At 71.7% G+C, this 56,629-nt stretch carries 53 protein-coding genes (2 of these 53 only partly in view); 20 read left to right on the top strand and 33 right to left on the bottom strand.

Translation table 11 applies throughout. From position 1 onward, the window contains the following. The 3 genes from fomD to IE311_RS24940 form a co-directional block, all read left to right on the top strand. A protein-coding gene (gene fomD, locus IE311_RS24930) for a cytidylyl-2-hydroxypropylphosphonate hydrolase (protein ID WP_189834034.1) crosses the window boundary here: on the top strand, nt 1-54 show its end. Its footprint begins 612 nt before the window's first position; 54 of the gene's 666 nt are visible here — the last part of the coding sequence; the start codon falls outside the window, past its left edge; the stop codon is at nt 52-54. 311 nt (nt 55-365) lie between these two features. Then, on the top strand, nt 366-2,318 hold the full coding sequence (locus IE311_RS24935) for an ATP-binding SpoIIE family protein phosphatase (protein WP_189834035.1): 1,953 nt from the start codon (nt 366-368) through the stop codon (nt 2,316-2,318). A 117-nt stretch (nt 2,319-2,435) separates the two neighbouring features. Next, nucleotides 2,436-3,875 (top strand): catalase, encoded by a 1,440-nt coding sequence (locus IE311_RS24940; RefSeq protein ID WP_189834036.1) that lies wholly within the window; start codon nt 2,436-2,438, stop codon nt 3,873-3,875. A 69-nt stretch (nt 3,876-3,944) separates the two neighbouring features. On the opposite strand, the gene IE311_RS24945 is transcribed toward IE311_RS24940, so the two are convergent. Then, a complete protein-coding gene (locus IE311_RS24945; protein ID WP_189834037.1) occupies nt 3,945-6,155 on the bottom strand; it encodes a transglycosylase domain-containing protein in 2,211 nt (736 codons plus the stop codon). 293 nt (nt 6,156-6,448) lie between these two features. Between IE311_RS24945 and IE311_RS24950 the strand changes: the two genes are divergently transcribed. The 3 genes from IE311_RS24950 to IE311_RS24960 are packed head-to-tail and all read left to right on the top strand — an operon-like array spanning nt 6,449 to nt 10,022. Next, entirely contained in the window at nt 6,449-6,973 is a 525-nt protein-coding gene (locus tag IE311_RS24950) for a PadR family transcriptional regulator (protein WP_189834038.1), read from the top strand. Next, complete coding sequence (locus IE311_RS24955) at nt 6,970-7,653, top strand: ABC transporter ATP-binding protein (RefSeq protein ID WP_189834039.1); 684 nt, start codon at nt 6,970-6,972, stop codon at nt 7,651-7,653. Before IE311_RS24950 ends, IE311_RS24955 begins: the two co-directional genes overlap by 4 nt. Then, entirely contained in the window at nt 7,650-10,022 is a 2,373-nt protein-coding gene (locus tag IE311_RS24960) for an FtsX-like permease family protein (protein ID WP_189834040.1), read from the top strand. The genes IE311_RS24955 and IE311_RS24960 overlap by 4 nt, the downstream gene beginning before the upstream one ends. Before the next feature lie 87 nt (nt 10,023-10,109). Here the strand turns inward: IE311_RS24960 and IE311_RS24965 are convergent, their stop codons facing one another. Then, nucleotides 10,110-11,084 carry a LysR substrate-binding domain-containing protein gene (locus IE311_RS24965; RefSeq protein ID WP_189834041.1) on the bottom strand — a complete coding sequence of 325 codons (975 nt, stop codon included), beginning with the start codon at nt 11,082-11,084 and terminating at the stop codon, nt 10,110-10,112. Nucleotides 11,085-11,218: 134 nt separating this feature from the next. On the opposite strand from IE311_RS24965, the gene IE311_RS24970 reads away from it, so the two are divergent. Continuing rightward, on the top strand, nt 11,219-11,773 hold the full coding sequence (locus IE311_RS24970; protein ID WP_073909778.1) for a peroxiredoxin: 555 nt from the start codon (nt 11,219-11,221) through the stop codon (nt 11,771-11,773). Nucleotides 11,774-11,779: 6 nt separating this feature from the next. After that, nucleotides 11,780-12,319, top strand: a complete 540-nt coding sequence (locus tag IE311_RS24975) for an alkyl hydroperoxide reductase (protein WP_015035886.1) — start codon at nt 11,780-11,782, stop codon at nt 12,317-12,319. 66 nt (nt 12,320-12,385) lie between these two features. On the opposite strand, the gene IE311_RS24980 is transcribed toward IE311_RS24975, so the two are convergent. The 5 genes from IE311_RS24980 to IE311_RS25000 form a co-directional block, all read right to left on the bottom strand. Then, nucleotides 12,386-13,069, bottom strand: coding sequence for a hypothetical protein (locus IE311_RS24980; protein WP_189834042.1), 684 nt, complete (start codon nt 13,067-13,069; stop codon nt 12,386-12,388). Beyond that, entirely contained in the window at nt 13,066-14,511 is a 1,446-nt protein-coding gene (locus IE311_RS24985) for an AI-2E family transporter (RefSeq protein ID WP_189834043.1), read from the bottom strand. Before IE311_RS24985 ends, IE311_RS24980 begins: the two co-directional genes overlap by 4 nt. A 128-nt stretch (nt 14,512-14,639) precedes the next feature. After that, nucleotides 14,640-15,344 carry an aggregation-promoting factor C-terminal-like domain-containing protein gene (locus tag IE311_RS24990; protein ID WP_189834044.1) on the bottom strand — a complete coding sequence of 235 codons (705 nt, stop codon included), beginning with the start codon at nt 15,342-15,344 and terminating at the stop codon, nt 14,640-14,642. 376 nt (nt 15,345-15,720) lie between these two features. Beyond that, nucleotides 15,721-17,046 carry a PhoH family protein gene (locus IE311_RS24995; protein ID WP_189834045.1) on the bottom strand — a complete coding sequence of 442 codons (1,326 nt, stop codon included), beginning with the start codon at nt 17,044-17,046 and terminating at the stop codon, nt 15,721-15,723. 391 nt (nt 17,047-17,437) lie between these two features. Continuing rightward, the gene (locus IE311_RS25000) at nt 17,438-18,199 is read right to left on the bottom strand and encodes an isoprenyl transferase (protein WP_189834046.1); all 762 of its coding nucleotides are present in this window, start codon (nt 18,197-18,199) and stop codon (nt 17,438-17,440) included. Nucleotides 18,200-18,327: 128 nt separating this feature from the next. Between IE311_RS25000 and mgrA the strand changes: the two genes are divergently transcribed. Further along, entirely contained in the window at nt 18,328-19,365 is a 1,038-nt protein-coding gene (mgrA, locus tag IE311_RS25005; protein ID WP_189834047.1) for an L-glyceraldehyde 3-phosphate reductase, read from the top strand. Between the two features lie 365 nt (nt 19,366-19,730). Here the strand turns inward: mgrA and IE311_RS25010 are convergent, their stop codons facing one another. Then, entirely contained in the window at nt 19,731-20,468 is a 738-nt protein-coding gene (locus IE311_RS25010; RefSeq protein ID WP_189834048.1) for a prepilin peptidase, read from the bottom strand. 41 nt (nt 20,469-20,509) lie between these two features. Here IE311_RS25010 and IE311_RS25015 point away from each other — a divergent pair, with 41 nt between their 5' ends. Further along, nucleotides 20,510-20,920 carry a DUF192 domain-containing protein gene (locus tag IE311_RS25015; RefSeq protein ID WP_189834049.1) on the top strand — a complete coding sequence of 137 codons (411 nt, stop codon included), beginning with the start codon at nt 20,510-20,512 and terminating at the stop codon, nt 20,918-20,920. 21 nt (nt 20,921-20,941) lie between these two features. On the opposite strand, the gene IE311_RS25020 is transcribed toward IE311_RS25015, so the two are convergent. Next, nucleotides 20,942-22,186 (bottom strand): mannosyltransferase family protein, encoded by a 1,245-nt coding sequence (locus IE311_RS25020; protein ID WP_189834050.1) that lies wholly within the window; start codon nt 22,184-22,186, stop codon nt 20,942-20,944. A gap of 31 nt (nt 22,187-22,217) precedes the next feature. Then, nucleotides 22,218-22,601: a hypothetical protein gene (locus IE311_RS25025; protein ID WP_229902138.1), complete on the bottom strand. Its 384-nt coding sequence runs from the start codon at nt 22,599-22,601 to the stop codon at nt 22,218-22,220. Between the two features lie 122 nt (nt 22,602-22,723). On the opposite strand from IE311_RS25025, the gene IE311_RS25030 reads away from it, so the two are divergent. Further along, a complete protein-coding gene (locus IE311_RS25030; RefSeq protein ID WP_189834052.1) occupies nt 22,724-23,647 on the top strand; it encodes a hypothetical protein in 924 nt (307 codons plus the stop codon). Nucleotides 23,648-23,779: 132 nt separating this feature from the next. Next, a complete protein-coding gene (locus IE311_RS25035) occupies nt 23,780-24,325 on the top strand; it encodes a hypothetical protein (RefSeq protein WP_189834053.1) in 546 nt (181 codons plus the stop codon). Nucleotides 24,326-24,348: 23 nt separating this feature from the next. Here the strand turns inward: IE311_RS25035 and IE311_RS25040 are convergent, their stop codons facing one another. The 14 genes from IE311_RS25040 to IE311_RS25105 all read right to left on the bottom strand — a co-directional run bounded on the left by IE311_RS25040 (nt 24,349) and on the right by IE311_RS25105 (nt 35,674). After that, a complete protein-coding gene (locus IE311_RS25040) occupies nt 24,349-24,969 on the bottom strand; it encodes an OmpA family protein (protein ID WP_189834054.1) in 621 nt (206 codons plus the stop codon). A 9-nt stretch (nt 24,970-24,978) separates the two neighbouring features. Next, nucleotides 24,979-25,551 carry a hypothetical protein gene (locus IE311_RS25045; RefSeq protein ID WP_189834055.1) on the bottom strand — a complete coding sequence of 191 codons (573 nt, stop codon included), beginning with the start codon at nt 25,549-25,551 and terminating at the stop codon, nt 24,979-24,981. 14 nt (nt 25,552-25,565) lie between these two features. After that, nucleotides 25,566-26,243: a pilus assembly protein TadG-related protein gene (locus IE311_RS25050; RefSeq protein ID WP_189834056.1), complete on the bottom strand. Its 678-nt coding sequence runs from the start codon at nt 26,241-26,243 to the stop codon at nt 25,566-25,568. Then, nucleotides 26,243-26,440, bottom strand: a complete 198-nt coding sequence (locus IE311_RS25055) for a Flp family type IVb pilin (RefSeq protein ID WP_189834103.1) — start codon at nt 26,438-26,440, stop codon at nt 26,243-26,245. The genes IE311_RS25050 and IE311_RS25055 overlap by 1 nt, the downstream gene beginning before the upstream one ends. Before the next feature lie 108 nt (nt 26,441-26,548). Next, on the bottom strand, nt 26,549-27,283 hold the full coding sequence (locus tag IE311_RS25060) for a response regulator (protein WP_189834057.1): 735 nt from the start codon (nt 27,281-27,283) through the stop codon (nt 26,549-26,551). Further along, nucleotides 27,280-28,434 carry a sensor histidine kinase gene (locus tag IE311_RS25065; protein ID WP_189834104.1) on the bottom strand — a complete coding sequence of 385 codons (1,155 nt, stop codon included), beginning with the start codon at nt 28,432-28,434 and terminating at the stop codon, nt 27,280-27,282. The genes IE311_RS25060 and IE311_RS25065 overlap by 4 nt, the downstream gene beginning before the upstream one ends. A gap of 190 nt (nt 28,435-28,624) precedes the next feature. Further along, nucleotides 28,625-29,512, bottom strand: coding sequence for a DUF5936 domain-containing protein (locus IE311_RS25070; RefSeq protein WP_189834058.1), 888 nt, complete (start codon nt 29,510-29,512; stop codon nt 28,625-28,627). Nucleotides 29,513-29,528: 16 nt separating this feature from the next. Further along, nucleotides 29,529-30,473 carry a type II secretion system F family protein gene (locus IE311_RS25075; protein WP_229902139.1) on the bottom strand — a complete coding sequence of 315 codons (945 nt, stop codon included), beginning with the start codon at nt 30,471-30,473 and terminating at the stop codon, nt 29,529-29,531. Next, entirely contained in the window at nt 30,470-31,816 is a 1,347-nt protein-coding gene (locus IE311_RS25080) for a CpaF family protein (RefSeq protein ID WP_189834059.1), read from the bottom strand. The genes IE311_RS25075 and IE311_RS25080 overlap by 4 nt, the downstream gene beginning before the upstream one ends. After that, complete coding sequence (locus IE311_RS25085) at nt 31,813-32,193, bottom strand: TadE/TadG family type IV pilus assembly protein (RefSeq protein WP_189834060.1); 381 nt, start codon at nt 32,191-32,193, stop codon at nt 31,813-31,815. The genes IE311_RS25080 and IE311_RS25085 overlap by 4 nt, the downstream gene beginning before the upstream one ends. Beyond that, entirely contained in the window at nt 32,190-32,552 is a 363-nt protein-coding gene (locus IE311_RS25090) for a TadE/TadG family type IV pilus assembly protein (RefSeq protein ID WP_189834061.1), read from the bottom strand. Before IE311_RS25090 ends, IE311_RS25085 begins: the two co-directional genes overlap by 4 nt. A gap of 3 nt (nt 32,553-32,555) precedes the next feature. Continuing rightward, complete coding sequence (locus IE311_RS25095; RefSeq protein WP_189834062.1) at nt 32,556-33,821, bottom strand: AAA family ATPase; 1,266 nt, start codon at nt 33,819-33,821, stop codon at nt 32,556-32,558. A 7-nt stretch (nt 33,822-33,828) separates the two neighbouring features. Next, entirely contained in the window at nt 33,829-34,536 is a 708-nt protein-coding gene (cpaB, locus tag IE311_RS25100; RefSeq protein WP_189834063.1) for a Flp pilus assembly protein CpaB, read from the bottom strand. A gap of 106 nt (nt 34,537-34,642) precedes the next feature. Then, the gene (locus IE311_RS25105) at nt 34,643-35,674 is read right to left on the bottom strand and encodes a hypothetical protein (RefSeq protein WP_189834064.1); all 1,032 of its coding nucleotides are present in this window, start codon (nt 35,672-35,674) and stop codon (nt 34,643-34,645) included. A 388-nt stretch (nt 35,675-36,062) separates the two neighbouring features. Between IE311_RS25105 and IE311_RS25110 the strand changes: the two genes are divergently transcribed. Continuing rightward, nucleotides 36,063-37,784 carry a chitinase gene (locus IE311_RS25110; protein ID WP_189834065.1) on the top strand — a complete coding sequence of 574 codons (1,722 nt, stop codon included), beginning with the start codon at nt 36,063-36,065 and terminating at the stop codon, nt 37,782-37,784. A gap of 67 nt (nt 37,785-37,851) precedes the next feature. On the opposite strand, the gene IE311_RS25115 is transcribed toward IE311_RS25110, so the two are convergent. Next, nucleotides 37,852-39,360 carry a serine/threonine-protein kinase gene (locus IE311_RS25115; protein WP_268257205.1) on the bottom strand — a complete coding sequence of 503 codons (1,509 nt, stop codon included), beginning with the start codon at nt 39,358-39,360 and terminating at the stop codon, nt 37,852-37,854. Between the two features lie 124 nt (nt 39,361-39,484). On the opposite strand from IE311_RS25115, the gene IE311_RS25120 reads away from it, so the two are divergent. Further along, nucleotides 39,485-40,849, top strand: a complete 1,365-nt coding sequence (locus IE311_RS25120; protein ID WP_189834066.1) for a M14 family metallopeptidase — start codon at nt 39,485-39,487, stop codon at nt 40,847-40,849. 55 nt (nt 40,850-40,904) lie between these two features. Here IE311_RS25120 and IE311_RS25125 read toward each other — a convergent pair whose 3' ends face one another. From IE311_RS25125 to IE311_RS25140, 4 genes are all read right to left on the bottom strand, one after another. After that, nucleotides 40,905-42,356, bottom strand: coding sequence for a GntP family permease (locus IE311_RS25125; protein ID WP_189834067.1), 1,452 nt, complete (start codon nt 42,354-42,356; stop codon nt 40,905-40,907). A 402-nt stretch (nt 42,357-42,758) separates the two neighbouring features. Next, nucleotides 42,759-43,193, bottom strand: a complete 435-nt coding sequence (locus IE311_RS25130; protein ID WP_189834068.1) for a RidA family protein — start codon at nt 43,191-43,193, stop codon at nt 42,759-42,761. Next, nucleotides 43,190-43,951 (bottom strand): IclR family transcriptional regulator, encoded by a 762-nt coding sequence (locus tag IE311_RS25135; protein WP_189834069.1) that lies wholly within the window; start codon nt 43,949-43,951, stop codon nt 43,190-43,192. The genes IE311_RS25130 and IE311_RS25135 overlap by 4 nt, the downstream gene beginning before the upstream one ends. Further along, complete coding sequence (locus tag IE311_RS25140; protein WP_189834070.1) at nt 43,948-44,985, bottom strand: sugar kinase; 1,038 nt, start codon at nt 44,983-44,985, stop codon at nt 43,948-43,950. The genes IE311_RS25135 and IE311_RS25140 overlap by 4 nt, the downstream gene beginning before the upstream one ends. Before the next feature lie 124 nt (nt 44,986-45,109). Between IE311_RS25140 and IE311_RS25145 the strand changes: the two genes are divergently transcribed. Beyond that, nucleotides 45,110-46,378 carry an amino acid deaminase gene (locus IE311_RS25145; RefSeq protein ID WP_189834071.1) on the top strand — a complete coding sequence of 423 codons (1,269 nt, stop codon included), beginning with the start codon at nt 45,110-45,112 and terminating at the stop codon, nt 46,376-46,378. A gap of 46 nt (nt 46,379-46,424) precedes the next feature. After that, nucleotides 46,425-48,002, top strand: a complete 1,578-nt coding sequence (locus tag IE311_RS25150; protein ID WP_189834072.1) for an N-acyl-D-amino-acid deacylase family protein — start codon at nt 46,425-46,427, stop codon at nt 48,000-48,002. Here the strand turns inward: IE311_RS25150 and mptB are convergent. Next, on the bottom strand, nt 47,982-49,412 hold the full coding sequence (gene mptB / locus IE311_RS25155; RefSeq protein ID WP_189834073.1) for a polyprenol phosphomannose-dependent alpha 1,6 mannosyltransferase MptB: 1,431 nt from the start codon (nt 49,410-49,412) through the stop codon (nt 47,982-47,984). The two genes, IE311_RS25150 and mptB, sit on opposite strands and share 21 nt — an antisense overlap. Nucleotides 49,413-49,557: 145 nt before the next feature. On the opposite strand from mptB, the gene IE311_RS25160 reads away from it, so the two are divergent. Further along, on the top strand, nt 49,558-50,769 hold the full coding sequence (locus tag IE311_RS25160) for a pyridoxal phosphate-dependent aminotransferase (protein WP_189834074.1): 1,212 nt from the start codon (nt 49,558-49,560) through the stop codon (nt 50,767-50,769). Nucleotides 50,770-50,846: 77 nt separating this feature from the next. Beyond that, a complete protein-coding gene (locus tag IE311_RS25165) occupies nt 50,847-51,248 on the top strand; it encodes an SCO4983 family protein (RefSeq protein ID WP_189834075.1) in 402 nt (133 codons plus the stop codon). A 68-nt stretch (nt 51,249-51,316) separates the two neighbouring features. Here the strand turns inward: IE311_RS25165 and IE311_RS25170 are convergent, their stop codons facing one another. Further along, a complete protein-coding gene (locus IE311_RS25170; RefSeq protein ID WP_189834076.1) occupies nt 51,317-51,739 on the bottom strand; it encodes a hypothetical protein in 423 nt (140 codons plus the stop codon). Between the two features lie 84 nt (nt 51,740-51,823). Between IE311_RS25170 and IE311_RS25175 the strand changes: the two genes are divergently transcribed. Next, a complete protein-coding gene (locus IE311_RS25175) occupies nt 51,824-52,750 on the top strand; it encodes a poly-gamma-glutamate hydrolase family protein (RefSeq protein WP_189834077.1) in 927 nt (308 codons plus the stop codon). 172 nt (nt 52,751-52,922) lie between these two features. Here IE311_RS25175 and IE311_RS25180 read toward each other — a convergent pair whose 3' ends face one another. Beyond that, entirely contained in the window at nt 52,923-54,746 is a 1,824-nt protein-coding gene (locus IE311_RS25180) for a phosphoenolpyruvate carboxykinase (GTP) (protein ID WP_189834078.1), read from the bottom strand. A 196-nt stretch (nt 54,747-54,942) separates the two neighbouring features. On the opposite strand from IE311_RS25180, the gene trhA reads away from it, so the two are divergent. Then, complete coding sequence (gene trhA / locus IE311_RS25185) at nt 54,943-55,644, top strand: PAQR family membrane homeostasis protein TrhA (RefSeq protein ID WP_189834079.1); 702 nt, start codon at nt 54,943-54,945, stop codon at nt 55,642-55,644. A gap of 32 nt (nt 55,645-55,676) precedes the next feature. On the opposite strand, the gene IE311_RS25190 is transcribed toward trhA, so the two are convergent. Beyond that, nucleotides 55,677-56,629 carry the 3' portion of a glycoside hydrolase family 26 protein gene (locus IE311_RS25190; RefSeq protein ID WP_189834080.1) on the bottom strand. Its footprint extends 64 nt past the window's final position, so 953 of the gene's 1,017 nt are visible here — the last part of the coding sequence; its start codon lies beyond the right edge, outside the window; its stop codon occupies nt 55,677-55,679.

Genomic DNA, 56,629 nt, shown 5'->3' on the forward strand with positions numbered 1-56,629 from the left:
GTGCCGGAGCTGCCGGCCGACTGGGACCGCACTCCGGCGCACACGGCACCGTGAGACCCTTGATGCGCCCCCGGGGGGCAAACGTAGGATCGTCCTCCGCACGGCGGAGGCGGACCCGACGGCACGTCGGACCGACCGGACAGCACGTCAACGACCGAACGCAGCGCAGGACCTGACCAGAAGTCATCCACGAGGGGGAGAGCAGTGCCGGACGTCTGCCCGGGTGTTCCCACCCCCGCTGGTGCCGCAACCCGCAGAGCCTCCACATCCGCTGCACACAAGGGGTTTAGCCCCGCCGAAGGCGCGGCATCGGCGAGAAGAGCGAGTGCATCGCACCACCGGCCCGGACAGACGGAATCCCACGCGTGACGGAGCATCCCACCTCCCACGAAGGCCGGCAGCCCCTGGCTGCCCGGTCGCAGGAACGCGCGCGCCCTCGCCAGGAGGCGGCCGCCGGCCTGCCCTCCGACGTGCCCGGCACGGCGGGCGGACCGGCGGCCCCCGCGGCCCCCGGTGCGGACGCACCCCCGCTGCCGCCGCCCGCGTCCCCCGGCGGCCCCGGAGCCATGGCCGTGGCCGTGACCCCGCAGCATCCCGGCGGCAGCAGGAGCGGTGACCCCGTCGCGCGGCGCGAGGGCGAGCGGCTCCGGTTCGTCGGGGCGGCGACCCGGCGCATCGCGCGCGGCATCGACCTGGACGAGATCGTGCTGGGTCTGTGCCGGGCGACGGTGCCGACCTTCTCCGACGAGATCCTGGTCTACCTCCGTGACCCGCTGCCGGTGGGCGACGAGCGCCCGGTGGCGCCGTTCGTGCTGCGGCTGCGCCGTACGGACCGGCTCCGGTTAAGCGATCTGGAGGGCGAGGAGCTCGTCCTCGTACCCGATCCCGATCCGACCCCCGCGGCCGAACTCTGCGAGGTGCGGTCCGGCGGGGCGCTGGCCGAGGTGCTGCGCGGGGTGCGGCCGGTGTTCGGCGACTCCGCCGCCGCCAAGACGGCGCTGGCCGAGCTGCTCGGCCCGGAGCACCCGCTGCCCGGCGGGCTGCGCGCGGTCCTGGCGCCGCTGCGCGGCCGGCGCCGGGTGATCGGCGCCGCCGTGTTCCTGCGCCGCCCCGAGCGGGCAGGTTTCGAGCCGAACGACCTCCTGGTCGCGGCGCAGCTGGCCACGCACACCGCGCTCGGCATCGACAAGGCCGTCCTGTACGGCCGTGAGGCGTACATCGCGGACGAGCTCCAGCGGACGATGCTGCCGGACTCGCTGCCGCAGCCGACCGGCGTGAAGCTCGCCTCGCGCTATCTGCCGGCGGCCGAGACGGCCCGGGTGGGCGGCGACTGGTACGACGCGATCCCGCTGCCCGGCAGCCGGGTCGCCCTGGTCGTCGGCGACGTGATGGGTCACTCGATGACCTCGGCGGCGATCATGGGCCAGTTGCGCACCACCGCGCAGACCCTGGCCGGGCTTGACCTGCCGCCGCAGGAGGTCCTGCACCATCTGGACGAGCAGGCCCAGCGGCTCGGCGAGAACCGGATGGCGACCTGTATGTACGCGGTGTACGACCCGGTCTCGCACCGGATCACCGTGGCCAACGCGGGCCATCCGCCGCCGATACTGCTCCACCTGGGCGGCCGTGCCGAGGTGCTGCGGGTGCCGCCGGGCGCGCCCATCGGCGTGGGCGGCGTGGACTTCGAGGCGGTCGAGCTGGACGCCCCGGCCGGTGCCACCCTGCTGCTGTACACGGACGGTCTGGTCGAGTCCCGGCTGCGGGACGTGTGGACGGGCATCGAGCAGCTGCGGGAGCGCCTGGCGGCGACCGCGCAGCTGACCGGCCCGGACCACTCGCCGCCCCTGGAGGCGCTCTGCGACGACGTCCTGGACATGCTGGGGCCGGGTGACCGGGACGACGACATCGCGCTGCTCGCGGCCCGTTTCGACGGGATCGCGCCGAGCGACGTGGCGTACTGGTTCCTGGAACCGGAGGACGCGGCCCCGGGCCGCGCCCGGCGGCTCGCCCGGCGGGCGCTGGCCCGCTGGGACCTGGAGGAGCTGACGGACTCGGTCGAGCTGCTGATCAGCGAGGTCGTGACGAACGCCGTGCGGTACGCGGAGCGGCCGGTGACGCTGCGGCTGCTGCGGACGGACGTGCTGCGCTGCGAGGTCGGCGACGACTCCCCGCAGCTGCCCCGGCAGCGGCGGGCGCGGGACACCGACGAGGGCGGGCGCGGGCTCTTCCTGGTGAACCGGCTGGCGAGGCGCTGGGGTGCCACGCGTCTCTCGGGCGGCAAGGTGGTCTGGTTCGAGCTGGCCACCACCCGTAGCTGAGGGCCGCCGCCCCGCGGGCATCCGCGGGGCAGCGGTTGCCGACCTCCCGTCGGCGGAGTTGACTTCTGTGGTGGACGCGGCGATCTGACCAGTTCCCCCACCGACGGGAGGACGCTCGTGACCTACACGACGAACAACGCCGGGAACCCGGTCGAGAGCGACGAACACTCGCTCACGGTCGGGCCCGACGGCCCCATCCTGCTCCAGGACCACTATCTGATCGAGAAGATGGCCCAGTTCAACCGCGAACGGGTCCCCGAGCGTGTGGTGCACGCCAAGGGCTCCGGCGCGTACGGCTTCTTCGAAGTGACGAACGACGTCAGTCAGTTCACCCGGGCGGTGCTCTTCCAGCCGGGTGCGCGGACGGAGATGCTGGCCCGTTTCTCCACGGTGGCGGGCGAGCAGGGCTCTCCCGACACCTGGCGGGACCCACGCGGTTTCGCCCTGAAGTTCTACACCGACCAGGGCAATTACGATCTCGTCGGCAACAACACCCCGGTCTTCTTCGTCCGGGACACGATCAAGTTCCAGGACTTCATCCGCTCGCAGAAGCGCCATCCGGTGACCGGGCTGCGCGACCACGACATGCAGTGGGACTTCTGGACGCTGTCTCCGGAGTCCGCGCACCAGGTGACCTGGCTGATGGGCGACCGCGGCGTCCCGAAGACGTACCGGCACATGAACGGCTACGGCTCCCACACGTATATGTGGATCAACGCCGGCGGTGAGCGTTTCTGGGTGAAGTACCACTTCACCACCGACCAGGGCATCGAGTTCCTCACCCAGTCGGAGGCCGACGAGCTCGCCGGTACGGACGGGGATGTGCACCGCCGTGATCTGTACGAGTCGATCGAGTCCGGCGACGCGCCCTCCTGGACCCTCAAGGTCCAGGTGATGCCCTTCGAGGAGGCGGCGGACTACCGCTTCAACCCCTTCGACCTGACCAAGGTGTGGCCGCACGGCGACTACCCGCTGATCGAGGTCGGGCGGATGACCCTGGACAGGAACCCCGAGGACTTCTTCGTCCATATCGAGCAGGCCGCCTTCGAGCCCTCGAACATGGTGCCGGGCATCGGCCCGTCGCCGGACAAGATGCTTCTCGGGCGGCTCTTCTCCTACCCGGACACCCACCGGTACCGGATCGGCCCGAACTACGCGCAGCTGCCGCCGAACCGGCCCCGCTCCCCCGTGCACTCGTACGCGAAGGACGGGGCGATGCGGTACGAGGCCTCGACGGCGGCCCGGCCGTACGCGCCGAACTCGTACGGCGGACCGGATGCCGACTACGGGCGCTTCGGCGAGCCGGCGGGCTGGGAGGCCACCGGTGAGCTGGTGCGCGAGGCGTACCGGCTCCACGCGGAGGACGACGACTGGGGGCAGCCGGGCACCCTGGTCCGTGAGGTCCTGGACGACGCGGCCCGCGACCGGCTGGTGTCGAACATCGGCGGTCATCTGAAGGACGGGGTGAGCGCGCCGGTCCTGGAGCGGGCCGTGCAGTACTGGCGGAACGTGGACGGGGACCTGGGCGACCGGGTCGCGAAGGAGGTCGGGGGCTGACCCGCTACGGGTCGTGCCCGCGCACGACGAAGGCCGGACCCCCTCGGGGGTCCGGCCTTCGTGGTGTCGCTATCGCCGCGGGCGGACGGTGTCGGCGTTCTCCGGGTCGGGGCCCGGGTCCGGCGGCTCGATCGACGGCGGCGGGGACGGCTCGTCGGTGACCGGCGGCTCGCTCGTGGGCTCCGGCGGCGTGGTGACCGGGTCGCGCGTCGGCTCCGGCGGCGTGGTGGACGTCGTGGTCGGCGGGGCCGTCGGGTCCGGGGACGTCGTCGTCGGGGTCTCGGTGGGCTCCTCGGGAGCCTCGGTGCTCCGGCTGGGCGTCGGGTCCGGGGCGAAGGTCGCCGAGTCGCCGGTCTCCAGGTCGAAGGAGGCGTCGGAGCCGCCGTCGAGGGCGCCGGTGGTGTAGTCGCCCCATATCTGGGCCGGCGTACGGCCGCCGTTGGCGCGGCCGGGGTTGATCGTGTCGGTCAGGGTGACCTGGTTGCCCTTGGTGTCCTCGCCGAAGAGGCCGACGGCGGTGACGAGTTCGGGGGTGTAGCCCACGAACCAGGCGGAACGGTTGTTCTCGGAGGTGCCGGTCTTGCCCGCGGCCTCGTAGTCACCGGCGGCGCGGAAGCCGGAACCGTTCTGCACGACGCCGGTCATGGCCTTGGTGACGGTGTCGGCGGCCTCGCGGCTGATGACCTGCTCGCCGGTCCCCTTGGCGGGGGAGACCGTACGGTCCCGGTGGGCGGCGGCCTTCACGAGGGTCGGGGTGACCTTCTTGCCGTGGTTGTCGAGGGTCGCGTAGACACCGGCCATGTCCATGGTGGAGGCGCCCATGGTGCCGAGGGACATGGCGGGGGTCTGGCCGAAGTCCGCGCCGTCCTTCATGCCGAGGTCCAGGGCGGTCTTCTTGGTCTTGGCGGCGCCGACGTCCACGATCATCTGGGCGTAGACGGAGTTGATGGAGCTGTTGGTGGCCTTCTGCACGGTCACGGGGCCGTAGCTGCGGTTGTCCTCGTTCTCGGGCGAGAAGGGAATGTCGCTGCCGACGACCTTGCGCTTGCTGGTGCCGTCGTAGACCGTGCCGAGGCCGATCTGCCGTCCGTCCTGGGTGACCGTGCGGTTGTCGAGCGCGGAGGCGAGGACGATCGGCTTGAAGGTGGAGGCGGGCTGGTAGTCGCGGCGGGTGGCGTTGGACATCCAGTGCTCGGTGGCGCCGACGCCGCCGTACATCGCGACGACCGCGCCGGTCTTCGGGTCGACGGAGGTGGCGCCGGCCTGGACGGTGGCGTCCTTCTTGTCGCCCTTGCGGTCGAGCTTGGCCTCCAGCTGCCGGTCGACGGCCTTGACGAGGTCCTTCTGCCGCTTCTCGTCGATGTTGAGGGTGATCGTCCAGCCGCCGGCCTTGATGTCCTCCTCGCTGATGCCCTGGCGCATCAGCTCCTGGTTGGCGGCCTCGACGATGTAGCCGGTCTGGCCCTCCATGCCGGGGGCGGGCTTCGGCTTGTGCGGAACGGGGAACTTCATCGCGGCGCGCTCGTCGGCCGGCAGCCAGCCCTCGCCGACCATGTTGTCGAGGACGTAGTTCCAGCGCTCCTCGACGAGCTTGCGGCCGGTGGCGCTCGCGGAGGTCCAGTCGTACTGGTTGGGCGCCTGGAGCAGCGAGGCGAGGTAGGCGCCCTGGGCGGTGGTCAGCCGGGTGGCGTCGACGCCGTAGTACGAGCGGGCGGCGGCCTGGATGCCGTAGGCGCTGCGCCCGTAGTAGCTGGTGTTCATGTACCCGGCGAGGATGTCGCTCTTGCTCATCTGCCGGTCGACCTTGATGGCGATGACCATTTCCTTGAGCTTGCGCGTCGCGGTCTGGTCCTGGCTCAGGTAGAAGTTCTTGACGTACTGCTGGGTGATGGTCGAACCACCCTGCTTGCCCTTGCCGGTGACGGTGGACCAGGCGGCGCGCGTGGTGCCCTTGATGTCGACGCCGTTGTCCTTGTAGAAGCTCTTGTTCTCCGCGGCGACGAAGGCCTTCTGGACCTGCGCGGGGATCTTCTCCAGGCCGACGATCTCACGGTTGATCTTGCCGGTGCGGGCGAGGATCTTGCCGTTGGAGTACTTGTAGATGTTGCTCTGCATGGTCGCCTCGGCGTTGGCCGTCGGCACCGGGACCATGACGTAGACGACGTACAGGGCGCCCATGGCGAGCAGGCAGCACACGAAGAAGGTGCCCAGGAGCTTCTTCCAGGAGAAGAAGCGGCGCAGGCCGCGTTTCTTCGCCTTGCTCTTGTCCGGTCGGCCCATGTGTCCTGTCGCTCCGCTCGTCGTGTGTACCGGGCGTGCCTCGGTCCGTGTCCCGCCCGAGCCGGATCGGCTCAGCTAGCCAGCTAACACCGACGATGCAGACAAAGGACAACCGATCACGCCTTTTCCGGACGTGAGAATCAGCACCCATGCCCAGAGGAACCGACGCTCGGGCGGTACCGATGGTTGCGTGAAGGGTTCGTTCCACTTCTGGGCATCCGCCAGGCGCCTCACCGCCACCCCCGACCCGTCGCTATACATCGTGCGTATACACCCGGTGTACAGTGACGCCCATGTCCATCGGTCACACCCTCCTGGGACTCCTGGAGTCCGGCCCGCGCCACGGCTACGACCTCAAGCGCGCCTTCGACGAGAAGTTCGGCCACGACCGGCCGCTGCACTACGGCCAGGTCTACTCGACCATGTCCCGGCTCCTGAAGAACGGCCTCGTCGTCGTCGACGGCATCGAGGCGGGCGGCGGCCCGGAGCGGAAGCGGTACGCCATCACCGACGCCGGCATCACCGACGTCGCCCAGTGGCTCGCCACCCCCGAGAAGCCCGAGCCGTACCTCCAGTCCACGCTCTACACCAAGGTCGTCCTGGCGCTGCTCACCGGCCGCGGAGCCGCCGATCTGCTCGACACCCAGCGCGCCGAGCATCTGCGCCTGATGCGCGAGCTCACCCGGCGCAAGAAGGACGGCGACCTCGCCGACCAGCTCATCTGCGACCACGCCCTCTTCCATCTGGAGGCAGACCTGCGCTGGCTCGAGCTGACCGCCGCCCGTCTCGACCGGCTCGCCGAGGAGATCCGCCGATGAGTCACGCCCCCCTCCTGAAGGCCACCGGCCTCGACAAGGCCTACGGGCCGACCCCCGCACTCGCCGGCGCCTCGTTCGCGCTGCGGGCCGGCGAGGTCGTCGCCGTCATGGGCCCCTCCGGCTCCGGCAAGTCCACGCTGCTGCACTGCCTCGCCGGGATCGTGCGCCCCGACGCGGGCACCATCACCTACGACGGACGCGAGCTCACCGCGCTCTCCGACACCGCGCGCAGCTCCCTGCGCCGTACCGACTTCGGGTTCGTCTTCCAGTTCGGCCAGCTCGTCCCCGAGCTGACCTGCGTCGAGAACGTCGCCCTCCCGCTCCGCCTCAACGGCGAGAAGCGGAAGGCCGCCGAGGCCAGGGCCGTCGAGTGGCTGGCGCGGCTCGAGGTCGACGACACCGCCGCCAAGCGCCCCGGCGAGATATCCGGCGGCCAGGGTCAGCGCGTCGCCGTCGCCCGCGCGCTCGTCACCGCCCCGCGGGTGATCTTCGCCGACGAGCCGACCGGCGCCCTCGACTCCCTCAACGGCGAGCGCGTCATGCGGCTGCTCACGGACGCCTCACGGGACACCGGCGCCGCCGTCGTCCTCGTCACCCACGAGGCCCGTGTCGCCGCCTACTCGGACCGCGAGATCGTCGTACGGGACGGTGCCGTACGGGACGCGGAGTGGGTGGCATGACGCTCCGCACCTGGGTCCGCGACCTGGCGCTCGGCGCCCGGTTCGCGGTCACCGGCGGCCGCACCGGCCGGCTCCGCACCCTCCTGACCGCGACCGGCGTCGGCCTCGGGGTGACCCTGCTCCTGCTCGCCGCGGCCCTGCCGAACATGCTCTTCCAGCGGGAGGTACGGGAGTCCCTCCGCGCCGTCGACGGCTCCGAGTCGATCGACTCCCCCCGGCCCGACTCCTTTCTCCACCTCGGACGGGCCACGGACTACCGGGGCGACGTCGTCAGCGGCCTCCTCCTGCGGCCCGAGGGCGACAGGCCCACGGTCCCCCCGGGCGCGAAGGCGTTCCCCGCGCGCGGCGAGATGCTGGTCTCGCCCGCGCTCCGCGAGCTGCTCGACTCCCCCGACGGCGACCTGCTCGCGAAGCGGCTCCCCTACAAGGTCGCCGGGACGATCGGCGAGGCCGGACTCATCGGCCCGGCCGAGCTGCGGTACGTCGCCCACGTCGGCTTCCTCACCACCGACAACTTCGACGGGCGCGGTGTGCGCTACGGCTGGTCGGTGCCGGAGGAACCGATGAACGCCTTCCTGATCCTCCTCGTCCTCGTGGCGTCCGTCGTCCTGCTCGTCCCGGTACTGGTCTTCATCGCGACCGCCGTCCGCTTCGGCGGCGAGCAGCGCGACCGGCGGCTCGCCGCGCTGCGGCTCGTCGGCGCCGACACGGCCATGACCCGTCGGATCGCGGCCGGTGAGTCCCTCGCCGGCGCGCTGCTCGGGCTCCTGGTGGGACTCGGACTCTTCGCCGTGGCACGTGAGTTCGCCGGCACCTTCACCATCTGGGACGTCAACGCCTACCCCTCCGACGTCGTGCCGATGCCCGCGCTCGCCGTGCTCGTCCTCGTCACGGTGCCGGTCGCCTCGGTCGTCGTCAGCCTCTTCGCACTGCGCGGGGTGGTGATCGAACCGCTCGGGGTGGTCAGGACCTCCACCCCGCGCCGCCGCAGGGTGTGGTGGCGGCTGCTGCTCACGGCCGCCGGGGTCGCGCTGCTCGCCCCCGTGATCGGCGGCATCGAGCTGAGCCAGACCGGGATCGACAGCACGCAGATCGGCGTCGGTGTCGCGCTCGCCCTCGTGGGCCTCACCACCCTGCTGCCCTGGCTCGTGGAAGCGGTGGTGAAGCGCCTGCACGCGGGTCCCGTGGCCTGGCAGCTCGCGGTCCGCAGGCTCCAGCTGAGCAGTGGGACGGCGGCCCGCGCGGTCAGCGGCATCGTCGTCGCGGCGACCGGGGCGATCGCGCTCCAGATGCTCTTCCAGGCAATGGAGAGCGACTTCACCCAGGGCACGGGCGCGGACTCGTCCCGCGCCCAGATCGCGATCGGCACCCACGCGAAGGACGGCGACGAGGCCCGCGCGATGATCGGCCGCTTCGAACGCACCGAGGGCGTCGGCGACGTGATCGGCGTGGTCTCGTCGAGCGTGTGGCGGCCGGGTCCCCTGAAGAAGGGCGAGGAGTTCGCCCCGATGGCCCCGATCAGGGTCGGCGACTGCGCCTCCCTCGCCGAGTTCGCCACCCTGCCCTCCTGCCGCGAGGGCGACGTCTTCGTCCTCCTCACGCACGGCGCGCAGGGCGCACCCCCGGACAGCTGGGTCACCCGGACCGCCCGGCCGGGCGTCACGGTCGCGCTGGGCGACCCGCACCCGCACCCGGACGCCCCCGAGAGCCGCCGGAAGGGCCCCCCGCCCGAGTGGCGCATCCCCGCCGGCGCCCGGTTCGTGGACTCGCGCCCGGACCCGACCGGCATGTACGAGTACGGGGTCCTCGCCACCCCGTCCGCGATCGGTGCGGCCCGGCTCGACACGCCCGACGCGACGGCGATGGTCCGGCTCGACCCGGCCGTGCCGGACGCCGCCGAGCACGTACGGAACACGGCGGCGGACATCGATCCGACGGCCTGGGTCCGCACGCTCGAGGACACCCAGCAGGACGCCCAGTTCAGCAGCGTCCGCACCGGCATCCTGGTCGGCTCCACCCTGACGATGCTCCTGGTGGCGGCTTCGCTGCTGGTGACGACCCTGGAGCAGCTCAGGGACCGCAAGCGGCTGCTCTCCTCGCTCGTCGCCTTCGGCACCCGGCGCTCCACCCTGAGCTGGTCGGTGCTGTGGCAGACGGCGGTGCCGATGCTCCTCGGGCTCGGGCTGGCCGTGCTGGGCGGGCTCGGTCTCGGATTCGTCCTGCTGTCGATGACCGCGCAGCGGGTCCGGGACTGGTGGGTCTTCCTGCCGGTCACCGGAATCGGACTCGCGCTGATCGCGGCGGTCACGCTGCTGAGCATGCCGCTGCTGTGGCGGCTGATGCGTGCGGACGGGCTGCGCACCGAGTAACCCTGCGCCCGCACGTACGAAATACGGGCGGACGAAATACGGGCGGGCGAAATACGGGCGGGCGCGGGTTCCTGGGACCGGGGGGTTTCAGGAACCCGCGCCCAGCACCCGTACCGGAAGGTCCCGCATCGCACCCCTGAGGGCCTCCGCCAGTTCCTCGAACTCGGCGTAGCGGGCGGCGCCCGCCCGCGTCGCGAGGGCGATCCGCCGGGCGGGGGCCGGTTCGGCGAACAGCCCGGTCCACAGGGCGTTGTTGCGGGCGGTCTCGACCGTGACGGCGGTGCGCGGCAGCAGGGTCACCCCGAGACCGCCGGCCACCAGCTGGACCAGGGTGGCGAGTCCCGCCGCGGTGGTGGTGACCTCGGCGCCGTCCGTCCGCCCGGCCTCGCGGCAGATGTCGAGGGCCTGGTCGCGCAGGCAGTGGCCCTCGTCGAGGAGCAGCAGCCGCAGCTCCTTGAGTGCCTCGCGGGGGATGTCGTCCCGCCCCGCCAGCGGATGCCCCTCGGGGGTGACGAGGACGAAGTCCTCGTCGAAGAGGGGAAGTTCGGTGACGCCGGGCACTCCGAGCGGTACGGCGAGCAGCAGCAGGTCCAGCCGCCCGGCGGTGAGCCCCTCCAGGAGCGAGGAGGTCTGCTCCTCGTGGACCTGCAGGTCGAGGTCCGGGTAGCGGCGGTGGATCAGGCGCAGGACCGTCGGCAGCAGATAGGGGGCGACGGTCGGGATGACGCCGAGCCGGAGGGCGCCGGTGAAGGGGGCCCGGGCCGCCTCCGCCTCCTCCATGAGCTCCGCGACCGCGTCGAGGACCGCACGCGCGCGCGCCGCGAGCCGCTCCCCGGCGGGCGAGAGCAGCACCTTTCTCGTCGTACGCTCAAGGAGCTGGGCACCGAGTGCCTCTTCGAGCGCCGAAACCGCGCCCGAGAGCGCGGGCTGGCTCATGCCGATGGAGGCCGCCGCATCGCGGAAGTGCAGATGCTCGGCGACCGCCACGAACGCTCTGAGCTGGGAGAGACTCGGCTGCTTTCCTCGGTTCGGGCCGTGCGGGGGACTGTACGGGGACGCCACTGATAACCACCTTCGATCAACACGACCCACTCTAGCTATTTCACTGATCAATGCACTCCGTGCCATGCTGTGACCACGTCCAACCCCCACGGAAGACCCCAAAAGGGACCCTTCCTGCTTCGCAAGGAGAGCGCGTGCTCACTGTCGGTGACAAGTTCCCCACCTACGACCTGACCGCCTGCGTGTCGCTGGAGAGCGGCAAGGAGTTCGAGCAGATCGACCACAAGGCCTACGAGGGCAAGTGGCGCGTGGTGTTCTTCTGGCCGAAGGACTTCACCTTCGTCTGCCCCACCGAGATCGCCGCGTTCGGCAAGCTGAACGACGAGTTCGCGGACCGCGACGCCCAGATCCTCGGCGTCTCCGGCGACTCCGAGTTCGTGCACCACGCCTGGCGCAAGGACCACGCCGACCTGCGTGACCTGCCCTTCCCGATGCTGGCCGACTCCAAGCACGAGCTCATGAGCGACTGCGGCGTGCGCGGCGCCGACGGCTTCGCCCAGCGTGCCGTCTTCATCGTGGACCCGAACAACGAGATCCAGTTCACCATGGTGACCGCCGGCTCCGTCGGCCGGAACCCCAAGGAGGTCCTGCGGGTGCTGGACGCCCTGCAGACCGACGAGCTGTGCCCGTGCAACTGGAACAAGGGCGAGGGCACCCTCGACGCCGCCGCGCTCCTGTCGGGCGAGTGACCTGACATGGCTCTCGACGAACTGAAGTCCGCCATACCGGACTTCGCCAAGGACCTGAAGCTGAACCTCGGTTCGGTCATCGGCAACAGCGAGCTGCCGCAGCAGCAGCTCTGGGGCACCGTCCTGGCCTGCGCGATCGCCTCGCGCTCGCCGAAGGTCCTCAAGGAGCTGGAGCCCGAGGCACAGGCCAACCTGAAGCCCGAGGCGTACCAGGCGGCCAAGTCCGCCGCCGCGATCATGGCGATGAACAACGTCTTCTACCGGACCCGGCACCTGCTGTCGGACCCCGAGTACGGGACGATGCGCGCCGGTCTGCGGATGAACGTCATCGGCAACCCGGGCGTCGAGAAGGTCGACTTCGAGCTGTGGTCGCTGGCCGTCTCCGCGATCAACGGCTGCGGCCAGTGCCTGGACTCGCACGAGCAGGTCCTGCGCCAGGCCGGTGTCGACCGCGCCACGATCCAGGAGGCCGTGAAGATCGCCGCGGTGATCCAGGCGGTCGGCGTCACCCTCGACGCGGAAGCGGTGCTCGCCTCCGCCGAGTAGGACGACGCGGTACGAGAAGGGCCCCGGGGCATCACGCCCCGGGGCCCTTTCGTGACCGTCGGCCCGTCACTTCTTGAGCGCCGCCATGAGGGCGAGCGCGTCCTGGGACATCGGGACGTCGATCCCGGAGAGGTCGGGCTGCTCGACGGCGCCCTTGACCGGGTTCCCGCTCTCGTCGAAGGGAACCTGCCAGAACAGCTGGAACTGGAGCTCGGCCTGGCCGTCGAGGACCCAGAGCGTCCCGCCCTGCCCACTGGCGTCGTCGAACCAGGCCTGCTCGCCGATGCCGTCGATCTTCCGCAGGAGACCGGACTGCCGGGCCCTTGCCTCGAACTCGTGGGAGGGGTCGATCAGCTTGTGCAGCGTGTACTTCACCTCGACCGTCTGACCGGCCTCCTGCGGTCCGAAGGCGGCCGAGCAGGAGGACTCGCTGATCGCCGCCTCGTCCAGGAGGGCTCCGTAGCCGTCCACGTTCCGCTCGCCCAGGATCCCGCCCAGCGCCCTGAGCTTCGCGAGCTTGCAGAGTTCCTGCTCGGCCACGGTCACATAACCGCCGAGGTCGGGACCCGGCTCCTTCCGCTGCTCGTAGGCGTAGAGCCCCCCGCCCCACACCGCCGACGCCGCCACCGCGCCGCCGAGCGCCCACAGCCAGGGCCGGCGGGCCCGGGGCGGACGCGGGCCCTGCTCCTCCGTCAGCACCTCGGCCGTCTCGAACGTGGTCCCGCCCTCGAACTCCGGCTCCGAGATCACGCGCCGTCCCCCTTGGAGAGCGACGTGCCCGGTGCCGGGGTCGGCGCCACTTCGAACGCGGTCGCCCCGCGCGGCTCCGGCGCGCTGCGCAGCGCCTGTTCCGTGCTGTACGCCCGCAGGTAGCCGACGACCGTGTTGAGGACGGCGACCAGCGGCACCGCGACCACGGCGCCGCCGATTCCGGCGGTCAGACCGCCGGCCGCGACCGCGAGGACGACGGCGAGCGGGTGGACCCGTACGGCCCGGCCGAGGATGAAGGGCTGCAGGACATGGCCTTCGATCTGCTGTACGGCGAGGACGACGACCAGGACCATCAGGGCGGTGAAGGGCCCGTTGGTGACGAGCGCGACGACCACCGCGAGGGCGCCCGAGACGACGGCGCCGACGAGCGGGATGAAGGCGAACAGGAAGATGAAGACGGCCAGCGGCACCGCCATCGGCACATCGAGGAACCAGAGGCCGAGGCCGATGAACACGGCGTCGATGAGGGCGACCAGCACCGTGCCCCGCACATAGGCGGTGAGGGTGCGCCAGGCGCGCGGACCCGCACCGGCGACGCCCGGCCTGGCCTGGGCGGGAACCAGTTTGAGCGTCCACTCCCAGACCTGCTTCCCGTCGTAGAGCAGGAAGAGCGTGGAGAACATGGCGAGCAGGATGCCGGTCATCGCCTCGACGATCACGGTCACGCCCTGGAGTCCGGCGGAGGTGATCTGTTCGGCGTTGGCGCCGATGGCCTCGCTGAGGTTCTTGGCGATGTCGTTGATCTGCTGCTCGGTCACATGGAAGGGACTGTCGAGCAGCCAGCGCTTGAGCTCCTCGATGCCGTCCTTGACCCGGTCGGACAGGGTGTCGATGTTGTCCATGACCTGCCAGACCACGAACCAGCCGACCAGACCCATCACGACGAAGCCGGAGATGGCGGTGACGGCGGTGGCGAGGCCGCGGGGCAGACCCTTTCTGCGCAGCAGCGCCACGGTGGGCTGGAGCAGCGCGGTGACGAGGAGCGCGGCGACGAAGGCAAGGACGACCAGCTGGACGGAGCTGATCACCTTCATCAGCACCCAGACCGTGCCGGCGAAGACGAGCAGACGCCAACTCGCCTCGGCGGCGACGCGCATGCCCCAGGGGATCGCGGCGACGGGGTCGGGGCGGGCGGCGACGGCCGGTGCGTACGAGGGGGGTGCGGGGACGGAGCGGCCCGCGTCGGCGGTCGCGACCGCCTCCACCTCCGACTCCGGGAGGGGGGCCGCCGTGTCCGGGTCCATCTCGGGGCGCGCGGGCGCGTCCTGGCGCGGACCGTCGGACGGGCTCGGTCCCGGGCCCTCGTAGGACGCGTGGACGGACTCCTCGCGCTCCGCCTCGGCCCTGCGCTCGTCGAGGCGTTCGCCTATCCGGCTCAGGTTCTCACCCAGCCGGCCCAGCCACCCTGGCACTCTGGACATCGCTTTCCTTTTCCCCCGCTCGCTCTTTCCCCACCGGCTCCCCCGGAGACCGTGGACCTTCGAAACTACACGCAAGAAGCCCCTCACCGTAGGACGGTGAGGGGCTCTTGAAGGTTGAGCACGCCGTACTAGTACCAGCGGTTGGCCTGCCAGAACGACCAGGCACCACAGGGGCTGCCGTAGCGGCTGTCCATGTAGTTGAGGCCCCACTTGATCTGGGTGGCCGGGTTGGTCTGCCAGTCGGCGCCGGCCGAGGACATCTTGCTTCCCGGCAGGGCCTGGACGAGGCCGTAGGCGCCCGAAGACTGGTTGACCGCGAGGTAGTTCCACGTGGACTCGTGGTTCACGATGTTGCTGAAGCACTGGAACTGCGAGGCCGGGACCATCTGGCGGGCCATCGCCTTGACCTCGGCGACGGAGTACGAACCCTTCGCGGTGAAGGACGAGGCGTCGCGGACCGCGGAGCGGCTGGCGCGCTCGGCCTCCGCCTCCTTGCGCTCCTTCTCGGCCTTGGCCGCCTTGTCGGCCGCCTCCTTCTTCGCCTCGGCGTCCTTGGCGGCGCGAAGTCGTGCCGATTCCTCGGCGGACTTCTTCGCGACCGAGTCGGCAGCGGCGGCCTGGACGTCGGCCTGCTCCGAGAGGGACGAGACCTGTACCTGGGCCTGCTCGCCCACGGGGATGTCCGCGAGCAGCGTCGTGTCGGCCGCGGTGGCCTCGAAGTTGTCGTCCGAGGACTGAGCGGCGTTACCCGACGCAACGCCCATGACGGCGCCGACGGTGGTGACCGCAGTGGCCGAAGCCACCGCGAATCCCCGGACCGAGATCCGGCTCACACGGTTTCCTTCCAGCACGCCCGCACAGGTGACCACGCGGGCGAAATCGTGCCCCTGGCGCTGGTCTCCGACATACGAGGTCACAGAAGACACGGGCCCGTGGTGCTGTGGGCGGCATACGGCGGACAGTTGTTGAGTTGTGTGGTGCTTGTGCGCCTGAAGGTGCACGGGTGCCGTATGCGGGGCCTGACGGAAGCAAGACTCTGCCGGACGGCGACACCGCAAGGCAATTCTCCGTTGCGTGTGAAAGCTCACACCTCTGCGGGGGCAGGTGTTTTCGGCATTGGAGGGGACATGGGGGCGCCGCCCGGCTAAGCTCCTGCGCTCTGCCGGGCGGCGCCAACTTCCGTACACGCACGGACGTGTACGAATGGGGTCAGATCTGACCGTCCTCCAGCATCTCCGTCACGAGCGCCGCGATCTGCGAGCGCTCGGAGCGGGTGAGGGTCACGTGCGCGAAGAGCGGATGCCCCTTCAATTTCTCGACCACGGCGACGACTCCGTCGTACCGACCGACCCGGAGGTTGTCCCGCTGGGCGACGTCATGGGTCAGAACGACCCGTGAATTCGCACCAATTCGGGACAGAACGGTCAGCAGGACGTTGCGCTCCAGGGACTGGGCCTCGTCCACGATGACGAACGCGTCGTGGAGCGAACGACCCCGGATGTGGGTGAGCGGCAGGACCTCCAGCATCCCGCGGCCGAGCACCTCCTCGATCACCTCACGGCTCGCGACCGAGGACAGCGTGTCGAAGACCGCCTGCGCCCAGGGGCTCATCTTCTCGGACTCGCTGCCCGGCAGGTAGCCGAGCTCCTGGCCGCCGACCGCGTACAGCGGACGGAAGACCATCACCTTCTGGTGCTGACGGCGCTCCAGGACCGCCTCCAGGCCCGCGCAGAGCGCGAGCGCGGACTTGCCGGTGCCGGCCCGGCCGCCCATGGAGATGATGCCGACGTCCGGGTCGAGGAGCAGATCGAGCGCGATCCGCTGCTCGGCGCTGCGGCCGCGGAGCCCGAAGACCTCCCGGTCGCCGCGGACCAGCTTCACGTTCCCGTCGGCGGTGATCCGGCCGAGCGCCTTGCCCCGCTCGGACTGGAGCACCAGGCCCGTGTGGACCGGAAGCCCGGCGGCCTCCGGCACGTACAGCGTCTCCTGGTCGTAGAGCAGGTCGACCTGGTCGGCGGAGAGCCCGAGCTCGGACATCCCCGTCCAGCCGTTGGCGTCCGTGATGGCCAGTTCGGCCCGGTACTCCTCGGCGAGGAGACCGACCGACGAGGCCTTGATGCGCAGCGGCAGGTCCTTGGAGACGACCGTGACGTCGTACCCCTCCGCCTGGAGGTTCCGCGCGACCGCGAGGATCCGTGAGTCGTTGTCCCCCAACCTGTAGCCGGCGGGCAGGATGCCGGGGTCGGAATGGTTGAGTTCGACACGCAGGGTGCCGCCCAGGTCCCCCACGGGGAGCGGGGCGTCGAGGCGTCCGTACCGGACCCGGAAGTCGTCCAGGAGGCGCAGGGCCTGCCGGGCGAAGTACCCGAGTTCGGGATGGTGCCGCTTGGCCTCCAGCTCCGTGACCACGACGATCGGGAGCACTACCTCGTGCTCCTCGAAGCGGGACACGGCGTTGGGGTCGGCCAGCAGGACGCTGGTGTCGAGAACATAGGTGCGCCGGTCGGAAAGGCGGCGCTTCGTGCTGGTCACCACGGAAGGACAGACCCCCTCGGAAGACCCCTGTGAGGTCGGGGTGCGACGGAACCGGTGTCGCTGCGGAATGGGACCGGGCTCAGGCCGCCATGCGCGGGCCGAACCACGGCCCTCCGCTTCTCCCGTACGTGTCCCGCACGGTCGTCCTGGTGCAAGGGGCCTCCCGGGTGGCGGTCTCCGTGCCGCTCACTTCACCAGGGATATGCCCTCGAACAGGGCCGACCATGCCATGGCATATGACGACGTGTTCGTGAACACCAGGTGATCGGTTCCGACCGATGTCCCCGAGGGGTCCGGGGACTCCCCCGAGGGGCCCGGCGACGCTCCCGGGGGTGCCCCCGGGACGGCCCGGGGTGGCGCCCCGGGCCCGTGCTCCGGACGCCCGCGGGGCTCAGGTTCCGTAACGCCGGTGCCGTGCGGCGTAGTCGCGCAGTGCCCGCAGGAAGTCGACCTTGCGGAAGGCCGGCCAGTGCACTTCACAGAAGTAGTACTCGGAATGGGCGCTCTGCCACAGCATGAATCCGGACAGCCTCTGCTCGCCGCTGGTGCGGATCACCAGGTCCGGGTCGGGCTGACCGCGCGTGTAGAGGTGCTCCGAGATGTGCTCGACGTCGACGATCTCGGCGAGCTCCTCGAAGCTCGTCCCCCGCTCCGCGTGCTCCAGGAGCAGCGAACGGACGGCGTCCGCGATCTCCTGCCGGCCGCCGTAGCCCACGGCCACGTTCACGAGTATCCCCGTGTTGTCGTGGGTGGCCTGCTCGGCCTCCTTGAGCACGGACTGCGTGCGGGCGGGCAGCAGGTCCATGGTGCCGACGTGGTTGACCCGCCAGCGGCCGTCGGCGGCCAGCGCCCGCACGGCGTTCTCGATGATGCCGAGCAGCGGGACCAGCTGGTCCTCGGGCCGGTTCAGGTTGTCCGTGGAGAGCATCCAGAGCGTCACGACCTCGACGTCGGTCTCGGCGCACCAGCCGAGCAGCTCCTGGATCTTGTCCGCGCCGGCCTTGTGGCCCTGCTCGGGAGTCCCGCCGGACGCCTTGGCCCAGCGGCGGTTCCCGTCGAGGATGACCCCGATGTGCTTGGGCACCTGGTCGTGGTCGAGGCGGCCTTCCACCCGGCGTGCGTAGAGCCCGTACACCAGGTCGCGCAGGTTCACTGTTCTTTACCTCTCCATGCAGCGGCAGGCCCGCCGTACCGCGGCGGTCCGCAAGCCGCCACACTACTGCGCACCGGCGACAGGCTCCCAGCCCGGGACTGTCACAAGTCCGTGATAAGCAGAGATACGTGACTGATTCCCCCGTGTACCGCGCCTCCGCGGACCGCTACGACGCCATGGAGTACCGCCGCTCCGGCCGCAGCGGCCTCAAGCTCCCCGCGATCTCCCTCGGCCTCTGGCACAACTTCGGCGACGACCGCGCGCTCGACAACCAGCGCGCGATCCTGCGCCGTGCCTTCGACCTCGGTGTGACCCACTTCGACCTCGCCAACAACTACGGACCGCCGCCCGGCTCCGCCGAGCTGAACTTCGGCAAGCTCTTCGCCCAGGACTTCGCGCCCTACCGCGACGAGCTGATCGTCTCCACCAAGGCCGGTTACGAGATGCACCCCGGCCCGTACGGCGAGTGGGGCTCCCGCAAGTACCTGATGTCCTCGCTCGACGCCTCCCTGAAGCGGATGGGCCTCGACTACGTCGACATCTTCTACTCGCACCGCTTCGACCCGCACACCCCGCTGGAGGAGACGATGGGGGCCCTGGCCTCCGCCGTCCAGCAGGGCAAGGCGCTGTACGTCGGTGTCTCCTCGTACAACAGCGAGCAGACCGCCGAGGCCGCGCGGATCCTGCGGGAGATGGGCGTCCCGGCCCTCATCCACCAGCCGTCGTACTCGATGATCAACCGCTGGACCGAGGACGACGGCCTCCTCGACACCCTCGAGGAAGCCGGCATGGGCTGCATCTCCTTCGTGCCGCTGGCACAGGGGCTGCTCACCAACAAGTACCTGAAGGGCATCCCGGAGGGCTCGCGGGCCACCCAGGGCAAGTCCCTCGACCCGGACCTGCTCTCCGACGAGGTGCTGCGGCGCCTTCGCGGTCTCGCGGACATCGCGGGCCGGCGCGGGCAGTCCCTGGCGCAGCTGGCGCTGTCGTGGGTGCTGCGCGACGAGCGGATGACCTCGGCGCTGATCGGCGCGTCCAGCGTCGCCCAGCTGGAGGAGAACGTGGCGGCCCTCGCGGGTGCGCCGCTGACCTCGGAGGAGCTCGTGGAGATCGACTCGTTCGCCGTGGACACCGCGGGCACGAACATCTGGGCCGGGCGGGGCTGACGCCCCGGGAGTGACCGAGGGCGAGCCCCGTGGGGATCCGGGGCGAGTCCCGGCGTGACCCGGGAGGGAAGGCCGACGGGACCCGGGAAAGAAAAAACGGGCCGGTCCGTGGGGGGGATACGGACCGGCCCGAGGGGGGGTTTCCACCATAACCCTTCGATAGTCGTGTTGCGCGCCACGTACGCCGAACGAACCTCGGCGAATACGCCGGATCCCAGTCGCGACAAGGGCTGTGGGGGCCTGTGGCGGGTTTGCGCCCCGGCGTGGCGGCGGAATCCCGTCCCTCCGAAGAGGGACCGGCCCAGTGGGGCGCGGTTGACGGAGCGGGGCCGGGCGCGAGGTCCGGCAGACGCGGGGGCGAGGGCTCAGGGCAGGGCCGTGAACGCGCCGAGGAGCAGTCCGAGCAGACCGCCCGCGAGCATGAACGGGCCGAAGGGGATCGCCGAGGAACGGCCGGCCCGTCGCAGCAGCACGAGACCGAGGCCGTACACCGCGCCCAGCAGGAAACCCGCGAACGCCCCCGTGAAGAGCACACCCCAGCCGTACCAGCCGAGGGCCGCGCCCAGCGGCACCGCCAGCTTGACGTCCCCGAAGCCCAGACCGCTCGGGTTGACCAGGAAGAGCGCCAGATAGGCCCCGCCGAGAGCGAGCGCGCCGAGCACCGCGTGGAGCCAGGACCCCGCGTCGTACGGAAGGAGCTCGGCGCCACCGAGGAGCAGCGGCACGGCGGCGGCGAGCGGCAGGGTGAGACCGTCCGGAAGCCGGTGCACGCGCGCGTCGACACTGGCGAGGAGGACGGCGAAGGGCGCGCCGAGCAGCCAGACCGCCAGCTCGGGCCGGGGTCCGCCGGTGGCGGCGGCGAGCGCGGCACAGACGAGTGCGGTGAGCAGCGGGGCGGTGACGGGGCTCCCGGTCGTCGCGCAGTCCCGCCGCCCCGGACCGCCGAGCCAGCCGCGCGCGGGCCCCGCGAGCGCGTGGCCGGCGGGGCAGCTGTCCCGCCACGGCTCGTCGGGGTCCACGGAGAGCCGGTAGGCGGCGCGCGGCACGAGCAGCCCGACGGCGGCGCCCCAGAGGGCGGCGAGGGCGATCATCGTGACGTACACGGACCAGACCCTAGGGTCGTGGGGCCGCTACGGTCTGGCGCATGGGGAAATGGGAGGACGGCAGGGGGACGCTGTGGGTCCCGACGCGGGTGCCGGCTTCGGAGGGGGCCGAGGGCCCGCACGGGGTCGAGGTGCCGCTGGAGGTCGCGGCCTCGTACCGGAGCCGGCGTCGGGGGCTGCTCGGGCGGGACGGGGTCGCGGGCGCGCTGCTCATCGTCCGGACGAACAGCGTGCACACCTTCGGGATGCGGTTCGCGATCGACGTGGCCCATCTGGACCGCTCGTTCACGGTCCTGTCCGTGGTCACCATGCCCCCGGGGCGGCTCGGCATGATCCGGCCGCGCGGCCGGCACGTCCTGGAGGCGGAGGCGGGCGCGATGGCGGGATGGGGGCTGCGGCCGGGGGCACGCGTGCGTGTCGACGTCACGGGGGGCCCGAACCGAGCAGCGTGAAGGCCCGCGTGCGTGTCGACGTCACGGAGGGCCCGAACCGAGCAGGGTGAAGGCCCCGTACACGGCGGAGGCCACCGCGAGCCCGGCGAGGACCGGCAGGACGGTACGGTTCCGCAGCCGCGCGAGGGCCGCGGCGGGCGGAAGCAGCAGCCCGAACGCGGGCATCATCAGCCGCGGTCGCGAACCGAAGTAGGCGGCGCCGACGAGCGAGACGAACACCACGCCGATCGTGTAGACGAGCAGGGGCAGCGGCTGCCCCTGCCGTACGCAGAGGGCGACCAGCCAGCCGAGCAGGGCGAGCGCCGCGCACAGGCCGAGGGCGGCCGGCCACGGCAGACCGGCGATGAACCGGGCGAGGGCGACCCCGCCGTCGATGGAGTTGCCCCAGGCGGCCTGGACCTCGAAGTAGGCGGTCGCGCTGCCCTGCCGGACACCGACGTACACGATGTACCCGAGCCAGCCGAGCGGCGCGATCAGGACCCCGAGCACCGTCCGCCAGGGCAGCCGCCGGTCCCGTACGAGCAGGACCAGGGCCGTGATCCCGAGGGCCGCGATCAGCGCCGCGGCCGTCGGCCGGGTGAGCCCGGCGGCCGCGCACAGGACGCCGGCGAGGATCCAGCGGCCGCGCAGGACCGCGTACAGCGACCAGGCGGCGAGAGCGGTGAACAGGGTCTCCGTGTACGCCATCGACTGGACGAACGCGGTCGGGTACACGCCCCAGAGGACGGCGAGCAGGACACCGGCGCGGGCCCCGAAGGCGTGCTCGCCGCACTTGTGGATGCCCCAGGCGGCGACGAGCCCGGCTGTCCAGGAGAGCACGAGACCGGCGGTGGCCGCGTCGACCGGGAGGACGGCGGAGAGACCGCGCTCCAGGGCCGGGAAGAGCGGGAAGAAGGCCAGATCGGAGTGGACGTCGCCGTTCGCGAGGGTGGTCTCGTGGCCGTAGCCGTTCTCGGCGATCCGCACGTACCAGACGGAATCCCATCGGCCCTTGAGCCGGTGCAGACCGTCCTTGCCGGTCGCGGTGGCGGCGATCGCGAGGACCGCGAGACCGATGACGCGGGTCAGGGCGTAGCCGCCGAGGGCGAGGACGGTGGGGTGGGCGGCACCGAGGGAACGGCCGGGACGGCGGGGACGGCCGGCTGGATCGAGAGGGTCGGGTCGACCGCGGGGGCCGGACCGGTCAGGAGGGTCGGACCGTTCGAGAGGGTCGGACCCGTCGAGGGGGTCGGGTCGATCGAGAGGGTCGGGTCCTGGCGCGGGCATGCGCCCGATTATCCCGGCGCCGCGGAACCGCTCAGCCGAGGGGCCTTATGCGGACGAACCGCGCGGCCATGACCGGACCGAGCTGGTGGACGATGGCGTGCCCGGGCTCCTGCGGAGAGGGCAGATCCCCCAGGAACGACGTGACGATGACCTCGTCGATGCCGAGGACACCACGACAGATCTGCTCCTCCAGAAAGGCGAGGGTGCGGCGCCAGTCGGCGGCCGCCGGGTCCTCGCCCAGAAAGGACCGGACGGTGTCCTGGACGACATCCCAGAAGAACACGTGCGGCTGTACGCCGCCCTGATGGAACACATGGTTCTCGTACACGCCCCGGAACTCGGGGATCCGGGTGACGAGATCACTGACCAACTGCACACTCGGCGCCGCGCCCGGCGTCTCGCTCGTCGTCGTCATCAGTCCAGAATGCTCCCGCCCGGCGGAGCTGTCCCGCCACCTTTGCGCTTTCCTGACGACGGCTTTCGGCAGGTTTTCCACAGGGGGTGCGAACTGTCCCTCTTCCGTGGATCGTTGGGCGTATGTACGAGTTGGCGATCCTCGCCAGGGGCGGGGTCCTCCTGACGGTCTGGGCGGTCGCGGCGGGCTGGTCCCCGGGCCGCCTCGCCGGCCGTCTGCGCCGGGACGGCTGGCAGCGGATCTGCCGGGGCGCGTGGGCGGCCCCGGGGAAGGAGGTGGACTGGCGGGTGAGAGCGACGGCGCTCCAGCTGCTGCGCCCGGAGCTGGTGTGCAGCCACGGGACGGCGGCGCGCCTGCACCGCGTCGAGCGCCTCGGAGCGACGGAGCGGCCGGACCTCCTGGAGTTCACGACCCCCGCACCCGGCCGCTCGCTGCGCGGCGAGGGCATACGCGTCCGCACCACGACCTTCCTGACGGCCGGCGACCGGTCGACCCGGCGGGGGCTGCGGACGACGACCCCGGCCCGGACGGTCGGCGATCTGATACGGGCCGCCGGCAGCCGGGAGGAGGCGGTGGTGGTCGCGGACTCGGCGCTCGCCCGGAGGGCGGTCGAAGGGGTACGGCGGGAGGCGCTCGTCCGGTACGAGGAGCTCACCGCCGAACTCGCGGCGCCCCGGCGGGGAGCGGCCCGCGCCCGTTCCTGGATCCGGCTGGCCGAGGCGGCGTCGGGCTCCCCCGCGGAGACGGTGGCCAGGCTGCGGATGGGCGACGCGGGCCTGTTCCCCGACTCGCAGCCCACGCTGCGCACGGCATGGGGGCCGCCCCTGCGTCCGGACTTCCTCTTCCGCGCGGAGGGCCTGGCGGTGGAGGTCGAGGGCTACGCCTTCCACGGCACCCGCCGGGCCCACGAACGGGACGTGGCCCGCTTCAACGCACTGCAGTCCTGCCCGGAGATCCGGCGCGTCCTGCGGTTCACGGCGGGCGAGGTGTTCCACCACCCGGACCGCATGACGGCCACGATCCGAGCGGCACTGACACTCGCCTGAAGGACGGCGAGGGCCCCAACACGCTCCCTGGGCCACTTCTTTGACCCCACCGCCTGACGGGGACGCCCTCCGTTCGACACCATGGGTGTGGCCCGTGGTGTGCCCGGGCCGGGGATCGTGGAGGGGACGGGGATGACACGCGCGGTGCGGTGGCTGGCGGTCGTGGTGGCGGCGGCCGCCACGTTCGGGGTGGGCGTCTGGGTGGTACGGGCGGTGCCGTGGGGATGGCTGCCCCAGGGCGAAGGCCCCCGACTCGACACGGCCCTCGCCTTCGGCGCGGTGACGGCGGCGGGCGTCCTGACGGCGGGCGGCTGGTGGGCATCACGCGAACGGCCGACGCCGACGCCCGCGCCCGATCCCGCGCCTCGGCGGGTGGTGACCCAGGAGGCGACGGCGTCCGAGAACGGCCAGGTCACCCAGATCGGCGGCAACGACCGCAATCCGGCAGCCGCGGGCGCCCCGGGCAGCGGTCAGCAGCCCTCCGCCGCCCCGTCCCGGGTCGAGCAGCACGCCGAGGCGTCCGACGACGGAAGCGTCCTCCAGGCCGGCGGCCACCTGAACGCCCCTCCGGGCACCCCCTCCGACGGCGTCCCCGCCCAGCTCGAACAACGCGCGAAGGCCTCCGGCCGAGGACGCGTCGTCCAGACCGGCGGGGACCAGCACGTCGAGGGGCCCTGAGGCGGGCGCCTGAACGCCCGTGGTCAGGGGGTGACGGGTGGTGTGGTGCGGGGGAAGGAGATCTCGACGCGACGGTTCTTCTTGCGGCCCTCCTCGGAACCGTTGTCGGCGATCGGATAGTCCTCGCTGTACCCGCGGATGTCGAAGGTCGTGGCCGGGTCGAGACTCCGCGCGAGAACCAACTGCACCGCCTGCGCACGCTGCTTGGACAGCTTCAGACCGTGCTCGTACGTCCCCAGGTTGTCGGTGAACCCGAACACCCGGACCCGCCCGGACCCCAACTTGTCGATCTCCGCGGCGATGGCGGCGATCCGGGCGGTGGCGGCGGGCCCGAGCTTGGCGCTGTTCTTCGGGAACAACACCTCGGCCTGCAACGCGAAGGTGACGTCGACGTTGGTGTCGGCCCGACGCTGCTCGCCACCCTCCTCCTCGACGATCTGCTTGATGTCGAGAACCTTGGCGGGGGCGAGAGTGGCACCGTCGGGGAGCATCAGCTCCGGCGAGTTGGAGTCGATGGCCGGAGGCGGCGAGGCGGACGCGGCGGAACCGGGGGGATCGTCGGCATGAGCACTGGGCACGGCGAAGGGGCCCAGGGCGACCGTGACGATCGCGAGGGCGGCGAGGCGGCGGTATGTCGTCGTCATCGTGGCGCCTCAGGAGAGTTTGAGGGTGGCGGGTTCGAAGGTGGGGAGCTGGAAGGAGACGTCGGTGGTGGAGGCGGGGGGCGCGGGGAATTGGAGGAAGACCGGGATGGACCGGTCGGCGCCAAGATTTGAGAGTCCGGAGGTGGTCAGTGGGCGCCCATCCGTGTCTCTCAACACGTAGTAGCGCTTCTTCCCCACGGAGTCGACCAGCGTAGCTCCGCCCAAAGAGTTCCCGTGTTTCACGACCTCCGTCTCGTCGCCACTCAGACGAGAGGAAATGATGGTCCCAGCGCTGGACGTGTTCTTCAACTGACCCTTGATGGTCAGGAATCCGCCGGCATCCCGTTCCACCGAGTTGATGGCCAGCTCAAGCCCCTTCTGCCCCTTGGCAACGGCCACAACCTCCTCAGGCTCCTCAGCGCCCGGTGACTCTTGGCCCGCCGGGGTCTTCTGAGGCGCAGGAGTGGTCGCAGCCGGCTTGTCCGCCTTCGGCTTTTCCTCGGCTCCACAGCCGACCGCGAAGAGAGCCAACGATGCGACCGCGAGGGAGGTCAACCCCTTTCGCGCGTACCGAACATTCATGAAGCGCGCTTCCTTTACTCGTCGTCGCCGGTCAGTCGGACAGTGAAGAGATCCACGGCGCTGGGCAGCGTCGGGGCGTCGGGATCGATCGTCCAGGTGTCGCCATCACAGGTGAGCCCAGTAATCGGCTCGGGTTCGGGTTCCGGTTCCGGCTCTTCACCCGGTTCCGTGGGGTCGGGATCGGGCTCGGATTCCTCCGGCTCAGGCTCCTCCGGTGCCGTGAAGAAGCACCTCGGCTCAATCACTGCCGATGCGGACGCTTTGGCACGCTGCGCCGCCGTTCCAGGGACAATGGAGTCGCCGACACTGTCCCGCGTCAGCACCGTGACGCTGAAGCCCTCTTGACCCGAAAGAGGCACACAGCCAGGTTCCGCAATATCCGCGCCGTTCTCGGCAGCGAAGACAGCCGCGTGCTGGCACGCCGAGGACGTGTCGTAATCCCTACCCTGAAGGAATCCGTCCCACTTCCCAGGTTCGAGAATCACCGCGAGCCACCCCTCACGGAGCTGCTCCCTAGCGTCCTGTGCGGCGGCAAGTGCCGCCGAGTCCGCGGCAGTCTGGGCGTCATTACGCAAGGCGCCAGCCTGTCCCACCACGAAGTAGACGAACCCCAGAAACAACAGACCCGCTATGGCGGCGATGTAGACAGGGAACGCCTGTCCCTCATCTCCCCTTGCGTCAGGCGCAGCCACTAGCCGCCCGTGAGTTCGGAAATCTTCGTGGCGATGGCGTCCTTGATCGACTGCCCGATGTCCGTGCCGGTGATGGCCACCACAATCGCCACCACCACCACGATGATCCCCAAATACTCCACCGCCGTCTGCCCGCGGTCCCCGGACAGCAGTCGGCTCGTCATGCGTACTTTGGCCTTGGTCAGAGCCTTCAGCATCGCGTCGTTCATCGTGGTCCCCTCCGCGTTCAGACGCCTGCGCACGGGCACGGTACGCCGACCCCTTCGTCGGTGCACAGGGCCCGTGGGCCCATCTGTGGGCCCGGGTCATCGGGTGGGCCTGGTGCCCAGCCAGGAGGCTATGGCCTCGGCACGGGTGTCGGTGTGGAGTTTGGCGAAGATTCGGTTGATGTGGTTCTTGACCGTCTTCTCGGTGATGAAGCAGGTCGCGGCGATCTGCCGGTTGTTCAGGCCCGTGGCGATCAGGTCCATCACTTCCACCTCCCTCGCACTCAGTCCCCACTGTTCCACAGTCCGTTGCAGGCGCGAAGAGCTGGATTCAAGCTGCGGTGACATTGAGACAATGGGGTCTCCTCCCTCGTGTGCGCTCGCACGCAGCGACCGCAGCAGAACCTCCGACGCCGTCGCCGTGAACCGGGACCGCCCCTCGCCCACGTCCCGGACCGCCCGCACCAGTTCCTCCGTCGTGAATTCGCCGTGCACGAGATAGCCGGCCGCTCCGAGCCGCAGGGCCTCCTCCACCGTTCGCGGTTCGCGGCTGTGGGTGAGCATCAGGACGCGTGCGAGGCGGGCGAGATGGGGAAGGGCCGTCAGGCCGTCGTGCGGGGGCATGCGGGCGTCGAGGAGGATCACCTGCGGTCGGGTGCGGAGCGTTTCACGGAGGGCCGCGCGGCCGTCCGACGCCTCCGCCACCACCCGGAATTCCGGGCGGCCCCCGAGCAGGGACCGCAGGCCCGCTCTGACCACCGGGTTGTCGTCGGCCACCAGGAGTGTCAGTGCCGTCGGGGCCGGTGCCGCCGGGGTCGGTGCCGTCGATGTCATCTCGTGGCTCCCAGGGGGATTTCGAGGCGTACCTCGGTGCCGCGCTCCGCGTCCCCGCGGCCGATCCGGAGCCTGGCGCCCACGCCCGCCGCCCGTTCGACCATGCCCACCAGGCCGAAGTGGCCCGTGCCGCGCAGGGTGTCGAGGGTCGTGCCGGGCGGCAGGCCCCGGCCGTCGTCGCGGACGCTGATGCGGAGCAGGCCCGCGTGGACCCCGGCCGTGACGTCGATGCGGGTCGGGTGGGCGTGGCGGCCGGCGTTCTCCATCGCTTCGGCCGCGATGGAGAGGAGCTGGCGGGCCATCGGGTACGGGACGACGGGCGGGGTGCCGTCTCCCTCCGAGCGGTAGGCCGTGGCGATGCCGGAGGCCTCCCAGCGGGTGTTGAAGTCGTGTACCCGGTTGGTCAGTTCGGAGGCCAGGTCGACGCCGGCCGCCCCGGCCCCGCCGTACGACTGGCTCCGCAGGTCGGAGAGGAGTTCGCGGGATTCGGCCGCGGCCCGGCGGGCCGCGCGGGCGACGAGTGCGGCCCGTTCGTTGACCTCGGCCGGGTCGGAGCAGACGGCGAGGGCGTCGGCGGCGAGGGCGAGGCCGTGCAGGGTGCCGGCGACGGAGTCGTGCATCTCGCGGGCGAGCCTGGCCCGTTCGACCTCGACGGCCTGGGCCGCGGTGAGGCGTACCCGGGCCTCGGCGAGGGCCCGGCCGGCCTCGCCGTACCGCAGCAGCAGGTTGCGCAGGGTGACGCCGAGCGCGCCCGTGATGACGCAGAGGCCGGCGAGCAGGAGGACGTCGCCCCGTACGGCGAGCAGGACGAGGGACTGGAGGCAGGCGAAGAAGGCGGCGCCGCGCCAGCTGTAGGCGAGTCCGGCGAGGAGGGGCGTGCAGACGCTGACGTATCCGAGGGTGCTCTGCGGTCCGGCGGTGACGAGGAGCAGGGCGCCGAGGAGGGTGTCGGCGGCGAGCAGGGCCGGGTGCTTGAGGAGGAGGGGGCCGAAGCGTTCCCAGTCGCGGAAGAGGACGTACGAGCCCATGAAGGTGACGACGACGGCGGCGCCGACGAGCCGGACCGGGAGTCCGGGCGCGGCGCCGAGGAGTGCCGCGGGGGCGGCGAGGGCGATCATCGCGAGGCGGAAGCCGAAGACCTGTCGGCACATGGCCTGGAGGGCGTTCACCTGGAGCGCGTCGGCCTGCGCGTCGGCCCGGATCGCGTCGGCCCGCGTGTCGGCCCGGAGCACGGGGGCCCGTACGTCGGCCCCCGCGCCGCCGCGGAGTGCCTCGGCCCGTACGTCGGCCCGGCGCGTGGCGGTCCGGGGCTTCCCGGTCCGGAGGGTGCGTCTCACCCGCTCACTCGCCCGTCACCGAGCCGAAGTCCGTCCCCGTGCCCAGGAACAGACCCGCGCCGAGCAGGATCATCGTCGCCGGGACCATCAGCGTGGTGATCACCATGGTCGCCTTCGGGACGGCCTTGGCCGCCTTGCGGCGCGCGTTCTGGGCGTCCGTGCGCCGCATGTCGTTGGCGATCTGGATGAGGGTGTCGACGATCGGTGCGCCGAGTTCCTCGCCCTGCTGGAGGGCGGTGACGAACTGGGCGACCTGCTCGGAGTCGTTGCGGCGGCGAAGTTCGTCGAAGGCCTGGCGGCGGCTGACGCCCATGTCCATCTGGCGCAGGGTGATGCGGAGTTCGTCGGCCCAGGGCCCCTCGTACTTCTCGGCGACGCGTTCGAGGGCCTGCCGGAAGCCGAGGCCGGCCGAGACGACGACGGCGAGCACGTCGAGGAAGTCGGGCAGGGTGCGTTCGATCTGGTCCTTGCGGATGCGGACCGCCGACCAGATGCCGACCTCCGTCCAGAACGCGCCGAAGGCGAAGAGAAGCAGGGCCACCAGGAAGGAGCCCTTGCTCAGCATGAGCAGGCCGCCGAGGACGCCCAGGAAGCCGTAGACGGCGCGCCTCGCCCCGTACCGGTCGATGGTGAGGCCGCCGGGGTTTCCGGCGAGGTCGATGCGGCGGCGGACGGCGTTGACGCGTTTGGGGCCCATCAGCCGCAGAACGGCGGGCGACCAGCGCATGCCGAGCCGGTCGACGGCGGAGTCGACGGCGCCGGTGCGGGTGGCGCCGACCTCCAGGGCGAGCCGGAGGTCGTCGGGGAGCTTGGCGTCGGCGCGGTAGAGCCGCAGGCCGTAGGCGACCCCGGCGACGGCGAGGCCGGCGAGGAGGGCGAGGAGGAGGTCCACGGTGGCTGTCCCGTCCCTACACGTCGATCTTCGAGAAGCGGCGGATGGCGACGAAGCCGACCACGTACAGGGCGAACGCGACGACGACGGCGAACTGTCCGATGCCCGAACCGGTCATCCGGTCGAGGGCGCCGGGCTGCATGTTGTCGATGAGCAGGAGCGATCCGACGCCGATGACGGGGACGGAGTACGCGGTCATGCTCACCTGGGAGAGCTGGGTGCGGACCTCGCGCCGGGTCTCCTTGCGTTCCTCCAGGGTCTCGGTGAGGTTGCGCAGGGAGGAGACGACGGTGCCGCCGGCCCGGTTGGCGAGGACGAGGGTGGTGACGAGGACGACGAGTTCGCGGGAGGGCAGGCGTTCGGCGAGTTCTCCGAGCGCGTCGTCGAGGGAGGTGCCGACGGCCAGCTGCTGGGCCACCTTCTCCAGCTCGTCGCCCGCGGGGGCCTCCAGCTCGTCGGCGGCCAGGCTGAGCGCCATCCGCAGGGCCAGCCCCGCCTGGGTGGCGTTGGCCAGGATGCGGGAGAGCTCGGGGAGCTGGTTGATGAACTTCTCGATGCGCTTCTGGCGCTGCCAGCCGAGGTAGCCCATCGCCACCCACACGCCGAGGAGCCCGCAGATCGGGCCGAAGAAGGGGGAGAGCGCGGCCTGGCCGACGACCCAGAGGACGGCGACCGTCGCCGCGAGGGCGACGGTGAACTCGCCGGGTGTGATGTCGAGGCCGGTGGCCGCGATCCGCAGTTCGAGCCTGCGGCCGAGGGCGGTCCGGCGGACGCGCCGGTCGACGCCCCGGAAGCGGCGCCTGCGGCGGCCGCCGGTCTCGGGCGGGCCCGATTCGTCGAGCCGGGCGACGAGCGCCGCGTGCCGGCGGGCCCCGCTCGCGTACAGCTGGACGCCGGTGACTCCCAGGACGCAGCAGAGCAGCGCGACGCCGATCGTCAGCCAGAAGGGGTCGGTCATCATTCCGCCTCTCGGGTGGCCAGGTGGGCGTCGGTCGCGGCCACGCCGAAGGCCTGCGGGATGGGCTGGCCCGCCAGGTAGAGGCGTTCGGCGACCCTCCGGGGCAGCGGGTGGTACGTGAACCGCCCGTACACCCGTCCGTCGGCGGCCAGCGGCTGGGCGTGGAAGCGGCAGACCGTGGCGAGCAGGAAGCGTTCGCGCCCGTGGGAGGCGAGGACGGAGATCTCGGTGATGCGGCGGGTGCCGTCGGGGTGCCGGGTGAGCTGGACGAGGACGTCGACCGCGCTGTTGATCTGGTCGCGGAGCGCCTCGAACGGCACCTTGACCTCGGACATCGAGGCCAGCGTCTGGAGGCGCATGAGCGCGTCCTCGGCCGAGTTGGCGTGGACGGTGGCGAGGGAGCCGTCGTGGCCGGTGGACATCGCCTGGAGCATGTCGAGGGTCTCGCCGCCGCGGACCTCTCCGACGATGATCCGGTCGGGACGCATGCGCAGGGAGTTGCGGACGAGGTCACGGATGGAGATGGCGCCGCGGCCCTCGATGTTCGGCGGGCGGGCCTCCAGCCGGATGACGTGGGACTGCTGGAGCTGGAGTTCGGCCGAGTCCTCGATGGTGATGATCCGCTCGCCGTCGGGGACGAGACCGGAGAGGGCGTTGAGGAGGGTGGTCTTCCCGGTGCCGGTGGCGCCGGAGACGATCAGGTTGAACTTGGCCTGCACGAGTCCGGAGAGCAGGAGCAGCATCTGTTCGTCGAGGGAGCCGAGGCCGAGCATCTCGTGGAGCGTGTACGCGCGGGGGAAGCGGCGGATGGTGAGGGTGGCCCCGGTGAGCGAGAGCGGCGGGATGATGACGTTGACGCGCTCGCCGGAGGGCAGCCGGGCGTCGACCATCGGGTTCGACTCGTCGACGCGGCGGTTGACGGTGGAGACGATCCGCTCGATGGTCTGCATCAGCTGGTCGTGGGAGGCGAAGCGGAGCGGCAGCAGTTCGACGCGGCCGGCGCGCTCGATGAAGATCTGGTCGGGGCCGTTGACCATGATCTCGGTGATCGAGGCGTCTTCGAGGAGCGGTTCGAGCACGCCGAGCCCGAGGGCCTCGTCGACGACGCGGCGGATCAGCTGGGACCGTTCGGCGGTCGAGAGGACGGGACCCTCACGGCTGATGATGTGCCCGAGGACGCGCTCCAGCCGGGCCCGCCGCTCGGCGGCCGCGAGCGCGGACATCTCGGTGAGGTCGATCTCCTCCAGGAGCTTGGCGCGGAAGGCGGCGACGAGGTGGCCGTCCTCCCGGGCGGCGGCGTTGCCGCCGTGGTCCTCGGGGGCGTTGATGCGGGCGCGCAGGCTCATGGCAGGTCCTCCTCGTCGGGCATCGGCATGGTGGCGGTCTTGCGGACGTCGCCGAAGTCGCTCCAGAAGGGGACGACGGAGGGGATGCGCACGGTGACCGTGGCGACGGCCTCGCCCCCGGCGGCGTCCACGTCGACCCCGGTGGCCCAGTCGGCGGCCGCGAATCCGGCCGCGACGGCGTCGGGCCGGTCCTCGGCGTCACTGCTCGCCGCCCGGGCGGCGGCGCGCGCGCCGGAACCCGCCTGCTGCGCGGCGTACGCGGCGACGCCGAGCTGGAGGCCGGCGAGTCCGACGAGGAGCAGGATCGGGAGGAACCCGAGGTACTCGATGGCGGCCTGGCCGCGGTCGCGGAGCGCCTTGCCCGTACGCGCGTTCACCGGCTCTCCTCCGCTACCGCGCCGGCCTTGCCGCGTACGGTGAACAGCCCTCCGACGCCGGGGACCAGGACGGGGACCCGGATCTCGACCACGGCCGTCACCATCCCGCCGCCGGTCGAGCAGGACGGACTCGCGCCGCTCCTCCACGCCCCGTCCAGGTGCCGCAGCGCCGCCTCGCCGCAGTCGTCGCCGACGGCCGCCGCGCGCGCGGCCTCGTCCGCCGCGTTTCCCGCCAGGGTGTACGTGTAGCCGACCAGGACGACCTGCCAGAGCAGGGCGAGGGTGATCAGGATGACCGGCACCATGCCGAGGAACTCGACCGCCACCTGTCCCCTGTCGTCGTCCCGGACCGTGGTCATGGCTCAGCGCCCTCCGGTGCGGCGCCGCAGCCCGAGCGAGCCCCGGTCGCCCGCGCGTGCGAGCTGCTTGCCGGGCTGTCCCGAGGTCGCCGTGGCGGGCGCCTGGACCAGGCCCAGTTCGCCCGCGAGGGCCCACAGCGCCTGCTTGACCGTCGACTTGGCGTCGAGTTCGTGGAGCCGGCCGGCGTCGACGACGGCCTGGAGCTCCTTGAAGTGGGCGGGGACGGAGACGCCCGCGACCCGGGTGCCGGTGATCTTCTGGACGAGGGGCGGCTGGATCTCGGTGGAGCGGTGGTGGCGGTTGACCAGGGTCACGGTCTCCTCCGCCTTGCGGACCTGGAGCCGTTCCCACATGCGTACGGTCCGCTTGGCCGCCCGGACGGCGACCACGTCGGGGGTGACGACGAGGAGCGCGGTGTCGGCCATCTCGATGGTGGCGGCGTTGGCGCTGTCGAGCCGGGAGCCGCAGTCGACGACGACGACCTCGTGGCGGCCGCGCAGGGCGCTGACGACCTGGCGGGCGGCGCGGTCGGTGACCTCTTCGCCGCGTTCGCCCTCGGCCGGGGCGAGGAGCAGTGAGAGGCCGGTCTCGTGGACGTACACGGCGTCCTGGAGGACGCGTGGCGAGATGTCGGCGATGGAGGCGAGGTCGGCGACGGAGCGGCGGAACTGGACGTCGAGGTAGGAGGCGATGTCGCCGCTCTGGAGGTCCATGTCGACGAGGGCGACGGTGCGTCCGGAGGCGCGGGCGGCGAGGGCGAGGTGGACGGCGGTGACGGTGGTGCCGACACCGCCCTTGGCGCCGCTGACGGTGACGACGGTGCCGCCGGGGCCGGTGACCTGCTCGGCGCCCGCGCCGAGGTGGCGGCGGACACCGACGGACCACTGGGCGGCGGCCTGGACGCGGCTGGCGAGCTCCTCGTACCCGAGGGGCAGGGTGACGAGTCCCCGGGCTCCGGAGTCCATGGCCGCGGAGAAGAGGACGGGGCTGGCGTCGGCGGTGATGAGGACGACGCCGACGGCGGGGAAGCGGAGGGCGACCTCGCGGACGAGTTCGAGGGCGGGGACGGGTCCGATCCGCTCGTGGACCAGGACGACCTCGGGGAGTTCGTCGAGGGACGCGGCGGCGAGGCGCGCGAGGGTGTCGACGAGCTGGGTGGAGTCGGTGACCGGCGGGGCGGGTTCGGCGTCGGGGAGCTGGCCGATCAGGGTGGTGACGGACCGGGCCGCGTCGGGGTCGCCGACGGCCGGCAGGATCCTGGTGGTCATACCGGCCTCACTTGTCCTTTTCGAGCGTGTAGGTGCGGTCGCGCTGGTCGGCGGGGGCGCCGCCGGTGGTGGGGGCGACGAGGGCGAGTCGTACGTGCTCGGCGAAGGACTCGGCGTACGCGACGCGCTGGGCGTCGAGGGTGGAGAGGGCGAAGGAGATCGGCACGGCCTCGTTGGCGCGGCCGGCGCGGCCGGAGCTGTCGCTGATCGGGGTGAGCTGGCCGACGTCGAGGACGCGGGCGCCGGCGACGATCATCCGGGACTGGGCGGTCTCGCCCTTCTTCTCGCCGGCGAAGGTGGCGTAGATGTTGACGGTCGCACCGGCCTTGATCTTTCCGGCGACTCCGGTGGCGGCGTCGATCATGATGGCGATCTCCTGCTGGCCCGGCTGAAGTTCGGGCCGCTTCACGATCATGTCGGTCTGCAGGAGGGAACCGGCCTTGAGCCGGGTGACGGCGATCCTGCCCTCGATCTGGCGGAGGTCGGTGACGGCGGTCTCCGAGAGCCAGCGCTCGGGCATGGAGATCTTCTCGAACTGGCTCGGACTCAGCGGCGCGTAGGGGTCCACGTCCTTCTTGATCCGGTACGCGGTGGTCTCCGGGCCGACCTTGGAGTTCACGTCACTGATGACGGCGAGGACGCCGGCGAAGGCGCCGAGGGCGCACAGGACGGACAGCAGCAGCAGGATGACGCCGCGGCGCTGGCGGGAGTTCATGGCCGTACTACCTCGATCGGAGACGTGGGACCGGACGGGCGGGGGCGGGGAGCGGACGGGCGGGGGTCTGGGGCGTGGACCCGGCGGGGGTCGTGCGGGATGCGGGTCACGGCAGCGCGCGCGGGGGGTGCACGGGAGTGAGTGCGTGAGGCCCCGCGGGCGCGGCGTGCGCGCCGGTGCCGAGGGCGCGCGGACTCTGCGCGGGCACGCCCGTTCCCAGAGCGCGGGCGTCCGCGGCGTGAGTGCGGGTACCGGCGCCCGGTGCCCGAGTCTCCGCACCTCCGAGGGCGCGTCCGCCCTGTTCCGGCGCTGTTCCCACGTGCAGCGGCGCGCCGCAGAAGCCGCAGCGGTCGCCGATGAGGTCCATCGCGCACCAGTGGCAGGTCTCGCGCCGTACGGAGGCGACGAGCTGGTAGAGGACGGGTAGGTCGGGCAGGTACGCGGCGAACTCGACGAGTTTGCCGGTGCCCCACCAGCCGGGTGAGGACTCGGGGAGCGCCGCCTCGACCGCGGCCCCCTGGATCCGCCAGCGGGGTACGAGGTGGGCGGTGGGCCAGTCGGTCTGGAGCTGGCCCCGGGCGAGGAGGAGTTCGGTGGTGAACTCGGGTCCCGCCAGGGTCTCTTCCCCGCCGCCGACGCGCACGATCTGCGGGGTGGGTCCGGCGAGGACGGCGAAGTGGGCGCCGGGCAGCCAGCTCTTGAGGTGGGAGCCGAGGCTGACGGGGACGCGGTCGAGCCGGGAGACGGAGCCGAGGACGGCGCCCGCGTAGATGTAGTGGGCGAGCAGCCGGGCGGCGGAGGCGAGGACGCCGGGGCTGAAGTCGCAGCCCGCCAACTGCCGGAGCTGACGGACGAGTACGGCCGCTCCGAGGGGTGGCAGGTCGGTCCTGACCAGGGCGATCCGGTCGCTTTCGAGGAGGCCGCGGACGGCGCGCAGCCGTTGCTCGACGGCGGCCGGGGCGGAGGTGGGGCAGACGACGATCACTTCTCCGTACCGCGCGAGCAGCTGCTGCATGTCGGCGATCGAGGCGTCGAGCGACTGGCTGTCGGGGGCCGGGAGGACGGTGGCGTGCGGGGTTCCGGGGTCGGTCGGTGGCAGCACCAGGTCGGCGCTGGTGACCGCGATCGCTGTCGGCACGTCGGACCCCCCGTCCCCTCCGGCCTCCGCCGTCCCGGGGGCCGCGGATCACTTACCGCGTTCACGGCGTCACCGCAGGGTGCTGCCGCCTCTGCACCTTATCCACGTCCCCCGGGGTGGTGAACACACAATCCGCCAAGCTGTCCCCATTTCTTTGGGCCCGGGCTTGGGCCCCTCGGCCCTTTTCACCCCGCCCGAACAGCCCTTGCTGCCAGAGGTCTTGACAACGCGATTGGTCTGGACCAGCTTGTTCCGACAACGGTGGCCACCGTCCGCACTCCCCGTACACCTCGTACTTCCGTACCCCCCGCATCGCCTCGTACCCCCGTACGAGCCCTCCGTACGACGACGTACGGCACCTCCACATCCCCAACTCCCCCACCGGAGGATGCACGTGGACCGCACCACCACCCGCCCGCACGGACGCCGCTGGCTCGGCGGGGCCCTGGCGCTCGCCGTCGGCTCCGGGCTCGTCCTCGTCGGCGGAGCCGGCACCGCGCAGGCGGCGGACGTCAACGTCGCCAAGAACGCCGGATTCGAGAACGGCCTGGCCAACTGGGCCTGTTCCGCCGGGAGCGGCGCCGCCGTCTCCTCCCCGGTCCGCACCGGCGCCGGCGCCCTCAGAGCCACCCCGGCCGGCCTCGACAACGCCAAGTGCGTGCAGACCGTGGCCGTGAAGCCCAACTCCACCTACACGCTGAGCGCCTGGGTGCAGGGCGGTTACGCCTACCTCGGCGCGAGCGGCACCGGGACCGGCAGCGGCAGCGTCTCCACCTGGACGCCCGACAGCGCCGCCTGGAAGCAGCTCACCACCAGCTTCACCACCGGCGCGAGCACCACCTCGGTCGAGATCTACACCCACGGCTGGTACGGGACCTCCCCGTACTCCGTCGACGACGTCAGCGTCTTCGGTCCCGACGGGGGCGGCGGCCAGGACCCCGACCCGGTCGTCCCGTCCACCCCGGCCGGTCTCGCCGCGGGCACCACCACCTCCTCCTCCGTGCCCCTGAGCTGGAACGCCGTCTCCGGCGCCACCGGCTACAAGGTGTACCGGGACGGCGCCAACCCGCAGGCGGTCACCGGCACCTCCACCACCGTCACCGGACTCACCGCCGACACGGCCTACCAGTTCCAGGTCGCCGCCACGAACTCCGCGGGCGAGTCCGCGAAGTCCGCCGCCGTGACCGCCCGGACCGCGAAGGTCACCGACCCGGGCCCCGGCCCGGCCGTTCCCAAGCACGCCCTGACCGGCTACTGGCAGAACTTCAACAACGGCGCCACGGTCCAGAAGCTGCGGGACGTGCAGTCGCAGTACGACATCATCGCCGTGTCCTTCGCCGACTCGACGACCACGGCCGGCCAGATCGTCTTCAACCTCGACCCGGCCGTCGGCTACGCCTCGGTGGCCGACTTCAAGGCGGACGTCGCGGCCAAGAAGGCGGCGGGCAAGTCGGTCGTCATCTCGGTCGGCGGCGAGAAGGGGAACGTCACGATCAACAGTGACGCCTCCGCGACCGCCTTCGCGAACAGCGCCTACGCCCTGATGCAGGAGTACGGCTTCAACGGCGTCGACATCGACCTCGAGCACGGCATCAACTCGACGTACCTGACCAAGGCGCTGCGTCAGCTCTCCGCCAAGGCCGGTTCGTCGATGGTCCTGACGATGGCCCCGCAGACCATCGACATGCAGAACACGGGCACGGAGTACTTCAAGACCGCGCTCGCCGTGAAGGACATCCTCACGGTCGTCAACATGCAGTACTACAACAGCGGTTCGATGCTCGGCTGCGACGGCAAGGTGTACAGCCAGGGCTCGGTGGACTTCCTCACCGCGCTCGCCTGCATCCAGATCCAGGGCGGCCTCGCCCCGTCCCAGGTCGGTCTGGGCGTCCCCGCCTCCACGCGGGGCGCGGGCAGCGGCTACGTCGACCCGCAGATCGTGAAGAACGCGCTCGACTGCCTGACCAAGCTCACCAGTTGCGGCACCTTCAAGCCGGCCCAGGCCTGGCCGACGCTGCGCGGCGCCATGACCTGGTCGACCAACTGGGACGCGACGGCCGGCAACGCCTGGTCGAACGCGGTGGGCCCGCACGTCCACAACCTGCCGTAACACCACCCGCCCGAACGGAAGCCCCACCGCAGCGCCGCCGCTCCCCCGGCGGCGCTGTGCCGTTTCCTCAGACGGGAAGGAACCGGGCCAGGACCCGGTCGAGGCCGTGGACCCACTCGTCGACCCGGGCCGCCCGGCGGCCGTCGATCTCGCAGAGGTAGCTGCTGCCGTCGTACAGATGAACGGTGATCCGCAGCCACCGGCCGCGCCGGGTCCGCTCGTACCGCACGGCACCGACCTCGGACCAGGTGAATTCGGCCTCGTCGTCGAGGAGCTGCAGGCAGATGCCCGCGCCGTCGGCGACGATCCCGTAGACGTTGTCGGCGGCGACGAACTCGGGCACGGGCTGCGGGGGCGCGGCGGGCGGCGGGGGCAGGAAGCGCGTCGGGGTGGGCGGCCCGAACCCGGGCGGAACCGAGTCCTGCGCCGGCCCGAAGGCCGGCGGGACCGACTGCTGCGGCGGCCCGAACCCGGACGGGACCGCCCCCTGCGGCGCCCCGAAGACCGGCGGGACCGGGTCCGCCGGCGGGGCCGCTCCCTGCGGCGCCCCGTAGGACGGCGGCACCACGCCGAGTGGCGGGACCACGGCCTGCGGCGGCACCGCGTCCTGGAGCGACGGCGCGCCCAGGGGCGACGGCACGTCCTGCGGGGGCCCGAAGCCCGACGGGACCCCCGACCCGACGCCCTGCGACGGCGACGGCGACGGCGCGGGCGTACGCGTCACCGTCCCGGTCGGGATCACCGTCCCGTTCGGCGTCGAGGGTGCCGCCGGCCCCGCCTCCGCTCCCGCACCCGCACCCGCACCCGCCCCGAGTACGTCCAGGATCTCCTCCGGCGTGGGCCGTTCGGCCGGGTTCTTGGCGAGGCAGCGACCCACGAGACCGCGCAGCGACTCCGGCACCGGGGCGAGGTCCGGCTCCTCGTGCACCGCCCGGTACATGAGCCCGATCGGGGTGCCGTCCCCGAAGGGCCGGCCGCCCGCCGCGGCGACGAGCACCGCGCCGAGGGCGAAGACGTCGGCGGCTCCGGTGACCTCCTCGCCGAGGGCCTGCTCGGGAGCGAGATAGCCCGGGGTGCCGAAGGCCGAGCCGGTGGCGGTGAGGCGGGTCGACTCCAGCGCGCGGGCGATCCCGAAGTCGAGGACGCGGGGCCCGTCGGGGGCCATGACGATGTTGCCGGGCTTGAGGTCGCGGTGGACGAGGCCGCAGGCGTGGATGGCCTCCAGGGCCTCGGCCAGCGCGGCCCCGAGCGAGCGGATCCGTACCTCGTCCATCGGGCCCTGGGCGGTGACGAGCGCGGCGAGGGTGGGGCCGGGGATGTAGGCGGTGGCGAGCCAGGGCGCCTCGGCGTCGGGGTCGGCGTCGACGACCTGCGCGGTGTGGAAGCCTCCGACCTGCCGGGCGGCGGCGACCTCGGCGCGGAAGCGCGCGCGGAAGGAGGGGTCGGCGGCGAGTTCCGGCCGGGCCACCTTGACGGCGACGGCGCGCCCGCCGCGCGATCGCGCCAAATAGACGGTGCCCATGCCGCCTTCGCCTAGCTTGTGCTCGATGACGTATCTGCCGATGAGGGTCCCCACGCGGGACAGTATGGCTGAACTCCTCATCTTGACCCGTCCATGACATGGCCTCACCATGTGCCGGAACGCGCAACCACCCGCACGAGCTTGTCGCACCCCCCACCCTCCCCACCCAGGAGACAGCATGCGACGTCCCATCCGCGGCAGAAGGTCCGCCACCCTCGCGGCCCTCGTGGCGCTCGCCCTCGCGGCGCCCCTCTCCGCCCTCACCACGCCCGCCGGGGCAGACCCGGCGTCGACCGCCGCCCGTATCGCCTCGGGCGCCGAGGAGGTGATCCGGCAGTACGAGGTCGCCGGACCGTCGACCCCGGCCGCCCGCACCGCGCTCGCCGCCACCGGCGTCTCGATCGACGAGGTCGACGCCCGCTCGGTCGTCGTCAGCGCCAACACCGAACAGCTCAGGAACCTCAAGGCCCTCGGCTACCGGCCGGTCGCCCTGCCCGGCCCGCCGAACCGCTCGGGCGAGGAGGACCAGCACGGCCACGGCGTCGGGGCGCTGGACTTCCCCTCCGCCGACGCGAAGTACCACAACTACGCGGAGATGAACGCGGAGATCGACCAGCGGCTCGCCCAGTACCCGTCCATCATGCGCAAGCAGGTGATCGGGAAGTCGTACCAGGGCCGGGACATCGTCGCCATCAAGATCAGCGACAACGTCGCCACCGACGAGGCCGAGCCCGAGGTCCTCTTCACCCACCACCAGCACGCCCGCGAGCACCTCACCGTCGAGATGGCGCTCTACCTGCTGCGTGAACTCGGCGCGGGCTACGGCAGCGACTCCCGGGTCACCAACGCCGTGAACGGGCGCGAGATCTGGATCGTCCCGGACCTCAACCCGGACGGCGGCGAGTACGACATCGCCAGCGGCTCCTACCGCAGCTGGCGCAAGAACCGGCAGCCCAACTCCGGCTCCTCGTACATCGGCACCGACATGAACCGGAACTGGGACTACAAGTGGGGCTGCTGCGGCGGTTCCTCCAGCTCCAAGAGCTCGGAGACCTACCGCGGCACGGCCCCCGAGTCCGCCCCCGAGGTGAAGGTCGTCGCCGACTTCGTCCGCTCCCGGGCGGTCGGCGGCAAGCAACAGATCACCGCGGCCATCGACTTCCACACCTACAGCGAGCTGGTGCTCTGGCCGTTCGGTTGGACCACGGCCAACACCGCGCCGGGCATGACGCTGGACGACCGCAACGCCTTCGCCGCCGTCGGCGGGAAGATGGCGGCCAGCAACGGCTACACGGCCGAGCAGTCCAGTGACCTCTACATCACGGACGGCTCCATCGACGACTACCTGTGGGGCGCGCACAAGATCTTCGGGTACACCTTCGAGATGTATCCGTCCTCGTCCTCCGGCGGGGGTTTCTACCCGCCCGACGAGGTCATCGAGCGCGAGACGAGCCGCAACCGCGACGCGGTCCTCCAGCTCCTGGAGAACGCCGACTGCATGTACCGCTCGATCGGCAAGCAGGCGCAGTACTGCTCGGCCTGACGGTCCGTACGTGAAGGGGCGCCCCGGCGGAAACACCGCCGGGGCGCCCCCGCGCTCAGACGAACAGGCTCAGCAGGGCCGCCGCCGCGAAACCGGCCAGGGAGAGCACCGACTCCAGGACCGTCCAGGACTTGAGCGTGTCCCGCTCGGTGATGCCGAAGTACTTCGAGACGATCCAGAACCCGCCGTCGTTGACGTGCGAGGCGAAGATCGAGCCCGCGGAGATCGCCATGATGACGAGGGCGAGGAAGGCCTGCGAGTGGCCCCCGCCCTCGACCAGCGGGAGCACGATGCCGGCCGTGGTGACGATGGCGACCGTCGCCGAGCCCTGGGCGACGCGCAGGACCAGGGAGATGAGGTAGGCGAGCACGATGACGGGGAGACCGACGTCGTGGAAGGTGTCGGAGAGCGCCTGGGCGACACCGCTCACCTTGAGGACCGCGCCGAAGACCCCGCCCGCGCCGACCACGAGCAGGATGTTGCCGACCGGCTTGAGGGAGGAGGTGGACACCTGCTCCAGGGACTTCCGGGACCAGCCGCGCCGGATGCCCAGCAGCCAGTACGCCAGGAACAGCGCGATCGTCAGGGCGACGAAGGGGTTCCCGAAGAACTCGACGACGGAGCGGAGGGTGGACGGGTCCAGGGCGATGGAGGAGAAGGTCGCGGCGAGGATCAGGACCAGCGGCGTGCCGATGATGAGGAGCACCGTGGAGAGCGCGACCGGTTCCTCGGCTCCCCCGGCGCCCCCGGCCCGCTCGGCGGCGACCTTGGCCCTGGCCTCCTCGGCGGCCTCGACCATGTCCTGCGGGACCGCGACGAAGAGGCGGCGGCCGATCCAGCCGGCGTACGCCCAGGCCGCGAGGACGGCGGGGACGCCGACGAGGACGCCCATCAGGATGACCCAGCCGAGCGAGACGTGCAGCAGCCCGGCGGCGGCCACGGGGCCGGGGTGCGGCGGGAGGAAGGCGTGGGTCATGGAGAGACCCGCGAGCAGCGGCATGGCGTAGAGCAGGATCGACTTGCCGGACCGCTTGGCGGCGGCGTAGACGAGCGGCGCGAGGACGAAGATGCCGACGTCGAAGAAGACCGGGATGCCGAAGATGAGTCCGGTGAGACCCATCGCGAGGGGGGCGCGCTTCTCGCCGAAGAGGCCGAGGAGGCGGCTGCTCAGCACCTCGGCGCCGCCCGAGACCTCCAGGATCGAGCCGAGCATGGTGCCCAGGCCGATGATGATCGCGACATGGCCGAGGATGCCGCCCATGCCGGTCTCGATGACGGAGGTGGCGGCGGACTTCTGGACGGTGCCGAAGAGTTCGGTGACGGAGAGGCCGGCCGCGAGGCCGACGCCGATGGAGACGGCCAGCAGCGCGACGAAGGGCTGGAGCCGGATCTTGATGATCAGCAGGAGCAGGACGGCGATGCCGAGGGCGGCGACGGTGAGCAGTCCGGCGGTGCCGGGTATGAGGTGGAGCAGTCCACCGGTGTGCGGGGGCGCGACGGGGTTCATGGCGGGGGGAGACCTCGCTTGGGGAAGGCGTGCGGGCAGGGCGGAGCGCGGCACGGCGTTCGCGGGGTGAACGCCGTGCCGTGGGGCGGCTGGCTCAGGTGGATCGGTCCAGGTCCGTTCGGGCCGGGGTGTGCTCGGGCCGGGTGTACTCGGGCCCGGATGTGCTCGGGCCGGCTGTACTCCGGCCCGGATGTGCTCGGGCCGGATGTGCTCAGGCCCGGATGTGCTCGGGCCGGCTGTACTCCGGCCCGGATGTGCTCGGGCCGGCTGTACTCCGGCCCGGATGTGCTCGGGCCGGCTGTACTCCGGCCCGGATGTGCTCGGGCCGGATGTGCTCAGGCCCGGTGTCCCGGGCCGGATGTACTCGGCCCGGGTGCGCTCGGGAGGTCCGTGGCTCCGGGGTCAGCCGAGGACGGCGAGGGCGTCGATCTCGATGAGGAGACCGGCGGGCAGACCGACGTAGACCGTGGTGCGGGCCGAGGCGGGGGCCTTGAGACCCTGCTCCTCGAAGTACTGGTTGTAGATCGCGTTCATCTCGGCGAAGTGGTCCACGTCCGTCAGGTAGACGCGCGTCATCATCACGTCGTCCCAGCTCGCGCCGCCCTCTTCGAGGATCGCCTTGACGTTGGCGAAGGTCTGGAGGGTCTGCTCGCGCAGGGTCGGGCCGGCGACCGTCGGGGCCTGGCCCTCGACGGCGGGCAGGAAGCCGACCTGGCCCGCGACCTGGAGGATGTTGCCCTTCCGCACGCCGTGCGAGAACTTCGCGGGCGGGGCGGTGTGGGTGGCGGGGGTGAGGGCGATCTTCTCGATCGACTGCTCGAGGTTCTGGTCGGTCATGCGGTGTCCTTGTTCGGTGCGGTGCCGGAGTACTCCCGGCTGATGACGTCCGCGGTGCGGCGCACCTGCGGGAGGAGGGTGAGGAGTTCCTCTGCCGTGACGACCACGTTGGGCGCCGAGACGGACATGGCGGCGACGACACGCCCGTCGGCGCCGCGGATGGGAGCGCCGACGCAGTTGATGGACTCCTCGTGGCCGCCGAGGTCGGTGGCCCAGCCCTGTTCGCGCACGGTCGCCAGCTCCTTGAGGAAGGCGGCGGCGTTCGGGGTCGAACGGGGCGTGTACGGGGGGTAGTCGAGCTTGGCGGCGACGGCGCGGCGCTCGGGCTCGGGCAGGTCGGCGAGGAGCAGTTTGGCGACGGCGGCGACGGTGATGGCGACCGGCTTGCCGATGCGCGAGTACATGCGGACCGGGTAGCGGCTCTCGACCTTGTCGATGTAGAGGACCTCGCCCTCCTCGTAGACGGCGAGGTGGACGGTGTGTCCGATGCGCTCGTTGAGCGCGGCGAGGTGGGGGTGCGCGATCTCCCTGATGTCGAGGTTCTCGACGGCTTCCTGGGCGAGGGCGAAGAGCCGGGCGCCGAGGCGGTAGCGCTGGTCCTCCTGGCGGTAGACGAGCCCGTGCTCGTGCAGGGTGCGCAACAGCCGCAGGGCCGTGGACTTGTGGACACCGAGCCGGTCGGCGACCTGGCCGAGGTCGGCGGGTCCCTGCGCGAGCAGGGGCAGGATGCTGAGCGCCCGGTCGACGGTCTGGCTCATGGTGTACGTCCCTCCTGGTCGTCCCCCGTCCAGCCGGGGCCGAGCTGAAGTGTGCCCCAGGCGGTCGGGGCGAGGGCGGCGAGCCGGTCGGCGTGGGCGCGGCGGGGAGGCACGGCCAGGTCGCCGGGGACGGTGAGGGCGGCGGCGGCGAGGAGGTGACCGTGCCTCAGGCGTGCGGTGGCGTCGAGCCCGCGGAGGGTGGCGGAGAGGAATCCGGCGGCGAAGGCGTCTCCGGCGCCGACCGCGGCGACGACGTCGACGCGGGGGGCCGGCACGTCCACGACGGTGTCGGTGCCGGCGGGGCCGGTGCGTTCGTGGACGACCGCGCCGGCCGCGCCCCGTTTGACCACGAGGACGGCGGGCTCGGGGAGCGCGGCGCGGATCGCGGTGGGGTCGGTGAGGCCCCAGGCCTGTTCCGCCTCGTCGGCGCCGACGAAGACGAGGTCGGATCCGCGGGCGAGTTCCATGAGGACGGGTCCGGCGGTGGTCGCGCCGTCGCGCCACAGTCCGGGGCGGCAGTTGACGTCGAAGGAGACGAGGGGCCGGCCGTCCCTGGGTGCGGTGAGGGCGCGCATGAGGGCGAGGCAGTCGTCGGAGAGGGCCGCGGTGATGCCGGTGAGGTGCAGGATCCGGGCGTCCGCGAGGGTCTCGTACGGCACGGTGGCGGGGGACATGGCGGAGGCGGCCGATCCGGCGCGGTAGTAGACGACCTCGTGGGCGTCGGTGGCGCGGTCGGCGGCGGTGCGGAAGTAGACGCCGGTGGGCCGGCGGGGGTCGCGGTCGACGGCGGTGATGTCGACGCCGTAGGAGCCGATGGTGTCGACGAGGTGGTCGCCGAAGCCGTCGCGGCCGACCCGGCCGACCCAGCGGGTGCGGTGTCCGGCGGCGGCGAGGGCGCAGGCGACGTTGGACTCGGCGCCGCCGATGGCCCGCTCGAAGGCGGGGACGTCGGCGAGGCGGCCCGGTCGGGAGGGAAGGAAGGTGACCATGGACTCGCCGAGGCACACGACATCCACAGGCGGTTCTCCGGCCACTCTGGCGCTCCCTTGCGACTCTGGCGGGGTCCATTGACCCGGCCTTGGCCCGGATGCTAGACAGCACTGAGCGACATACGCAATGACTGTTGCACCCTACGCAACGCTTCGATGAGGAGGCCTCATGCCCGACCTGGCGAACGAGCGAGTCGACCACCGCTTCAAGGCGCTGCCCCCGGACGCCGAGGGCCTGACCGTCGGCGAGCTCTCCGCCCAGCGGCGCAACCTCTTCACCGGCGGTTTCACCACCCCCGTCCTCGCGCTCTCCGCCGAGTCCGTCGAGCACAATCTGCGCCTCCTGGAGACGTACGCCGAGCGCCACGGCCTCGCCTTCGCCCCGCACGGCAAGACCTCCATGGCCCCCCAGCTCTTCGACCGGCAGCTGGAGCACGGCGCCTGGGGCATCACCGCCGCGGTGCCCCACCAGGCCCGCGTCTACCGGGCCCACGGCATCGCCCGGATCTTCCTGGCCAACGAGCTCGTCGACCCCGTCGCCCTGCGCTGGCTCGCCGCCGAACTCGACGCCGATCCCGGCTTCCGCTTCGTCTGCTACGTGGACTCGGTCCGCGGTGTGGAGCTCATGGACGAGGCGCTGCGCGCCGCCGGGGCGAGCCGCCGCGTGGACGTCGTCGTCGAGCTGGGCGCCGGCGAGGGGGCCCGTACCGGAGTCCGTACGGAGACCGGGTGCGCGGCCGTCGCCGACGCGGTCGCCGCCACGACCACGCTCCGGCTCGTGGGCGTCGCCGGGTACGAGGGCGAGGTGCCGCAGGCGGACAGCGAGCGGGTGCGGGCCTGGCTGCACCGGCTCACTGCGCTCGCGGTCGACTGGGACAAGGCCGGCCGGTTCGCGGACGCGGGCACGGACGAGATCATCGTCAGCGCGGGCGGCAGCGCCTGGTTCGACACGGTCGCCGAGGTCTTCGCCGAGCTTCCCGTGTTCTCCCTGCCCGTGCTGAAGCTGCTGCGCTCCGGCGCGTACGTCTCCCACGACTCCGGTCACTACCGGAAGCTCACCCCCTTCAACCGGGTCCCCGAGGAGGGCGCCCTGGAGCCCGCCTTCCGGCTCTGGTCGCAGGTCGTCTCCCGCCCCACCCCGGAGCAGGCCTTCACCAACGCGGGCAAGCGCGACGCCGCCCACGACCTGCACCTGCCCGAGGCGCAGGTGGTGCGCGACGGCCGCACCGGCGAGATCCGCGCGGCCGAGGGCGTCACGGTCACGGGTCTCTCCGACCAGCACGCCTGGGTACGCACGGAGGAGGGCGCCGACCTGGAGGTCGGCGACTGGATCGGCATGGGCCTCTCCCACCCGTGCACGTCCTTCGACAAGTGGCAGCTGATCCCGCTGGTCGAGGCCGACGGCACGGTGGTCGACTACATCCGCACCTTCTTCTGATCCCTCCGATCCCTCCCGGACCCACCTGGCTTCTGAAGGAGCTCGCATGGATCTCGTCTTCCGCGACGCGGAAGTCGTCGACGGCACCGGCGCCCCCTCCTACCGCGCCGACGTGGCGATCGACGGCGGCCGGATCGCCTCGATCGTCCAGGAGGGCGCGGCGGCCGGCTGCCAGCGCCCCACCGCCCGGCGCGTCGTGGACGCCGAGGGTCTCGTCCTCTCCCCCGGCTTCATCGACATGCACGCCCACAGCGACCTCGCGCTGCTCCGCGACCCGGACCACAGCGCGAAGGCCGCGCAGGGCGTGACCCTGGAGGTCCTGGGCCAGGACGGCCTGTCGTACGCGCCGGTCGACGACCGCACGCTCGCGGAGGTGCGGAGGGCGATCACCGGCTGGAACGGCTCCGGCGACGACATCGACTTCGACTGGCGCACGGTCGGCGAGTACCTGGACCGGCTGGACCGCGGCATCGCCGTCAACGCCGCGTACCTGATCCCCCAGGGCACGGTCCGGATGTACGCCGTCGGCTGGGACGACCGCCCGGCGACGGAGTCCGAGCTGGACCACATGCGCCGGCTGGTCGCGGAGGGCATGGAGCAGGGCGCGGTCGGCATGTCCTCCGGCCTGACCTACACGCCCGGGATGTACGCGAAGGACGCCGAGCTCACGGAGCTCTGCCGGGTCGTGGCGGGGTACGGCGGCTACTACTGCCCGCACCACCGCTCGTACGGGGCCGGCGCCCTGGAGGCGTACGAGGAGATGGTGCGGCTCACCCGGGAGGCGGGCTGCGCCCTCCACCTCGCCCACGCCACCATGAACTTCGGCGTGAACGAGGGCAGGGCCCCCGAGCTCCTCGCCCTCCTGGACGAGGCGCTGGACCGGGGCTCGGACATCAGCCTCGACACGTACCCGTACACACCCGGCTGTACGACCCTGGTGGCCGTGCTGCCGAGCTGGGTGAGCGAGGGCGGCCCGGAGGCGGTGCTCGCCCGGCTGCGCGACGACGGGACGGCGGAGCGCATCCGGCACCACCTGGAGGTCCTCGGCTCGGACGGCTGCCACGGCGTGCCGATGGACTGGGACACGATCGAGATCTCGGGGGTGTCGGACCCGGCGCTCGCCGACCGGGTGGGCCGCCGGGTGGACGGCTGGGAGACGGCCCGCCGGCTCCTCCTGGAGGACCGGCTCGGGACGACGATCCTCCAGCACGTGGGCCACGAGGAGAACGTCCGGACGATCATGCGGCACCGGGTGCACACGGGCGGCTCGGACGGCATCCTCCAGGGCCTGAAGCCGCACCCGCGCGCCTACGGCACGTTTCCGCAGTACCTGGGCCGGTACGTGCGCGAGCTCGGCGTCCTCTCCCTGGAGGAGTGCGTGGCCCACCTGACCTCCCGTCCGGCGGCCCGCCTGGGCCTGCGGGACCGGGGCGTGATCAGGGAGGGCAACGTGGCCGACCTGGTCCTCTTCGACCCGGTGACGGTGGCCGCGGGCTCGACGTACGAGTCCCCGCGCACCCTCCCGACGGGCATCCCGCACGTGCTGGTCGACGGTCAGTTCGTGATGGAGGACGGCAGGCGCACGACCGCCCTGGCGGGCAGGTCAGTCCGCCGCACGCGCTAGCGGGCGGAGGGGCGGCGACGCCCCTTCGCCCCACGGGTCGCGGCGCGTCCACACCAGACCGCCCGCCAGCACCACCCCGGCCACCACGAACCCGTACCAGGGGGTCCGCCCGTCGAGCGCCGTCTCGTACACGAGCGCCGCCGAGAGCACCGTCAGTACCTGCCCGGCCCGCCCCCGCCAGGCGACCGACGCCACCACGGCGGTCCCCCACAGCAGGTACCAGGGCTGCACCATCGGCGACAGCGCGACCAGCCCGACCAGCGAGAGCCCCAGGCCCAACACCGGGTCGAGAAGCCCTCGCCAGGCCCGCCACGCGAGCACCAGGATGAGCACGACGGCGACGAGCAGCCCGAGGTTCTGCACGACGGCCTTGACCGGGTCGGGGTCGTCCCCGAGGAGCAGTCCGAGCCCCAGGCCGAGATCGCTGCTCAGGGACAGCGCCGTGTGGATCGTCCCGGCGACGCTCTGCGTGCGCAGCCATCCGAACCCGGTCCCGGCGAGCAGCGTCGCGACCGCCGCCACGGCGCCCGCCACGAGCCCCGGCAGCACGAGCCCCTTCGCCAGGCCCCGGGCACCGCCGCCGTCCCGTCGCGCGATCATCACGCCGATGAAGAGCAGCGCGACCGCCGCGGGCGACTTGATCATCATCGCGAGGCACACGAGGACGCACCCGAGCACCCACCGGCCCCGCACGGCGAGCAGCACGCCCGCCAGCATGAGTCCGATCATCAGGCCGTCGTTGTGCATGCCGCCGATGACATGGATGAGCAGCAGCGGGTTGAGGGCGGCCAGCCACAGCGCCCCTTCGGGGCCGCCGCGTCCGCCTCCCAGCCCCCGGACGGCCCAGACGATCAGCGCGAGCGCGGCGACCGCGAGCAGCCGCATCCCGAGCACGGCGGGGACGATCTCGCCCCCGGTCGCTCTCACCACCAGCTGCGCCAGGACCAGGAAGGCGGGCCCGTACGGCGCGGGGGTGTCGGTCCAGTGCCCGCCGACGCTCGCGGCCGCGTCCGCCCCGAGGTCGCCGGGCCCGAGGACGGAGGGCCCGCCGCCGTACACGTCGTGCCCTTCGAGGACCATGGCGCCCTGGGCGATGTAGCTGTAGACGTCCTTGCTGTAGAGCGGCGGGGCGAGGAGCAGCGGCCCGGTCCACCAGGCCAGAGTGGTGAGCACCCCGTCCCGTGCGCCGCGGGCGAGCAGCACGCCGTACCGCCACCAGGCGGCGACCAGCAGGGTCAGGCCGAGGTACGCGAGGAGCGCTCCGGCGAGGGTGAGCGCGGAGCCGCGCGGCTCCCACAGTCCCCAGCCGCCGCGCACGGGAAGCGTCCCGGCGGCCCAGCCGCCCACGGCGACGGCGAGCGACCCGGCAGCGCCGAGCCACCTGCATCCGGAAGCACTGAGAACCCACACGACGGGCCAACCTATCCCGTCGACCGGAGGGCCCCCGGTCCGGGCGGCCTCACCAGGGGGAATCCCCCGCCGTCACGGCCTCGCCCCTGTCCGACGTGTCCCAAAACACGAGGCGTCCCGGCCGCCCCGGCCGTAAGCTCTCGTCATGCAGGTGATCCAGTCCACGAAGCTCGCCAACGTCTGTTACGAAATCCGGGGTCCGGTGCTCGAAGAGGCGATGCGGCTTGAGGCCGCGGGTCATCGCATCCTCAAGCTCAACACGGGCAACCCGGCCGCCTTCGGCTTCGAGTGTCCGCCCGCCATCCTCGAGGACGTGCTGCGCAACCTCTCCGAGGCGCACGGCTACGGCGACGCGAAGGGGCTGCTCTCGGCCCGCCGCGCGGTGATGAGCCACTACGAGACCAAGGGCATTCCGCTCTCCGTCGAGGACATCTATCTCGGCAACGGCGTCTCGGAGCTGATCCAGATGTCGATGCAGGCGCTGCTCGACGACGGCGACGAGGTCCTCGTCCCGGCCCCGGACTATCCGCTGTGGACGGCGTCGGTGTCGCTCGCGGGCGGTACGGCCGTGCACTACCGCTGCGACGAGCAGGCGGACTGGATGCCGGACCTGGCCGACATCGAGCGGAAGATCACCGACCGCACCAAGGCGATCGTGATCATCAACCCGAACAACCCCACGGGTGCCGTCTACGACGACGAGATGCTCCGCTCCCTGACGGACATCGCCCGCCGCCACAACCTGGTGGTCTGCTCGGACGAGATCTACGACAAGATCCTCTACGACGGCACCACGCACACGCCCACCGCCGCCATCGCCCCCGACCTGCTCGTCCTGACCTTCAACGGGATGAGCAAGAACTACCGGGTGGCGGGTTTCCGCTCGGGCTGGCTCGCGGTCTGCGGCCCGAAGCACCACGCCTCCTCGTACATCGAGGGCCTCACGATCCTCGCCAACATGCGTCTCTGCGCGAACATGCCGGCGCAGCACGCGGTGGCCGCGGCGCTCCAGGGCCGGCAGTCGATCGAGGACCTGGTGCTGCCGGGCGGGCGGCTGCTTGAGCAGCGGGACACGGCGTACGAGCTGCTGACGCAGATCCCTGGCGTGACGTGTGTGAAGCCGAAGGGCGCGCTGTACCTGTTCCCGCGCCTCGACCCGAACGTCTACAAGATCAAGGACGACCGGCAGATGGTCCTGGACCTGCTGCGGGCCGAGAAGATCATGGTGGTGCACGGGACGGGCTTCAACTGGCACGAGCCCGATCACTTCCGGATCGTGACGCTGCCGGCGGCTGCGGACCTGGCGGACGCGGTGACCCGGATCGGCCGCTTCCTGGACGGCTACAGCCAGCCGTAGCAAACCCGGCCGGACCCCGCTCAACTTTAGACTGAATCTAAGCTAGGATGGCTCCAGAGCACTCAGGAGGCCGTCCCATGTACGAACCGATCCGCACCAAGTCGGTCCACCGGATGGCCGACGACGCCCACGACGCGTATCCGCACCGCTCCCGCGAGGAGGAGCTGGACATCCAGCTCGCCGGACACCTCTCCGCCCTGCTCGCCGTCACCGACGAGCTCGGCGACACGGAGGCCGGCGATCTGATCGCCCGGCAGGTGGCGCGGCTGCGCGGCGCACCGCCCGCGCGGCACGCGGGTCTGCGCGGCTCGTCCGCACAGGACCTGCACAGCAGGGCCCACGCCCTCGCGGGCCGCGCTCTGGTCGTCGCCGCCTCCCGGGCCGACACGGCCGCCGCGATCCTCGCCGCCGAGCGCATGGACGCGCACACCGCGGCGCTCGCCGGGGAACCCTCCCTGGCCGCGGCCGGCACCCCCTGACGGCCCCGGTCCGCGCGTCACGAACCGCGCGGACCGGGTGCCACCCACCTCCGCGGGCCCGCGGGCCTTCAGCCGGTGGCGGTCGCCGACGGCTCGGTCGATGCGAATCGGGCGTCGTACACGACGCACCGCGGTGTGCCCTGCCCGTACTTCCCGGCCCCGACGACCACCGTCCGCCCGGTCGCCCCCTTCGCGAGGTCCTCGACGAGCCCGGTGACCCGCTCGACGACTTCCTCCCGCTCGTCCTGGAAGTCCACCGTCAGCGTGTAGGTGCCCCGCCGGGCCGCCCGGCTGGTGACCGACAGTTCCGCCACGGGCCGCCCGGACACCGGATCGAGGGCGCACCGCGCCACCGTCACGTCCTCGGACGGGAACCGCAGGTTCTTGTGGTTCTCCCCCATGGCGTAGATGTACGCGGCGAGGCCGCCGATCGGCACCAGCACGACCAGCGAACCCACGACCACCAGGACTGCGACCGCCCAGCGCGGCATCCCGTCACCCCCTAGGACGGCCGCCACGCTACCGCGGCACCCGCCACCGGAGGAGCGCGGCCGATGATCGGTTAGGTTCCGCGCATGACACTCTCCGACCGCACCACGTCCCGCCGTACCGTCCTCACCGCCCTCGCCGCCGCGGCCACGGCGGGCGCCCCGCTCGTCGGCCAGCTCGCCACGGCCGCACCGGCGTTCGCCACCGGCGAGAACGACCTCTACGACACCAACACGGACCTCTACACGAGCACGGACCACCCGGTCGTGGAGGGCACAGACTACGGCCGCCGCTCACGGCGCCACGAGCAGTTCGACGGCTATCTGTCCAAGAAGGGCGTCCACACCCAGAAGACGGCGATCATGGCCATCCACGGTGGCCAGATCGAGAGAGGCACGTCCGAACTCTGTCTGGCGATAGCGGGGTACGACCCGTCGGACGCGAACAAGCCGGCCCTGCTCCCCACCGTCCACGACTACTGGATGTTCGAGGGCATGCGCTCCGAGAACAACCGCGATCTGCACGTCACCTCGGTGAACTGCGACGACCATGTCGCGAGGGTGCTGGCCGCGAGCCATCCGAGCGTGCTGAGCCTGCACGGCTGCCAGTACAGCCAGCTGGGAATGCCCGACACCATGATCTGGCCCTCGCAGGCGGACCCGAAGCTGGTCGTCGTGGGCGGTCTCGACAAGCCCTTCCGCGACGCGCTCCTGTACGAGCTGAACACGGCCGGTTTCCCGGCGGTCGACGCGCTGTCCGACCCCTACAAGACGAACCTCGCGGACTTCGCGGGCGCGGCCACGAAGAACATCTGCAACCGGACCATGAACGGCGCGGGCGCGCAGCTGGAGATCACCGAGGACATGCGCCGTTCCCTCTTCGGCCCGCTGGACACGGACTTCGACCGCAAGAGCGGCCGGATCGCGACCTGGGACAACCCTCGGTTCCTCGGCTTCCGTGACGCCTGCCGTCGCGCGATCGCGACCGTCGAGGCCGGCCGCCCGATCCTCTGACCGGGAGCCGGCCGGGAGCCGTTCCCGAGCCGTCCGGAACGACGGCCGGACATGCGCCGGCCCCCGAAGCCTGAGGGGGCTCCGGGGGCCGGTTGCGTCGTGGTGAGCCGTCGTGACCCCACTGGTCAGGGCGGTTTCTCGGGGCAACCCACCACGAGTCTGCGGTGCGGGATCAGCCCAGGCGCTGGACCAGCGCGTGGTACTCGTCCCACAGCTCCTTCGGCGTGTGGTCGCCGAAGGTGTTCAGGTGGTCGGGGACGAGGGCGGCTTCCTCGCGCCACACGTCACGGTCGACCTTGAGGAGGAACTCCAGGTCCTCGGCCGGCAGGTCCAGGCCGTCGGTGTCGAGGGACTCCGGGGTCGGCAGGATGCCGATCGGGGTCTCGACGCCCTCGGCCTTGCCCTCCAGGCGCTCGACGATCCACTTCAGGACGCGGCTGTTCTCGCCGAAGCCCGGCCACACGAACTTGCCCGCGTCGTTCTTGCGGAACCAGTTCACGTAGTAGATCTTCGGCAGCTTGGCGGCGTCCGCGGTCGCGCCCACCTTGACCCAGTGGGCCATGTAGTCGCCCATGTTGTAGCCGCAGAACGGCAGCATGGCGAAGGGGTCGCGGCGCAGCTCGCCGACCTTGCCCTCGGCGGCGGCGGTCTTCTCGGAGGCGACGTTCGCGCCGAGGAAGACACCGTGGTTCCAGTCGAAGGACTCGGTGACCAGCGGGACGGCGGAGGCGCGGCGGCCACCGAAGAGGATCGCCGAGATCGGCACGCCCTTCGGGTCCTCCCACTCCGGCGCGATGATCGGGCACTGCCCGGCCGGCACGGTGAAGCGGGCGTTGGGGTGGGCGGCGGGCGTCTCGGACGCGGGCGTCCAGTCGTTGCCCTTCCAGTCCGTGAGGTGCGCGGGGGCCGTCTCGGTCATCCCCTCCCACCAGACGTCGCCGTCGTCCGTGAGGGCGACGTTGGTGAAGACGGAGTTGCCCCACATGGTCTTCATGGCGTTGGCGTTGGTGTGCTCGCCGGTGCCGGGCGCGACGCCGAAGAAGCCGGCCTCGGGGTTGATCGCGTAGAGACGGCCGTCCTCGCCGAAGCGCATCCAGGCGATGTCGTCGCCGATGGTCTCGACGGTCCAGCCGGAGATCGTGGGCTCCAGCATGGCCAGGTTGGTCTTGCCACAGGCGGACGGGAAGGCCGCCGCCACGTACTTCGATTCGCCCTGCGGCGGGGTGAGCTTGAGGATCAGCATGTGCTCGGCGAGCCAGCCCTCGTCACGCGCCATGACGGACGCGATGCGGAGCGCGTAGCACTTCTTGCCGAGCAGGGCGTTGCCGCCGTAGCCGGAGCCGTACGACCAGATCTCGCGGCTCTCGGGGAAGTGCGAGATGTACTTGGTGGTGTTGCAGGGCCACGGCACGTCCTCCTGGCCCTGCTCCAGCGGGGCGCCGAGGGTGTGGACGGCCTTGACGAAGAAGCCGTCGGTGCCGAGCTCGTCGAGGACGGCCTGGCCCATGCGGGTCATGGTGCGCATGGAGACGGCGACGTACGCGGAGTCGGTGATCTCGACGCCGATGGCGGAGAGCGGGGAGCCGACGGGGCCCATGCAGAAGGGCACGACGTACATGGTGCGGCCACGCATCGAGCCGCGGAAGATGCCCTCGGAGCCCGCGAAGAGCTCCTTCATCTCGGCCGGGGCCTTCCAGTGGTTGGTCGGGCCCGCGTCCTCCTCCTTCTCGGAGCAGATGTAGGTCCGGTCCTCGACGCGCGCGACGTCGGACGGGTCGGAGGCGGCGTAGTACGAGTTCGGGCGCTTGGCCTCGTCGAGCTTCGTGAACGTTCCCTTGGCGACGAGCTCCTCGCACAGGCGCTCGTACTCGGCCTCGGAGCCGTCGCACCAGACGATGTCGTCCGGCTGGGTGATCTCCGCGATCTCGTTCACCCAGGAGACGAGCTCCTGGTGCTGGGTCGGAAGGTTCTGGGGAGCCGCGTTGTCGCGCGCCACGATTGCTCCTTGTAGAGGGGTTTTTTGGTGTGTGCCCCGTGGGGGCCGCGACCCGGATACTTCGTAGCTGCTCATCCGGTGCCGACCGCACTCATTTGATCATCCGATGGATCCGCCCATATGTCCAGGGGTCCGCCCACGTGAGCATCGCCACTCACATCCGGGACCTACGGGGGCGTAGGTACGATTCCGTTCCATGACTGCAGCCACGCCGGAAGTGACCCCGATCGAGCCCGATCCGATCGGGCGGCCCCTGCCGCTCCCCGTGAAGCCCCGGCTCAGAGGATGGCTGCACGCGGGCATGTTCCCCGCCGTGATCGTCGCGGGCCTCGTCCTCGTCGCCCTCTCCGACTCGCCCCGCGCCCGCATCGCCTGCGGGATCTACGTCCTCACCGCCTGCCTGCTCTTCGGCATCAGCGCGCTCTACCACCGCGGCAACTGGGGCCCGCGCGGCGAGGCCGTGCTCCGGCGCCTCGACCACGCCAACATCTTCCTGATCATCGCGGGCACCTACACCCCGCTCACCCTGCTCCTGCTGCCGGACTCCACGGGCAAGCCGCTCATGTGGGCGGTCTGGGCGGCGGCCACCGCCGGCATCGCCTTCCGGGTCTTCTGGGTCGGCGCCCCCCGCTGGCTGTACACGCCCTGCTACATCGCGATGGGCTGGGCCGCCGTCTTCTTCCTGCCCGACTTCATGCGCGCGGGCGGCATCGCCGTCCTCGTCCTCGTCATCGTCGGCGGACTGCTCTACAGCGCGGGCGGGGTCATCTACGGCATGAAGCGCCCGAACCCCTCACCGCGCTGGTTCGGCTTCCACGAGGTCTTCCACTCGCTGACCCTGGCCGCGTTCATCGTCCACTACGTCGGCATCTCGCTGGTCGCCTACCAGCACGCCTGACGCCGCAGCCGCACCCCGTGCCACGGCCGGCCTCACGGGCCGGCCGGCGCCCCGAGGGCCCCACGGACCACCCGCGCCGACTCCGGATTGTCGGCGCACCCCCACACCCCGTGCGGGCAGTAGTCCGTGAACGTCTGGTAGACCGGCCGGTGCGCCGCGAACCAGTCCAGCATCCCCCGCACGTACGCCGGGTTGTCGCCGTTCCTGAAGAGCCCCCACTCCGGGTACGAGACCGGCTTGCCGTGCGCCGCCGCGAACCGCACATGGTGCTCCAGGCCGTACTCCTCGGACACCTGGTCCTCGAAGGAGAGCCCCGCCGGCTGGTCGTAGGCGTCCATCCCGATGATGTCGACGACGTCGTCCCCGGGGTAGCAGCGCGGCCACTCCACGGCGTCCCGCCCCCGGCTCGGGGTGAAGTCGAAGCGGAAACGCTGCCCCTCCACCCCCCGCAGCACCCCGACGACCCGGCGCCAGTACGTCTTCCAGGCCGCCGGGTCCGGCCCGCAGCGATGGCTGTACGTGGTGCCGTTCATCTCCCAGCCGAGGACCAGGACCGCGTCCCCGAGCCCGTGCTCCACGAGCCGCTCCCCCAGCGCCCGGAAGTGCCCGTCGAAGGCCCCCGCCGCGCCGCGCCGCAGCCCCGTCCGCACCTCGGCGTCCGCGAGCCCCGCCTCGCTCCGGTCCATCATCGGCACGTTGAGCACGAAGAGACGCCCCGGACGCGCCTCCTTCCAGCGCGCCCAGGGCCCGAAGAGCGCCGGATGGCCCTCGATGTTGGACCAGCGGTCGCCCGGCAGATAGGTGTGCCCGACGGTCAGCGAGTCGCCGCCGAGCCAGGCCTGCGCCTGCGCGATCCGGCGCACCCCGGCCTCGTCGGAGCCGGTGAAGAACCCCGAGGGCACCCCGGGCGGCGGCGCCGGGTCGGGCGCGGGCCGCGCCCCGGTGTGCCGGTCGCCGGGCGCGATCCGGTCGGAGCCGGCCAGGA

Origin of the sequence: Streptomyces zaomyceticus (genome assembly GCF_014656215.1) — a bacterium.
GTDB classification, from domain to species: Bacteria; Actinomycetota; Actinomycetes; order Streptomycetales; family Streptomycetaceae; genus Streptomyces; species Streptomyces zaomyceticus.

Coding starts and splice junctions, on each gene's coding strand:
- IE311_RS24945 (WP_189834037.1), bottom strand. CDS start 6,155: ATGGGCCGACCGGACAAGAGCAAGGCGAAGAAACGCGGCCTGCGCCGC.
- IE311_RS24950 (WP_189834038.1), top strand. CDS start 6,449: ATGTCCATCGGTCACACCCTCCTGGGACTCCTGGAGTCCGGCCCGCGC.
- IE311_RS24955 (WP_189834039.1), top strand. CDS start 6,970: ATGAGTCACGCCCCCCTCCTGAAGGCCACCGGCCTCGACAAGGCCTAC.
- IE311_RS24960 (WP_189834040.1), top strand. CDS start 7,650: ATGACGCTCCGCACCTGGGTCCGCGACCTGGCGCTCGGCGCCCGGTTC.
- IE311_RS24975 (WP_015035886.1), top strand. CDS start 11,780: ATGGCTCTCGACGAACTGAAGTCCGCCATACCGGACTTCGCCAAGGAC.
- IE311_RS24985 (WP_189834043.1), bottom strand. CDS start 14,511: ATGTCCAGAGTGCCAGGGTGGCTGGGCCGGCTGGGTGAGAACCTGAGC.
- IE311_RS25015 (WP_189834049.1), top strand. CDS start 20,510: ATGGGGAAATGGGAGGACGGCAGGGGGACGCTGTGGGTCCCGACGCGG.
- IE311_RS25020 (WP_189834050.1), bottom strand. CDS start 22,186: ATGCCCGCGCCAGGACCCGACCCTCTCGATCGACCCGACCCCCTCGAC.
- IE311_RS25025 (WP_229902138.1), bottom strand. CDS start 22,601: ATGACGACGACGAGCGAGACGCCGGGCGCGGCGCCGAGTGTGCAGTTG.
- IE311_RS25030 (WP_189834052.1), top strand. CDS start 22,724: ATGTACGAGTTGGCGATCCTCGCCAGGGGCGGGGTCCTCCTGACGGTC.
- IE311_RS25035 (WP_189834053.1), top strand. CDS start 23,780: ATGACACGCGCGGTGCGGTGGCTGGCGGTCGTGGTGGCGGCGGCCGCC.
- IE311_RS25040 (WP_189834054.1), bottom strand. CDS start 24,969: ATGACGACGACATACCGCCGCCTCGCCGCCCTCGCGATCGTCACGGTC.
- IE311_RS25045 (WP_189834055.1), bottom strand. CDS start 25,551: ATGAATGTTCGGTACGCGCGAAAGGGGTTGACCTCCCTCGCGGTCGCA.
- IE311_RS25055 (WP_189834103.1), bottom strand. CDS start 26,440: ATGCTGAAGGCTCTGACCAAGGCCAAAGTACGCATGACGAGCCGACTG.
- IE311_RS25060 (WP_189834057.1), bottom strand. CDS start 27,283: ATGACATCGACGGCACCGACCCCGGCGGCACCGGCCCCGACGGCACTG.
- IE311_RS25065 (WP_189834104.1), bottom strand. CDS start 28,434: ATGTGCCGACAGGTCTTCGGCTTCCGCCTCGCGATGATCGCCCTCGCC.
- IE311_RS25075 (WP_229902139.1), bottom strand. CDS start 30,473: ATGATGACCGACCCCTTCTGGCTGACGATCGGCGTCGCGCTGCTCTGC.
- IE311_RS25080 (WP_189834059.1), bottom strand. CDS start 31,816: ATGAGCCTGCGCGCCCGCATCAACGCCCCCGAGGACCACGGCGGCAAC.
- IE311_RS25090 (WP_189834061.1), bottom strand. CDS start 32,552: ATGACCACGGTCCGGGACGACGACAGGGGACAGGTGGCGGTCGAGTTC.
- IE311_RS25095 (WP_189834062.1), bottom strand. CDS start 33,821: ATGACCACCAGGATCCTGCCGGCCGTCGGCGACCCCGACGCGGCCCGG.
- cpaB (WP_189834063.1), bottom strand. CDS start 34,536: ATGAACTCCCGCCAGCGCCGCGGCGTCATCCTGCTGCTGCTGTCCGTC.
- IE311_RS25110 (WP_189834065.1), top strand. CDS start 36,063: ATGCACGTGGACCGCACCACCACCCGCCCGCACGGACGCCGCTGGCTC.
- IE311_RS25120 (WP_189834066.1), top strand. CDS start 39,485: ATGCGACGTCCCATCCGCGGCAGAAGGTCCGCCACCCTCGCGGCCCTC.
- IE311_RS25125 (WP_189834067.1), bottom strand. CDS start 42,356: ATGAACCCCGTCGCGCCCCCGCACACCGGTGGACTGCTCCACCTCATA.
- IE311_RS25130 (WP_189834068.1), bottom strand. CDS start 43,193: ATGACCGACCAGAACCTCGAGCAGTCGATCGAGAAGATCGCCCTCACC.
- IE311_RS25135 (WP_189834069.1), bottom strand. CDS start 43,951: ATGAGCCAGACCGTCGACCGGGCGCTCAGCATCCTGCCCCTGCTCGCG.
- IE311_RS25145 (WP_189834071.1), top strand. CDS start 45,110: ATGCCCGACCTGGCGAACGAGCGAGTCGACCACCGCTTCAAGGCGCTG.
- IE311_RS25150 (WP_189834072.1), top strand. CDS start 46,425: ATGGATCTCGTCTTCCGCGACGCGGAAGTCGTCGACGGCACCGGCGCC.
- IE311_RS25160 (WP_189834074.1), top strand. CDS start 49,558: ATGCAGGTGATCCAGTCCACGAAGCTCGCCAACGTCTGTTACGAAATC.
- IE311_RS25165 (WP_189834075.1), top strand. CDS start 50,847: ATGTACGAACCGATCCGCACCAAGTCGGTCCACCGGATGGCCGACGAC.
- IE311_RS25170 (WP_189834076.1), bottom strand. CDS start 51,739: ATGCCGCGCTGGGCGGTCGCAGTCCTGGTGGTCGTGGGTTCGCTGGTC.
- IE311_RS25175 (WP_189834077.1), top strand. CDS start 51,824: ATGACACTCTCCGACCGCACCACGTCCCGCCGTACCGTCCTCACCGCC.
- trhA (WP_189834079.1), top strand. CDS start 54,943: ATGACTGCAGCCACGCCGGAAGTGACCCCGATCGAGCCCGATCCGATC.